Annotated in this window: 47 protein-coding genes and 1 pseudogene (1 of these 48 cut by a window edge); 23 read left to right on the top strand and 25 right to left on the bottom strand. The window is 51.8% G+C overall.

What is annotated here, in order from left to right; all coding sequences use genetic code 11:
• The 19 genes from coaD to envC form a co-directional block, all read right to left on the bottom strand.
• On the bottom strand, window positions 1-386 hold the 5' portion of the coding sequence (gene coaD / locus EH207_RS15380) for a pantetheine-phosphate adenylyltransferase (protein ID WP_137714788.1). It extends 94 nt beyond the left edge of the window; the window shows 386 of its 480 coding nt (coding positions 1-386); the start codon lies at window positions 384-386; its stop codon lies off the left edge, out of view.
• A gap of 23 nt (window positions 387-409) precedes the next feature.
• A complete protein-coding gene (gene waaA, locus EH207_RS15375; RefSeq protein ID WP_137714787.1) occupies window positions 410-1,687 on the bottom strand; it encodes a lipid IV(A) 3-deoxy-D-manno-octulosonic acid transferase in 1,278 nt (425 codons plus the stop codon).
• Between the two features lie 274 nt (window positions 1,688-1,961).
• The gene (locus EH207_RS15370) at window positions 1,962-2,846 is read right to left on the bottom strand and encodes a glycosyltransferase family 2 protein (RefSeq protein WP_137714786.1); all 885 of its coding nucleotides are present in this window, start codon (window positions 2,844-2,846) and stop codon (window positions 1,962-1,964) included.
• 86 nt (window positions 2,847-2,932) lie between these two features.
• Window positions 2,933-4,036, bottom strand: coding sequence for a DegT/DnrJ/EryC1/StrS family aminotransferase (locus EH207_RS15365; protein ID WP_137714785.1), 1,104 nt, complete (start codon window positions 4,034-4,036; stop codon window positions 2,933-2,935).
• Window positions 4,029-4,499 (bottom strand): acyltransferase, encoded by a 471-nt coding sequence (locus tag EH207_RS15360; protein WP_137714784.1) that lies wholly within the window; start codon window positions 4,497-4,499, stop codon window positions 4,029-4,031. The genes EH207_RS15365 and EH207_RS15360 overlap by 8 nt, the downstream gene beginning before the upstream one ends.
• Entirely contained in the window at window positions 4,499-4,906 is a 408-nt protein-coding gene (locus EH207_RS15355) for a sugar 3,4-ketoisomerase (protein WP_377804801.1), read from the bottom strand. Before EH207_RS15355 ends, EH207_RS15360 begins: the two co-directional genes overlap by 1 nt.
• A 117-nt stretch (window positions 4,907-5,023) precedes the next feature.
• On the bottom strand, window positions 5,024-5,932 hold the full coding sequence (locus EH207_RS15350; RefSeq protein ID WP_137714783.1) for a glycosyltransferase family A protein: 909 nt from the start codon (window positions 5,930-5,932) through the stop codon (window positions 5,024-5,026).
• Between the two features lie 38 nt (window positions 5,933-5,970).
• Window positions 5,971-6,963 (bottom strand): glycosyltransferase family 8 protein, encoded by a 993-nt coding sequence (locus EH207_RS15345; protein WP_137714782.1) that lies wholly within the window; start codon window positions 6,961-6,963, stop codon window positions 5,971-5,973.
• 23 nt (window positions 6,964-6,986) lie between these two features.
• Window positions 6,987-8,006: a lipopolysaccharide 3-alpha-galactosyltransferase gene (gene waaO / locus EH207_RS15340; protein WP_137714781.1), complete on the bottom strand. Its 1,020-nt coding sequence runs from the start codon at window positions 8,004-8,006 to the stop codon at window positions 6,987-6,989.
• Between the two features lie 18 nt (window positions 8,007-8,024).
• Window positions 8,025-9,119 carry a lipopolysaccharide 1,6-galactosyltransferase gene (gene waaB, locus EH207_RS15335; RefSeq protein WP_137714780.1) on the bottom strand — a complete coding sequence of 365 codons (1,095 nt, stop codon included), beginning with the start codon at window positions 9,117-9,119 and terminating at the stop codon, window positions 8,025-8,027.
• Window positions 9,120-9,139: 20 nt separating this feature from the next.
• Window positions 9,140-9,940 (bottom strand): lipopolysaccharide core heptose(I) kinase RfaP, encoded by an 801-nt coding sequence (gene rfaP / locus EH207_RS15330; protein ID WP_137714779.1) that lies wholly within the window; start codon window positions 9,938-9,940, stop codon window positions 9,140-9,142.
• A 9-nt stretch (window positions 9,941-9,949) separates the two neighbouring features.
• Window positions 9,950-11,071, bottom strand: coding sequence for a glycosyltransferase family 4 protein (locus tag EH207_RS15325; RefSeq protein WP_137715380.1), 1,122 nt, complete (start codon window positions 11,069-11,071; stop codon window positions 9,950-9,952).
• 10 nt (window positions 11,072-11,081) lie between these two features.
• Window positions 11,082-12,164 (bottom strand): lipopolysaccharide core heptosyltransferase RfaQ, encoded by a 1,083-nt coding sequence (gene rfaQ / locus EH207_RS15320; protein WP_137714778.1) that lies wholly within the window; start codon window positions 12,162-12,164, stop codon window positions 11,082-11,084.
• 187 nt (window positions 12,165-12,351) lie between these two features.
• Window positions 12,352-13,605 carry an O-antigen ligase family protein gene (locus EH207_RS15315; protein WP_137714777.1) on the bottom strand — a complete coding sequence of 418 codons (1,254 nt, stop codon included), beginning with the start codon at window positions 13,603-13,605 and terminating at the stop codon, window positions 12,352-12,354.
• A gap of 29 nt (window positions 13,606-13,634) precedes the next feature.
• Window positions 13,635-14,618 carry a lipopolysaccharide heptosyltransferase RfaC gene (rfaC, locus tag EH207_RS15310; RefSeq protein WP_137714776.1) on the bottom strand — a complete coding sequence of 328 codons (984 nt, stop codon included), beginning with the start codon at window positions 14,616-14,618 and terminating at the stop codon, window positions 13,635-13,637.
• The gene (gene rfaF, locus EH207_RS15305; protein WP_137715379.1) at window positions 14,615-15,667 is read right to left on the bottom strand and encodes an ADP-heptose--LPS heptosyltransferase RfaF; all 1,053 of its coding nucleotides are present in this window, start codon (window positions 15,665-15,667) and stop codon (window positions 14,615-14,617) included. The genes rfaC and rfaF overlap by 4 nt, the downstream gene beginning before the upstream one ends.
• Window positions 15,668-15,705: 38 nt before the next feature.
• Entirely contained in the window at window positions 15,706-16,638 is a 933-nt protein-coding gene (gene rfaD, locus EH207_RS15300; RefSeq protein WP_137714775.1) for an ADP-glyceromanno-heptose 6-epimerase, read from the bottom strand.
• Window positions 16,639-16,816: 178 nt separating this feature from the next.
• Window positions 16,817-17,776 carry a divergent polysaccharide deacetylase family protein gene (locus tag EH207_RS15295; protein ID WP_137714774.1) on the bottom strand — a complete coding sequence of 320 codons (960 nt, stop codon included), beginning with the start codon at window positions 17,774-17,776 and terminating at the stop codon, window positions 16,817-16,819.
• 2 nt (window positions 17,777-17,778) lie between these two features.
• Window positions 17,779-19,080, bottom strand: coding sequence for a murein hydrolase activator EnvC (gene envC, locus EH207_RS15290; RefSeq protein ID WP_137714773.1), 1,302 nt, complete (start codon window positions 19,078-19,080; stop codon window positions 17,779-17,781).
• 296 nt (window positions 19,081-19,376) lie between these two features.
• Between envC and EH207_RS15285 the strand changes: the two genes are divergently transcribed.
• From EH207_RS15285 to EH207_RS15260, 6 genes are all read left to right on the top strand, one after another.
• The gene (locus EH207_RS15285) at window positions 19,377-19,808 is read left to right on the top strand and encodes a rhodanese-like domain-containing protein (RefSeq protein ID WP_137714772.1); all 432 of its coding nucleotides are present in this window, start codon (window positions 19,377-19,379) and stop codon (window positions 19,806-19,808) included.
• Window positions 19,809-19,939: 131 nt separating this feature from the next.
• Window positions 19,940-20,410, top strand: coding sequence for a protein-export chaperone SecB (gene secB / locus EH207_RS15280; protein ID WP_137714771.1), 471 nt, complete (start codon window positions 19,940-19,942; stop codon window positions 20,408-20,410).
• The gene (gene gpsA, locus EH207_RS15275; protein WP_137714770.1) at window positions 20,410-21,429 is read left to right on the top strand and encodes an NAD(P)H-dependent glycerol-3-phosphate dehydrogenase; all 1,020 of its coding nucleotides are present in this window, start codon (window positions 20,410-20,412) and stop codon (window positions 21,427-21,429) included. Before secB ends, gpsA begins: the two co-directional genes overlap by 1 nt.
• Window positions 21,430-21,555: 126 nt before the next feature.
• On the top strand, window positions 21,556-22,377 hold the full coding sequence (gene cysE / locus EH207_RS15270; RefSeq protein ID WP_137714769.1) for a serine O-acetyltransferase: 822 nt from the start codon (window positions 21,556-21,558) through the stop codon (window positions 22,375-22,377).
• Window positions 22,378-22,631: 254 nt separating this feature from the next.
• Window positions 22,632-23,315, top strand: coding sequence for a lipid IV(A) palmitoyltransferase PagP (gene pagP, locus EH207_RS15265; RefSeq protein ID WP_137714768.1), 684 nt, complete (start codon window positions 22,632-22,634; stop codon window positions 23,313-23,315).
• Window positions 23,316-23,596: 281 nt separating this feature from the next.
• Window positions 23,597-24,496, top strand: coding sequence for a carboxylate/amino acid/amine transporter (locus tag EH207_RS15260; RefSeq protein WP_137714767.1), 900 nt, complete (start codon window positions 23,597-23,599; stop codon window positions 24,494-24,496).
• Here EH207_RS15260 and metR read toward each other — a convergent pair.
• Window positions 24,402-25,337, bottom strand: a complete 936-nt coding sequence (gene metR, locus EH207_RS15255; protein WP_137714766.1) for an HTH-type transcriptional regulator MetR — start codon at window positions 25,335-25,337, stop codon at window positions 24,402-24,404. The two genes, EH207_RS15260 and metR, sit on opposite strands and share 95 nt — an antisense overlap.
• Window positions 25,338-25,441: 104 nt before the next feature.
• Between metR and metE the strand changes: the two genes are divergently transcribed.
• Window positions 25,442-27,709, top strand: a complete 2,268-nt coding sequence (metE, locus tag EH207_RS15250) for a 5-methyltetrahydropteroyltriglutamate--homocysteine S-methyltransferase (RefSeq protein WP_137714765.1) — start codon at window positions 25,442-25,444, stop codon at window positions 27,707-27,709.
• Between the two features lie 123 nt (window positions 27,710-27,832).
• Here metE and EH207_RS15245 read toward each other — a convergent pair.
• Window positions 27,833-28,101: pseudogene (locus EH207_RS15245) on the bottom strand (transposase); the annotation flags it as partial.
• 6 nt (window positions 28,102-28,107) lie between these two features.
• Entirely contained in the window at window positions 28,108-28,935 is an 828-nt protein-coding gene (locus EH207_RS15240; RefSeq protein WP_137714764.1) for a dienelactone hydrolase family protein, read from the bottom strand.
• A gap of 253 nt (window positions 28,936-29,188) precedes the next feature.
• Here EH207_RS15240 and udp point away from each other — a divergent pair, with 253 nt between their 5' ends.
• The 3 genes from udp (at window position 29,189) to EH207_RS15225 (ending at window position 33,375) form a co-directional block, all read left to right on the top strand.
• Entirely contained in the window at window positions 29,189-29,959 is a 771-nt protein-coding gene (udp, locus tag EH207_RS15235; protein ID WP_137714763.1) for a uridine phosphorylase, read from the top strand.
• 137 nt (window positions 29,960-30,096) lie between these two features.
• Window positions 30,097-30,879: a tyrosine-protein phosphatase gene (locus EH207_RS15230; protein ID WP_137714762.1), complete on the top strand. Its 783-nt coding sequence runs from the start codon at window positions 30,097-30,099 to the stop codon at window positions 30,877-30,879.
• A gap of 510 nt (window positions 30,880-31,389) precedes the next feature.
• Entirely contained in the window at window positions 31,390-33,375 is a 1,986-nt protein-coding gene (locus EH207_RS15225) for a hypothetical protein (RefSeq protein WP_137714761.1), read from the top strand.
• 225 nt (window positions 33,376-33,600) lie between these two features.
• On the opposite strand, the gene ppc is transcribed toward EH207_RS15225, so the two are convergent.
• Window positions 33,601-36,240: a phosphoenolpyruvate carboxylase gene (gene ppc / locus EH207_RS15220; protein WP_137714760.1), complete on the bottom strand. Its 2,640-nt coding sequence runs from the start codon at window positions 36,238-36,240 to the stop codon at window positions 33,601-33,603.
• Window positions 36,241-36,624: 384 nt separating this feature from the next.
• Here ppc and xopAD point away from each other — a divergent pair, with 384 nt between their 5' ends.
• A complete protein-coding gene (gene xopAD / locus EH207_RS15215; RefSeq protein ID WP_137714759.1) occupies window positions 36,625-44,004 on the top strand; it encodes a XopAD/skwp family type III secretion system effector in 7,380 nt (2,459 codons plus the stop codon).
• Window positions 44,005-44,050: 46 nt separating this feature from the next.
• Here xopAD and argE read toward each other — a convergent pair whose 3' ends face one another.
• Complete coding sequence (gene argE / locus EH207_RS15210) at window positions 44,051-45,199, bottom strand: acetylornithine deacetylase (protein ID WP_137714758.1); 1,149 nt, start codon at window positions 45,197-45,199, stop codon at window positions 44,051-44,053.
• A gap of 201 nt (window positions 45,200-45,400) precedes the next feature.
• Between argE and argC the strand changes: the two genes are divergently transcribed.
• The 12 genes from argC to hemB all read left to right on the top strand — a co-directional run bounded on the left by argC (window position 45,401) and on the right by hemB (window position 57,028).
• A complete protein-coding gene (gene argC / locus EH207_RS15205; RefSeq protein WP_137714757.1) occupies window positions 45,401-46,405 on the top strand; it encodes an N-acetyl-gamma-glutamyl-phosphate reductase in 1,005 nt (334 codons plus the stop codon).
• A gap of 34 nt (window positions 46,406-46,439) precedes the next feature.
• Entirely contained in the window at window positions 46,440-47,213 is a 774-nt protein-coding gene (argB, locus tag EH207_RS15200) for an acetylglutamate kinase (RefSeq protein WP_137714756.1), read from the top strand.
• Window positions 47,214-47,274: 61 nt separating this feature from the next.
• On the top strand, window positions 47,275-48,651 hold the full coding sequence (gene argH, locus EH207_RS15195) for an argininosuccinate lyase (protein ID WP_137714755.1): 1,377 nt from the start codon (window positions 47,275-47,277) through the stop codon (window positions 48,649-48,651).
• 196 nt (window positions 48,652-48,847) lie between these two features.
• The gene (gene rmuC, locus EH207_RS15190; protein ID WP_137714754.1) at window positions 48,848-50,347 is read left to right on the top strand and encodes a DNA recombination protein RmuC; all 1,500 of its coding nucleotides are present in this window, start codon (window positions 48,848-48,850) and stop codon (window positions 50,345-50,347) included.
• A 110-nt stretch (window positions 50,348-50,457) separates the two neighbouring features.
• Window positions 50,458-51,213, top strand: coding sequence for a bifunctional demethylmenaquinone methyltransferase/2-methoxy-6-polyprenyl-1,4-benzoquinol methylase UbiE (gene ubiE / locus EH207_RS15185; protein WP_137714753.1), 756 nt, complete (start codon window positions 50,458-50,460; stop codon window positions 51,211-51,213).
• Window positions 51,214-51,225: 12 nt separating this feature from the next.
• A complete protein-coding gene (gene ubiJ / locus EH207_RS15180; protein WP_137714752.1) occupies window positions 51,226-51,834 on the top strand; it encodes a ubiquinone biosynthesis protein UbiJ in 609 nt (202 codons plus the stop codon).
• Window positions 51,831-53,471: a ubiquinone biosynthesis regulatory protein kinase UbiB gene (gene ubiB / locus EH207_RS15175; protein ID WP_137714751.1), complete on the top strand. Its 1,641-nt coding sequence runs from the start codon at window positions 51,831-51,833 to the stop codon at window positions 53,469-53,471. The genes ubiJ and ubiB overlap by 4 nt, the downstream gene beginning before the upstream one ends.
• 84 nt (window positions 53,472-53,555) lie before the next feature.
• Window positions 53,556-53,816, top strand: coding sequence for a Sec-independent protein translocase subunit TatA (gene tatA, locus EH207_RS15170; RefSeq protein WP_137714750.1), 261 nt, complete (start codon window positions 53,556-53,558; stop codon window positions 53,814-53,816).
• Window positions 53,817-53,819: 3 nt separating this feature from the next.
• The gene (tatB, locus tag EH207_RS15165; RefSeq protein WP_137714749.1) at window positions 53,820-54,341 is read left to right on the top strand and encodes a Sec-independent protein translocase protein TatB; all 522 of its coding nucleotides are present in this window, start codon (window positions 53,820-53,822) and stop codon (window positions 54,339-54,341) included.
• Between the two features lie 3 nt (window positions 54,342-54,344).
• Window positions 54,345-55,097, top strand: coding sequence for a Sec-independent protein translocase subunit TatC (gene tatC / locus EH207_RS15160; RefSeq protein ID WP_137714748.1), 753 nt, complete (start codon window positions 54,345-54,347; stop codon window positions 55,095-55,097).
• A gap of 108 nt (window positions 55,098-55,205) precedes the next feature.
• Window positions 55,206-55,988, top strand: a complete 783-nt coding sequence (tatD, locus tag EH207_RS15155) for a 3'-5' ssDNA/RNA exonuclease TatD (protein WP_137714747.1) — start codon at window positions 55,206-55,208, stop codon at window positions 55,986-55,988.
• Window positions 55,989-56,005: 17 nt separating this feature from the next.
• A complete protein-coding gene (gene hemB / locus EH207_RS15150) occupies window positions 56,006-57,028 on the top strand; it encodes a porphobilinogen synthase (RefSeq protein WP_137714746.1) in 1,023 nt (340 codons plus the stop codon).
• 37 nt (window positions 57,029-57,065) lie between these two features.
• On the opposite strand, the gene rfaH is transcribed toward hemB, so the two are convergent.
• Window positions 57,066-57,554, bottom strand: a complete 489-nt coding sequence (rfaH, locus tag EH207_RS15145; RefSeq protein ID WP_137714745.1) for a transcription/translation regulatory transformer protein RfaH — start codon at window positions 57,552-57,554, stop codon at window positions 57,066-57,068.
• Window positions 57,555-57,671 lie beyond the last annotated feature (117 nt).

Below are 57,671 nucleotides of genomic sequence, written 5' to 3'. Positions count from 1 at the left end.
GAGGAAATAAAAGACCACTCTTCTGCTGGCATGAGGAACACGCTCTCCAACGTTGGCATCAGGTGATGATTCATCTTGGCAAGCTGGAGTTCATACTCAAAATCTGAGACAGCGCGCAAACCACGAACCAGAATGGTGGCTTGCTGATGCCGGGCAAAATGGGCCATCAATTCGCTGAATCCGACGACTTCGACATTTTTCAGGTGCTGAGTGACGCTTCGGGCCAACGTAACCCGCTCATCCAGCGAGAACAACGTATTTTTTCCTGGACTGGCGGCAATCGCCAGCACCAGCTTGTCGAACATGTGTGAGGCGCGAGTCAGTAAATCCAGATGGCCATTGGTTAATGGGTCGAAAGTGCCGGGATAAATCGCCTTGCTTGTCATGGTATGCCTCATCACATTTTAGGTCAGTGGGTACGCGGTGGCAGATAGGGCTCCAGCAGTGTCAGCAGTTTCTGTAACGCGCCCTGATTCTGATGCAATACCTCGACCGCATGACGACCATAGTAGCGGCGATAGTCTTCGTCAGCGAGCAAGTTTCCGACTTCTTTCACTATAGAGGCGGCGTCTGTCACGGTGATCAGACCATCGGCCTGTTCCAGTTTGTTACAGATGTCTTTGAAGTTGAAAGTATATGGCCCCATTAGGACAGGAATGGCGTGCGCCGCGGCTTCGAGTGGATTATGCCCCCCTCGTTCGACCAGACTCCCTCCCACGAACGCCAAATCAGCAATGCCGTATAGCAACATTAACTCACCCATGGTATCGCCGATGACAACCTGAGTACTGGCGGAGGGTTGTTCACCACTACTGCGTAGGGTGTAAGTGAAACCTGAATTTTGTGCCAGCGCTTGCGTTGTCGCAAATCGCTCCGGGTGACGAGGCGCAAGGATGAGCAGCAAGTCCGGGTATGTTGCCAGTAGTTGCCGGTGTGCCGCTAGAATAAGGGATTCTTCGCCTTCGTGCGTGCTGGTTGCGATCCATACTGAACGATGAGCCGCCCATTGTCGACGCAATGTAACGGCCCGGGCAGCCAACTCAGGGGTGACGGAAATATCAAACTTGAGGCTGCCGGTGACCGTCAGACATGAACGTTTCAAACCGAGTTCGATAAAACGCTCCCCATCTTCCTGATTCTGTGCTGCCACCAGTGTGATACGTCGCAGAATGTGGCGCGTCAAACTGCCTATTTTTTTATAACCCGCAGCGGAACGCGCAGATAAACGGGCGTTGGCGATCACCAGAGGGATCTTACGCTTATGCAACTCCGCGATCAGATTCGGCCACAGTTCCGTTTCCATGATTATGACGACTTTTGGGCGCACCTGATTGAAGAAACGTTTTAATGCACTGGGCAAATCGTAAGGCAGATAGACATGGTAGACCGAATCGCCGAAAGCGGAACGTACACGCTCTGAACCGGTTGGCGTCATGGTGGTGACGGTGATCGGCAGATTAGGGTAACGGTGGCGTAGCGCTCTGACCAGCGGGATCGCCGCCAGCGTTTCACCCACCGAAACGGAATGTAGCATAATGCCATCGGGTTTTACTTTCTCCGCGCAGAAACCGTAGCGCTCGCTCCAGCGCCTGCGGTATGCCGGGGTTTTACGACCGCGAACCCACAGCCGAATCCATATCAGCGGCTGGATGAGGTAGAGAAGTACGGTGTAGAGAGTTTGTAGCATGCGTTTTACTGTTGTTGGTTATCGCTGGTGGCGATTTTATCGGGTTATCAGGGGTAAGGCTATTTGTAAAAGTTGACCCGTGGGTGAATCCAAGAACGAAAGTGTCGGAATCTTCGGTAAACAGGTGATTGTTTTAGGTGGAAATCATCGCTGTATGGTGGCAGACATTCTTCCTTAAACCGAATATTTTTCTATTGATCTTTATAAGCGGTAAATATGTTGCAACGAGTATATTTATTCAGGTGACTATTTTATAAAACTATATTTTAAATAATTATATTAGATGTAGAAATGATAGTAATTTTAATTTTCGTTTAAATGCTTTATATAATTTCTCTCTATGACGCCGTGCAATTCTTTCTTCTTCAGAGGTTAATTTAAAAGCATAAGTTTCTAAATAGGCTCTGGATAATCCAGAGTAAAGCTTAGCATGTTTAACATTAACGGATGCCATTTCCTGGTTTATATTGCATTTGTATCTTTCGGATGCGGAAATATTTTGATCATGTATTCGATAGCAGGCTATTTTTCTCTCTGAAAATATAACATTGCACTGAGAAAGTAATCTGAGATAAAAGTCTCTGTCTTCGGCTTTCAATCCAATTTGATAGTTACCAATTCGATCATAGACGGATCTACGTAATAGAAGCGACGGGCCAGGGACTGTCCAGTTCATTACGAGTTCATCTTTCATATATTTGGATTTTAATGCTACTTCGCTAGCATTCCTATAGTCGAAAAACGCACTTTCAAAAAGCAATTTCCCTTCCATACTGACAACACGGCAATCACTTATTATGGCATCATAATTCCCCGACTGTATGGTATCAACAGCTAGGTCGAGAGATTTTTCTATAAGGTAGTCATCGCTGGCAATTAAATAACAATATTCAGTTTTTATTAACTCTATACAACGGTTGAGACTAAAGCAAATACCTTGATTTTTTTTATTTCTAAGCAGGCTGTAATCTAATTTCTCATGATGTATATTCTTCAGCCTTTTTAATGTTTTTTCTGCTACGCTATAGGTGTTATCTGTAGAGGCATCATCACAGGCGACGATGTATATTTCGTCACTATATGAGAGGCATATACTGGTTAAACATTTCTCCACATATGACTCATGGTTATACATTGGTACAAAAATACTTATTTTCATTCAAACTGTCCAATTTACAAATATATATTCAAAATTCAAGTGTACCAGTTATTATAGACTGATATTATCAGTCTATGTTGTAAAAGTCATAAAGAAAAAGCATTGATAACGTTGATTATGTAATTAACATCAGTAATCTTCATGGTTGGGGATATGGGTAAAGAAATGACTTCGTCATGAAGCTGTTCTGTAATAGGGAGGGTGTAATGGTTAAACTTAGAATATGCTTTTTGCTTATGTGGTGGTATCGGATAATGAATAAGCGTCTGAATGCCATTTTTAAGCAAGTATTCCTGAAAATCATGGCGTTTCTTACATTTTACAACAAATAAGTGCCATACATGGCTTGTTTTGAATTCTACAACGGGAAGCGTAATGAGCGGATTGTTAATTTCTTGAAGATATATTTTCGCAATCTTTTGTCGACATAAAGTTTCTTTTTCCAGATAAGCCAGTTTTACAGAAAGCATTGCTGCTTGGATTTCATCCAGACGGCTATTTACTCCACAATAAATATTCTCATACTTTTGATGCGAACCATAGTTTCTTAAGGCTTTTATCGTTTGCATCAATTCACCATCATTGGTGGTGACAGCGCCTGCATCACCTAAAGCACCAAGATTTTTTCCTGGATAAAAACTAAAGCCTGAGGCATCTCCCCAGTTACCTGCCTTTTTTCCTGCGATATGAGCGCCATGTGCTTGAGCAGAATCTTCTAAAATCAAAAGATTATATTCTTTGGCTATATGCAATATATCTTCCATTGGCGCCAGTTGACCGTATAAATGTACAGGTAATATGACTCTTGTTCTTTCTGTTATAGCTGGACGAATGTTTTCTGGTGATAAATTATAAGTATCCTTGTTTGGCTCAACTAGAATAGGTATTAGATTATTTTCAGTAATCGCTAGTATTGAGGCGATATAAGTATTTGCTGGAACAATAACTTCATCATTATCATTGAGTTTACCCAGCAATTTCCATGCTCGAAGTGTAAGAATTAGAGCATCTAATCCATTGGCTACGCCAATTGCATATTTGGTTCCACAAAAGGTTGCAAATTTACTTTCAAAATTGCTTAATTCTTTTCCTGTAACATACCATCCAGAATCAATAACTCTTGAGCAAGCCTCCTTGAGTTCATTTTGATATTGTTTATTGATTTCCTGTAAATCGAGAAAGTTAATCATGATTATTATCTATTTTTCCTGTAATTTTAGCCGGACTCCCTAAGGCAATACTATAAGCTGGCAGGTCTTTAGTTACCACAGATCCCGCGCCAATCATACAATATTCGCCTATAGTGAGACCTGGCAATATTGTTGCGTTTGCTCCTATTGATGCCCCTTTCTTTATAATTGTTTTTAAAAATTTTTCAGGGTATTTTTTTGAACGAGGATTTTTATCATTGGTAAATGTTGCATTTGGGCCAATAAACACATTATCCTCAATTACTATCCCGTCCCATATATACACACCGCATTTTATGGTTACGTTATCACCTATAATAACATCATTTTCAATGAAGGTATGCGAGCAAATATTACAGTTTGAACCTATTTTTGCTTTCTCCAGTATCACTGAAAATTGCCAGATTTTTGTTTGTGGGCCTATGTTTTTTGAATGAACATCGCTTAATGGATGGATAAACATTATGAATTTCCTCGAATAAAACTAAGAAAATCATCATAGTTTCTTACGTAATCAGATTCATCGTATAATCTATCCGCAAGGACCATTAGTACACAGTCTTCTGAAAAATCATACATTTCTCTCCAAATGAATGATTCTATTAACAGTCCTTGTGTTGGGTCATCCAAAAGGACCTCTACCTTCTCTGTTCCGTTATTGAGTAAAAATTTACAGGATCCTCTTACAGCAATAGCAACCTGTTTTAACTCTTTATGTGCGTGAAAACCTCTCTTGACTCCTTTTTTAGTATTAAACATGTAATAAACCCTTTTTATTTCAAAAGGAATATTTTTATCTTGCTCCAGAGCGACAAGGGAACCTCGTTCATCGCCATGAGTTTGTAATTTGAGTAAGTTTATTTTTATCATGTATACATCCTATGTAGGTTCGAGGGTAAACTAATAGAGGTAGTATATTTTTTTATACAAAGTTATTCTTAATTCTTAATTCTTAATTCTTAATTCTTAATTCTTAATTCTTAATTCTTAATCCTCAATTCTATGTGTTGGTACTGTTTTTTTATTTAAATCTATTTTTGATCGAGGATGCATATTATTTATTGTGAAAACAAGTAAGTTCTTCATTCTGTAGAATTCTATTTTACCTCGTAGAAAGTCTCTTAAATATATATATATAGTGCTTATTTTTGATTTTTTTTGATATTCATTTCTTATAAAAGATTTATAGTAAAACAATTCCATAATACGGAATGAGTTTGTTCTGTTGGCTATATTAAACATTGCGAAGGAGTGATATATTCTGTTTGAGCAATAGATATTAAGCGGGGTTTTATTGTCAATCATTATGTTTATTATTCTAAAGAAATCACTATCGATGCCATAAAATGCTAATCTTTCTTCAAAAACATAGCCTCTAAATAACATAATCTTGTCAATGCCATTTTGAGATAGAGCCAAGCCTGACATAACAGAATCTATTTTTACGTCTACTTTACCTTCATCTATCATTATATTTATATCCCCATCGATATGGGGGTCTGTCTGGATATTAGCACCATTTTTTTCTGCAATAATGATAGGGGTAATAATGTCTGCATCGGGATGTAATGCTATATTTGTGTAAAAATTCGTGGGTAAATGAGAGTCCTGATCCAGAATAGTAATAAATTCGAATTTTTCATTTTTGATAAAAAAATTGTAAATTTTTGATAAGGATAAGTTTTGGGTATCCTGATAAATTCTTACGCCTATGCCTTTTCCCTGACATATTGACAGAAATTCAGATACATCAGTTTCGTTCAGCAGCAAGGGGCCGTTATTCCAAACGCATATTTCTAACGTTATATTTTCAGTTTGACATCTTAAAATGCTCTTCAGCGTATCAGAATCTTTTAGCGCTGAATTATAAATAATTACCACAGATGTTATATTCATGTCATTATTGCCGTGATGTTACAATTGAGTTATTTTTATCACCTTTCTATAATATATTTTACTCTGCTAACGATTCCGTTTATGATTCTCCCCTTTTTAAATTCATGCTTTGATTTCTTCTTCCATTGGAGTGGCGTTACAGGTTTAGTAAGGGGGACGTCACACCATGTTGACATATTATAAGCTTTACTGAAATAGGCCGTAGATGGATATTCACTCCATTCATTCCATGGCTTGGTAGTGCCGACATAGTGAATAAGAATGGATTCAGCATTAATTAGGTCTTTATATTTCTGATGCGATTTATCTTTCAATTCACTTTTTATAGTGTATATGCAGTTATATTTTCGAGGTAGAAGATATGTTCGATGAATTAATAATACATTCAAAGCATCTTGATCGGGATATTTCAGATGCGAGTTTTCTAATATAAATGAAATGGTTTTTGATGTTAGTTGCTCTTGATTCCATTTCTCAAGATTTACTAACATAACACCTGAATTGAAATATACACCTTTCAGATCAGGTAAATCTAATCTTTCTACGGCTTTAGGATGCATTTCTTTTATATCTGGAACAACGGCACACACATGGTCAACTAAGTCCAATGTTGTGAGATCGTCAAGCTTTCCTTTACAGACTATATCGGCATCGAGATAAAGTAACTTGTTGATATCTTTGCCAAGATAATCAAAAGCGATAAGCCGATAATAAGCAGAGTACGGCCATTTTTTTATTGGAAGTTTCTCTAAGGGGGTATTGTCAATATGATATATAGTGATATCAATATGGAATTTTTCTGCCATCTTTTCTAATCGAGAGACCATTTCGTCATCAATGAAATCAATAAAAAAATGCAGAGAAATAGAGAGATCGTTATTGATTATTACTGATGTGGCAGAAATAGCTGCACCAAATAAAAAATTTTTATCAATACCGTATGCAATATGTAATGATTTTTTATTTGAATTTTTTTCATGAGCCCGATATAGCTCTATTTTTTGTTTAATGATATTTTCGTTAAAATACATATGAATTGTTAGACTGTTGATAATTAGTATATTTTTCTTAAAAAGTAAGATACGTAACTTTTTAAGCCCAAAAGTAGTTTTCCATTATGTAATTGATGTTTTGCACTGTAACGCAACTGGCTTACTGAGTGTGCCTTAAGCAGTTTTGAATCACACCACGGTGAGTTTTTCTTCGCGGTGAGAAAATAATTGGAACATTTATAATAACGAGCCCATTCATGCCAGGGTTTGGTCGGCCCGATATAATGAATAAACACCGTGTTATCATTTATAGGATGAGGATAGGTTTCACCGGCTTTACATTTCAATTCATAGTTTATGCTGAACTGCGTATTATACTTTTTCTCGAGAAATAAAATATTTCCTGGGAGTAGGATATTTAAGATGTCTTGATCGGGATAGGAAACCTTGCTGGCGATGTCTTTATCTGTCAGCATCATCATCGTTTTTTGCGTGATATCATTCTTGTGCCAGTTATCGAGATTAATCAGCAAGAAGCCAGAATTGAAATAACCGTTTCGTATTGCAGGCGCTCCCAGCCGCTGGGCGCATTTTTCCCACCAGGGATGCTCTCCTTCAGTAACGGCGGCAACAATATAGTTGTCTATATCCAGTTCAATTAATTCCTGAAGAGAGCCGTTGCAGACAATATCTGAATCCAGATAGACGATTTTATCCAGTTGGTTATAAAAATAATCGGTAGCGATAAAGCGAAAATAGATGGCGTATGACCAATTCTTGGTGCTTGGAAGTCGCTTCAACCAGTCGCAGTTGACGACATATAGTGTAATTGATGTATGAAATTGTTTTGCCAGTGCGTTAAATTTTCCCCGGTTTTCTAGATCGAGCGTGTCCGTAAATACATGGAAAGCCAATGATTGATTGCTATTCTTCAAAAGAATGGACGCGATCGAAACCGCGCAGCCAAATAAGAAATTTTTATCAGTGCCGAAAGAAATATTCAGGACGTTTTTATCAGAATGTGCAGGGGAAAATAAGAAAGCAACGGTTTCTGTAATCACATCATCTTTTTTAAAATGCATAGCGAGTCCCGCTTACGATTATCTGATCATATGATGACGAATAATGGTATCGATTATCTCTTTCATCGTCTTGTAGTAATTCTTATCATAGAAATGGTGTATGGAAGACTTTATATTCTCTGCTGTCGGCATGGTCTGTTGATTGACGAGGTTTTGCAACGTATCGCGTAGTAAAGCCGACGAGCCAGGCGGATAAAGTTGCCCGTTAATTCCATCCCTTATGATATCTCCCGGCCCGGACGGGCAGTCGCTGCTGACGCAATAAATGCCGTAGGACATGGCTTCCAGTAGCGTCATGGGGAGTCCTTCAAACGCGGAACTCATGACGAAAGCGGAAACGTTTTTGATATTCTTTTGAATATATTCCCAAGGATTAGCCTGCCAGCCGTGCCAGTGGACACGATCGCTTATCCCTTGTTCTCTGGCGTAGTCTTTACAAATCGCCGCATCAGAACCATCACCAATAAAATGACATGTCCAATTGCCCGTCAGACCAGAAAGCGCATCAAGCATGTCTTTAAGGCGTTTTTGCCCTTCAAATTTCAGGCGCCCCACGTAGATAAAGACAGCGCCTTCTGTACTGGCAGGGCGAGGGATCACGGTTGGTTGCGGCGTCACCGGGTTAAAAATTACCGAGATACGTTCGTCTGCTACGCCACGGTTGATCAACTGCTGTTTGATTCCAGAGCTGATTGCCAGGTGATAGTCAGCGCAGCGCACCTGCTCCGAATGTTTTTTATGATCGAGTGAGTAGTGCAACCACGAGATAAGTGGGATCGTTTTCTGGCTACGTTGGATTGCTTGCGCGGCAACGCGGCAGGAGGGCGAGTCAAAAGCGATGACGACATCTGGCTTATTTTGTTTGAGATAGCGGGCCAGCGCGAAAGTATGACTGAGCCGTCTCAGGAAAGAAATTTTGATTCCCGAACGATGGCAGACACTATGCTTACCCTGTAACCAGGTTTTATCCATACGATCGTCGCGGCACAGGAAGTAGAGGGTGTAAGCAGGTTGTGTTTCGTTATCGCTTGCTAAAAAACCGGTCACTTTTTTAAGTACGGTTTCGATACCGCCGAATCCAGAAACGGCTTCACCAACAAAGAGTATATTCATAAAGTTAATCTGGCTGTGAATTACAATGACTTGCGTTCCGTTCTTTGACGTATTTTCTCTGCTTTAATGCGCGCTTCACGGAGTAAGGACTGTTCTTGTTGCAGAGTGGCGCGCAAGGGTTGACGATCAAAATAGATGGTGAGAAACCAAAGCAAATCGTTTTTCGTTAAACCGATGTTCAGTGATGAAAAATAGAGCCCGATAAGATCTTTATTACGCCAGCGCTGCGGAACCATGCTGCGAATTTGCGCCCGATGTAAGTCAATCACCGAGATTTTGAACTGGATATCCGCAGGCGTATAAGGCTGGTGGAGCAGGAAATGACAAATATAGCAGTCTCGATGGTTCACCCCGCCGGCGTGCATCTTTCCGACCATTTCCGCGACCCGTTGGATAAGGCGCCGTTTCTCTTTCAGCGACGGTGGCCTTTCCAGCCAGGTGGCGCAATAATCTTCCAGACTGATGGTCGGGCTTAGATCTTCGGTGATGATGAACGATTCACGCTGTAGCGGGTTTAGTCCGCGCTGCCCAAACCCCGCCCCAATCATGGTGTCTACGCCGAGCGATTGCAGGCGGTGAATGGCTGACCATTCACGATCGGCGCCCAGCACCGGCAGACGCAGCGAAAGCAAGTTTTTTAACGCCTCTTTTAATGCGGTACCACGGTGTATCTTGACGAACCAGGAACGTCCGGCCAGTGTAAAACGCAGTGTTTTACGGCTTTCCAACGCCCGGAACACGTCGCCGTCCAGTTTTTTGACTTCTTCAAATGGATCGCGATCTTTCCACAGCGACGCAAAAGGTTCTTTGAGTTTAATCATGCTGTTCATTCACTCATGACCACCTGAAATCAGCATCGCTGCTTTCTCCGGCAGGCTGTATAAATCTTCGGTATCGGCGAAATGCCGGGCATTTTCCGACCAGCGCGGCAATGTCTCCGGCTGACTCAGCGCCGCTCGCAACGGCGTGTTCAACGATGCCTGACAATACGGCGAGGGGATGACGCACCCTGCCTGCGCCTTGTCGATATAGAAGGCATAGCCACACACATCGGTGACCATCACCGGTAACCCGGCGGTAATCGCTTCAAGCAGAACGATTCCCGCGGCTTCCTGATGGGCCGGATGCATCAGCAGATCGGCGGCGGCCATGAAATCTGGAATATCATCGCGTCCAGCGAAAAAACGCACGTTTTCCTCAACCCCCGATCGGTGGGCCAATGACCGGTAACGTTCGGGATTATCCTGCCCGACAACCAGAAAAATCAGCTTCCGGCGAAGCGTCTCTGGCAGGCTGGCGATGGCCAGAATGCTGCGCTCAACGCCTTTACGTTTGAAATCGGAACCCACTTGAAGCAGAACAACGGCTTTTTCATCGATACCTTGTGCGTGACGGAATCTCTGTCGGCCATCAGGCGCCTGGCGATCGTATTTTCTGTTTAGGGCGATGCCCGGCGGCAGGATGAAGAAGCGCTCATCTTGCGTGTCGTAATGTTTTTTGAAGTCCGCAATCTGGCGCTGCGTCAGCATCAGCATTTTGGTGTGACTGCCGCGCTCGAATACCGCTTTCTCAAAGGCTGCATAATGCTTGTAGCGGGGCGTCAAACGGTAGAGGAATCCTCTCTCCCGCTCGACTTTCTCCGCATAGCAAACATCGGCGGCATAGTAGAAATCCAGCCCCGGCATTTTATTAAAGCCAACAACACGATCGACAGGATGCTGTTGAAGATGGCGTTGAACCCATGCGGCATAGCGCTGGTTACGCAGATGGTTGCTCATGCCGGATGCGGGTACGAGGATAATCTCAAGATTATCCGGTTTTTCACCCTGCCATGACAGCACATAAACGCGGACATGCTGCCCCTGATTGACGCAGGCTTGGGCAATGCTGAAAAAGTCGCGTTGTAGCCCGCCAAAGGGAAAATATTTATACAGGCAGATGGCAATGTTCATCGGCGATTCCTTATTTCCCGCCAGCGCGCGGCGGGCGGCCATCATGCTCGGCAAGCAGGGTTTCCGCAGCCCGAATCACGTCCTGGGAGGGGATACAGGCGAGATATTTCCGGTTTCGATCGAGATGCCGTCTTTCCGGCATCGCCTGATAGTCTCCTGCCCAGATGACGATGCTGTTATCCGACCAGGGCCGCCATTTCTTGTGGTCTGTGGGACCGAACAGGCACACGGCAGGCGTGTTCAACGCTGCCGCCATGTGCATCGGGGCGGAATCGACGCCAATATAAAGCGCTGCGTTGTCGATTAACGCGGCCAGCTCCAAAAAGCGGGTTTTACCGGCGAAAGTGATGTCTGGTTTATGCCCGCACCGGGCGTGAATGTCGTGGACAATGTCGAGATCGCTCTGCGAGGGGCCGCAGGTCAGTATGACGTCTAACCCATTTTCTTTAAGATGATCAATAACCTGAGCGAATTTTTCATTATCCCAGCATTTGAAAAGCTGTCTGGCCGTCGGCTGGATAACGACGTATGGCTGTTCCCGTAGATGCGGATGTAAACCGAAAATCTGTTCGGCATCTTCCTGACCGTAATAAAGCGACATACGGTCTTGTTGTTGCGTTGCGGGCAGCGCTAGTGGGGAGAGCATCGAACGGTTTTGTTCGATGATGTGCTCACCCTGCGGACGCACGCAATCACTGAAAAATGAACGCCAAAGTTTTCCTTTAAGACGATCGCCGCGGTCTACGGCAATGCTTCGGCTTCCCAACGAGCTAATTAACAGCGCCACGGGCCACTGGTCGGCCAGATTGACGATCAAATCGTAATGATTCTGCTTAAGGGATTTCCGTATCGTGACGAATTCTTTTATTTTTTCCGGCAAGGTCGCCGTTTTTCTTTTTAAGCCGTAGAGCCGGTGAATGTCAGGGTTTTTCGAGAGAATGGGGCGAGTGTCTTCGTACAGCAGAACATCGATCTTTGCATCAGGATAATGGGTTTTTAGTGTGCTGATGAGCGGTGTGGTGAGCAGCATATCGCCATGAAAGCGCAATTTCACGACCAAAATCCGATGACAGGGAAGGGCTTTTTGACTCACTCGCGTTCCTTAAATGGCTGTCGGCTATAAAAACGCTACCGCCCCTGGCTCGACAGCTACCAGTGGACTGAAATGACCTAGCAGGGCGGCACAACCGTTGGGCATGCGCCATTTTATCCCGATATGGTACTAAAACCTGATCCTCTCTCACAGAGATAAATGATACGTCATAACGTATCATGCAAAATTACTGTTTCAGCCATCTGCCGGTTAATGTTGTTCCGAGGCAGAATGCGATGAGCCAGGCCATGAGCATATCTCGTGAATACAAAATCACGTCGCTGAGTCCATACATCAGCAGGGCAAACAGGAGCGCGGCTGAGAGATGACTGCGCAGAACGAAAAACGAGAAATAGAGCAGCGCCGCATATAGCATCACCAGGATCAGTACGCCTGGTAACCCTTTGATGGAAAACGCGTCAATCAATTCGTTGTGCAGATGGTTGTTCAGGTAGGCTACCGCCCCGCTTAAAACAGGTTTTTGCTCCGCCAGCGCGGTAATATGTGCTGAACGCTGCTCGGCGGATTGCCCGAGCGGCACCTCTTTCCCCGCTTCAATCCCCGATTGATACATGGCGATGCGCGCGCCAACCGATGTTTTGCTGTTATTCATGCTGTAGTTGCGTACATCGTTCAGCAGGTCGTCGGTTCGTTTGTTTATTGTGTCGTGAAAGAGCAACGAACACAGCAGGATGGTCATGACCGAGCCCAGGAACGCTTTGATGAGCAAACGCTTATTGTGACGGACTTCCGATAACAGGATCATGGCGCCGACAATGGGATAGACAAAAATCGCCGCGCGCGTTTCTGTCAAAATGATGGCAATGGTGACCAGTAAGAAGTGAGCCAGATAGAGATGGTATTTATAACGTGAGTTGAGTCTGAGCAGCGCCTGTGCGCTCAGCGCGCCGATAAACGTGAGAAAGTAGGCGGCGCTGGTTGCCTGTCCAAATATCAGCCCTATACGGTGCATGCCGCTAAACAAGGATTGGTAAAAGGCGTAGCCCAGCGTCAGTGCGCTGATCGCTATGATGCCGGGGAGCTGAAATCCCTGTTTCTCATGGGTGATATGCAGCGTCGTCAGCAAGATGAATGCGCCCAGAATGCAGGCATGGGCGGCAGTCCGATAAGCATTGTAGACCGCGGGGAAGAGATTTTCCGGCTGATAGTATTGGTGATACCAGATAAGGTTGGTCAGTCCAAGAACCAGCAGGCACAGCGGGATCGCCAGAAGCCGTTTGGCCGCCAGGATGGTTTTTAGGTGCGTCATCACGTAAAAAACCGACAGCGATCCGGTTAAATAGAAAATCAACCCGGCAATAATGGTGCTAAACGGCATGACGCCTAACGTGAGTAAACAGCCGGGGAAGATGGCATAAGAGGCGAGCGTTGTGCTGATGCCGGAAGGATTTTCCAGATCAAATCTTAATTCATTGATCATGTATTTATTCAAATAGTGGGAGAGCGGGATTACTCGCCTGATGTTGTTAATTTTATCACCTGATCCAATTTCCGCCGGATTTCCCCCGGGGGAATCGCCATCATTTGATGATTTTCAGACAGTTCCGCCACCTGATTTAACCCGTACCCCCCGATTAATCCTGGATCGGTCGGGCCATACAAGGTGATATTGGGGCGATTCAGCGCGGCCGTTAAATGGCTCAGCCCCGTATCGACGGATACGACGGCTTTCGCGCCAGCCAGCACCTCCGCGACCTGCTGTAGCGTTAAACGCGGCAACACCTCGACGTGGGAAAAACCTTCCGCCAGACGCACCGCTCGCTGATGCTCATGCTCCGCGCCCCACGGAAGCTTGATCTGAAGGCCGCTGGTTTGCAGCAGAGAAATCAGTTCGCGCCAGTGAGGTTCCGGCCAATGTTTTTCATCCCGGGTCGTGGCGTGGAGAAAAACCAGATATTGATTAGCATCCGCGGGTAATGGGGAAAGAAAGCGGGCGGCAATTGCGTAATCGCCGCGTTCGGCCGGTTTCCTGTAGCGCAGGCTGGCCGCGAACAGTTCTCGTACGCGTTCCACCGCGTGCAACTGACGGCTGATAGCGTGCCGATAGTTATAGAACCAGCTCGCCAGCGGCTCACGGGCACTTTTGTAATCCAGCCCGTGTTTTTTTCCGCGGGCCAGACGTGTTATCAGCGCGGCGCTTTTTATCAGCCCCTGCGCGTCAATCACCGCGTCGTAACGTTTGGCAAGCAGTTGCTGCCTGAAAGCGGCCCGCTCTCGTCTGGTGGCGGCGCTGAACCAGCTTTTTCTCCAGCGCCTGATGGCCACCGGGATGACGCGTGCCACTGCCGGGTGCCAACTGGGGATTTGGGCAAATCCTTCTTCTACCGCCCAGTCGAACTGGATGCCGGGGATGATATGCATGGCATCCGTCAGGGCAGGTAGTGTGTGAAGCACATCGCCCATGGAAGATGTTTTGATGATCAACACCCTCATGCGTTTTCTCCCGGTGGGGTCAGGTATTTTTCCAGCGCGGTGAGGACGCGATCGGGCTGAATGTCGATCAAACTTTGATGGTATCCTTGCTCCGCATCCCCCTTGCGCACCCGGTGGTAACCGGTAATCAAGCGAATGACTTCCGCCTGATTCGACAAGGGCGGGGTGAAGTCCGGGCTGCTTGGCCCGTAAAGGGCAATGAGCGGGCGATTGAGCGCAGCGGCGACATGCATTAACCCGGAATCATTACTGACGACGGCGTGGCAGGCGGCGATTAACACGACCGCCTGTTCCAGCGAGGTTTGCCCGGCCAGATTAGCGCAATGGGGCCGCGCGCCTTTCGTCAGCGCCTGAATAATATCGTCGCCTGCCAGCCGATCTTTGGCTGAGCCGAACAGGGCAACCTGATAGCCTCTTTCAATCAGCGATTGCGCCAGAGCAGCATAGTGATAATGCGGCCAGCGTTTGGCCGGGCCGAATTCCGCGCCGGGGCAAAAGCCAATCATCGGGCGTAAGCTATTCAGACCAAAGCTTGTTGTTATATCGGTGATTTCAGTGTGGCTGACCTGTAGCCGCGGCCACAATAACGGCCGCGGCAGATCCTGCGCGTTACGCAGGCGGCCTCGTTCATAGGCCAGCGCCACATAGCGCTGCACCATCAACGGGAAGGCGGCTTTATCCAAAACCCGGATATCATTCAGCAGGCCGTAACGCATTTCACCACGCCACCCGGTGCGTTGTGGAATATTGGCGAAAAATGGCACCAGTGCGGATTTAAACGAATTGGGCAACACGTAAGCGCGATCGTAACGGGCTTCACGCAGTGAGAGGCCGAGCCGACGGCGTTCGCCTAACGCCAGCGCCCCATGTCCCAGCGGCATGGCCAGCGCCTGATTGACTTCCGGCATGCGGGCCAGCAGAGGGCGGCACCAGGCTGGCGCCATCACGTCGATGACCGCTTGCGGATGTTCAGCCTTCAGCGTGCGATAGAGACTATGCGACATCATCATATCGCCTACCCATGAAGGGCCGATGACCAGGATTTTCATCATGCTGTTTTCATCGCGCTTATCTATTCCTTGTCCGATTAAACAGAACGGTTTAACCAGGTCATGTATTCAGCGACGCCTTCGGCAACGGTTTTAAACGGTTTGTCGTAGCCTGCCGCACGGAGATTGGTCAGGTCTGCCTGTGTATAAGCCTGATAGCGCCCTTTGAGTTTTTCCGGGAATTCGATGTATTCCACGCGGCCTTTTTTGTGGAAGTCCAGCGTCGCATCCGCAACGGCCTGGAAAGATTCCGCCCGGCCGGTGCCGCAGTTGAATATACCGGAGACGCCGTTTTGCCAGAACCACAGATTGACCGCGGCGACATCGCCGACATAGATAAAATCACGTTTGAAGTTTTCGCTGCCGGCGAATAGTTTCGGATTTTCACCCTGATTGATCTGGTTATTCAGGTGAAACGCGACGCTCGCCATACTGCCTTTATGACCTTCACGCGGCCCGTAGACGTTGAAATAACGGAAGCCGCAGATTTGCGATTCCGCCTGCGGCAGTATTTCGCGTACGTATTGATCGAACAGGAACTTGGAGTAGCCATAGACATTCAGCGGCTGTTCGTATTGACGCGCTTCGATGAAGTTATCGTTGCGCCCGCCATAGGTGGCGGCTGAAGAGGCGTACAGGAAAGGAACGCTGCGGTCGAGGCAATAGTGCAGGATGTCTTTGGAGTATTGATAGTTGTTTTCCATCATATACTTGCCGTCCCACTCGGTGGTGGATGAGCAGGCGCCTTCATGGAACACGGCATCGATATCGCCCAGATCGTCACCGGCAACGATGCTGGCAATGAAATCTTCTTTATCCATATAATCGGTGATATCCAAATCCACCAGATTGACGAATTTCGTGCCGTTTTTCAGGTTATCGACAACCAAAATATCCCGATAGCCAGTGTCATTCAGTGCTTTTACGATATTGCTGCCGATGAAACCGGCGCCGCCAGTAACGATAATCATGGGATCTACCCTTGTTGATCTTGCTGGTGAGACACCGCGCCTCACACTCTTTATAATCGCTATAATAGCATTTCATTTTAGGGCAAGCAGCCTGGTGTTGCTTTATCCCTGGATCTGCGCCTGTGATTGGCGGCAAACACAGGCTATGAAAGAGATAGGGGCCGGGGCCCTCTGAAGATTACGGCTGTTTTTTCTCATCGGTTTCCGCTGGCGCTACCCAGGTCTGCCAACGCCGTTTGATGAACGTGGCGGCGGCGCTTTCGCGAATGCTGCTGCTGACCAGTTTGAAGATGGCATCATTCTTCACCGGTTCCGGCGGCCGTTTCGCCAGACATTGCGATACTCCCCGGAACGGTTTAGACGGTTTGACCTGCTTCGGCGCCTCCGACGGAGGCAGCGGCTCATCATGCCGGGCTGGTTCGTTCAGCAACTGACTGGGGCGCACTAAAACAATATCCGGCTCCAGCGCCGGCAGCATCTGTTGTAACACTTTGATGGTTGAAGGATGCGGATGCCCGATGGCAATCGCGGAACCGCTGCGTCTGGCTATCTGCACCGCGCGGTTAAACTGTTTACGGATATCGGCTTCGTTTTGCGTATCGTCCAGGAACACTCTGCGCTTGATGACTTTGATGCCGGTTCCGGCGGCGGCCTGACTGGTTTTGCTGCTGGCGATCGTCATACTGTCGAGAAAATAGAGCGGGTAGGCGCTCATCGCCTGCATCACTTTCCGCATGCCCGGCAGACTGGCCGTCATCGCGCTGCCCATGTGGTTGTTCAACCCTGCGGCGTAAGGCACGTTGTTGACTGACTGGCGGATAATGCGCTGGATCTCTTCGCTGCTCATTTCCGGGTGTAGCGTATCGCGTTCCAGCGGCTGCTTGCTCATCGGAGCCATAGGCAGATGAATCAGAACCTCTCGCCCCTGTTTATGGGCTTTAGCGGCCATTTCTCCAGCATAAGGCGCATTGGGCAGGACGGCGATCGAAATCGCCGTCGGCATCGCCAGAACCTGATTGTCGTTATGAGGGCGATAGCCGAAGTCATCGATGACAATGGACAGTTTCCCGGCCAGCGCAAAAGGGGAGAGTGTCAGCAGACCGAGAGCGTAGAGATATTGGGGTTTCAAATAAGACAAGACTATCTTCCCATCCAAGGTTGTGGATTGACCGCCTGACCCTGGCGGCGAATTTCAAAATAAAGCGCAGGCTGGCTTTGTCCGCCACTGGTTCCGACGAGGGCAATGGGTTGACCGGCTTTCACCTGTGCGCCGACGGAGACCAATGCGCTTTGGTTATAGCCGTACAGACTCATATCGCCTTTGCCGTGCTGAACCACCACGACCAGACCGTAGCCTTGTAGCCAGTCGGCCATCAGGACATTGCCGTCGGCAATGGCTTTGACTTCAGTGCCTTCCGGTGCGGCGATGACCAGCCCTTTCCAGCGCAGTTCGCCTTGCAGCGGTTCGCCAAAGCGATGTTCGATACGTCCGCGTACCGGCCAGACCGCCTGACCGGACGGACGCCCGAGGCCGCCGGTGCGAGCCATCAGAGAGCGTTCATTTTCTGTCGGTTTATAGCTGCCGCCGCTGCGTTTGGCCCGTTCTTCTTTTTCCCGAACCCTGGCCGCTTCGCGCGCTTCCCGCTCGGCCCTTGCCCTGGCTTCGCGTTCTGCGCGGGCGATTTGATCGCGCAGCCGGGCTTCGTTCTGGCGAAGCTCCGTGAGCTGCTGTTGATCTTTTTCCAGCGAACTCTCCAGCGTCGAAAGGGTGTTCTTTCGCTCGGATTGCGCCTGTTCCAGTTGCTGCTGTTGTTGCTGTTGATCGTTCAGCAGCGCATTTTGCTGTGCTTGTTTTTGCTCCAGCAATTTTCTCTGACTGGCCAGTTCGGTACGCGTTTGCTGTAACGCAAGGATGGATTTCTGACGCGCTTCGTTCAGATAGCCAAAATAGGCCAGAATGCGTTCGCTGCGCTGGCTCTCCTCACCGCTCAAAATAAGTTGAAGCGCACTGTGCTGCCCCTGACGGAACGCTGCATCAAGCTGGTCGGAGAGGATACGCTGCTGGGAAAGGTGCTGCGTTTGTAACCGGGAGATAGATGCGTTCAACTGGTTCAGTTCTTCGTCTAACGCGGACAGGATACGACGCGTTTCACGCAGTTGGCGGCTTGATTGCGCGATGGATTGCTCTTGTTTTTTCAACTGTTGAACCAGCGCGCCGCGCTGTTTTTGTTGCAATTGAACGCGTTTTTCTTTCTCGGCGATATCCTGCTGCAACGTTTTAAGCTGTTGCTGGTTGTCTGCGCTGTAACTCATGCCGGGCAATAGCAAAACGCCGACGCAGAGCGCGCTGGCGCATCGGGCGAACAGCTTTTGTAACGCACAAAAACGGCTACAGGCGCTACATGCCACTCTCAACTGAACGGATAACGCTTTTTTACTCATAGCAATGGATTATTCCACGATGAACAGCGGCTTACCAGTTGTCTCTTGCCGGATTTCTATTTCCAGACGTGACAAGGCGGACGCGAAATTGGCGCTACTGATGCATCAATAATAGATAAATGGGAACGTATACGCATAGAATGGTTGAGTTACATCATTTGCGCAGTGATTTTTATGCAACACGCCGCAGATTCAGCACGCTATCTTGGCTTACTGGCTGTAATTGCGGTATCGCGCAGGTATACTCAGGAACCTTATATTTTATCGCTTAACTGATTCGGGAGTCGTTACACCCCATGCAAGAGATTATGCCATTCATTAGCAAGCACCCTGTATTGAGCGTGGCCTGGGTTGCCCTGTTAGTTGCCGTCATTGTGCTTACTGTGAAGAGTAAATTGTCCAAGGTGAAGGATGTGGTTCGCAGCGAAGCGATCCAACTGATCAACAAAGAAGATGCCGTGGTTGTCGATATTCGTAATCGCGATGACTACCGCCGCGGTCATATCGCCAACGCATTCAACCTGCTCCCCAATGACATTAAAAATGGCAGCGTAGGTGAGTTGGAAAAACATAAATCTCAGCCGGTTATCGTGGTTTGCGCCAATGGTTTGTCCGCACGCGAAGCGGCGAACAATCTGCTGAAAGCCGGGTTTGAGCGTGTCGTCGTGCTGAAAGACGGTTTGGCGGGGTGGAGCGGTGAAAACCTGCCTTTGGTCCGTGGAAAATAGTGTTTCACCACCTCATCCCTGCGCGCGCAATAGCGCCGGGATAGGTGCTAAGATGACGTAATGTGCAGGCGTCCGTTCCTTCAGTGACGAGGGAAGACGTCAGGGAAATCTAACAAAAGGTATTATTTAACATGTCTGAGCAAAACAACACTGAAATGTCTTTCCAAATCCAGCGTATTTATACTAAGGATATCTCTTTTGAAGCGCCGAATGCGCCTCAGGTATTTCAGCAGGAATGGCAACCGGAAGTAAAACTGGATCTGGATACCGCGTCCAGCCAACTGGCGGAAGACATTTACGAAGTTGTACTGCGCGTGACGGTAACGGCCTCTCTGGGTGAAGAAACGGCGTTTTTGTGTGAAGTTCAGCAGGGCGGGATTTTTACCGTAGGGGGTATCGAAGGGACTCAACTGGCGCACTGCCTGGGCGCCTATTGCCCGAATATCCTGTTCCCTTATGCGCGTGAATGCATTACCAGCCAGGTATCCCGCGGTACGTTCCCGCAGTTGAATCTGGCGCCGGTAAACTTTGACGCGCTGTTCATGAACTATTTACAGCAGCAGGCCGAGGGTGAAGGCGCTGCGTCAAATCAGGATGCCTGATGAACGCGCCTGACGCTTCCATGACGGTTGTCGGCGCCGGTTCATACGGCACTGCACTTGCCATTACGCTGGCGCGCAACGGCCATCGCGTTGTGCTCTGGGGACATGAACCTAAGCACATTCAGGCGTTGCAGGCCGAGCGTTGCAATCAAGCATTTCTGCCTGATGTCCCTTTTCCCGATACGCTGGAACTGGAAACTGATTTGGCGCGGGCATTAGCCGCGAGCAGAAATGTGCTGGTGGTGGTGCCCAGCCATGTTTTCGGCGATATGTTAAGCCAGATCAAGCCTCATCTGCGTGCGGATGCGCGGATTGTATGGGCAACTAAAGGGCTGGAGGCGGAAACCGGACGGTTGTTACAGGATGTGGCGCGTGAGGCGTTAGGCGAGCAAATTCCGCTAGCGGTGGTATCCGGTCCGACTTTTGCGAAAGAGCTGGCGGCAGGTCTGCCCACGGCGATTGCCCTGGCCGCAACGGACGGCGATTTCGCCGACGACCTCCAGCACCTGTTGCACTGTGGGAAAAGCTTCCGGGTATATAGCAACCCCGATTTTATCGGTGTCCAGCTTGGCGGCGCGGTAAAAAACGTGATTGCCATCGGCGCGGGAATGTCTGACGGCATGGAGTTTGGCGCCAATGCCCGCACGGCGTTGATTACCCGCGGACTGGCGGAAATGACGCGGCTGGGTGTCGCGTTGGGCGCCGATCCCTCCACTTTCATGGGCATGGCAGGGTTGGGCGATCTGGTGCTGACCTGTACGGATAACCAATCCCGCAACCGGCGTTTCGGTATGATGCTGGGACAAGGGATGGATGTTCAACGCGCGCAGGACAAAATTGGTCAGGTGGTTGAAGGATATCGTAACACCAAAGAGGTGCTGGCGCTGGCCCAGCGCTGCGGTGTTGAAATGCCGATAACCGAACAGCTTTGGCAAGTCTTGTACTGTGGCAAAGATGCCCGTGAAGCGGCATTAAGTCTGCTGGGCCGCACGCGCAAAGACGAAAGTACTAAATTATAATCCGGCTATCGGCTGGCTTCCTCCATGCGGGGCGCCAGCCCGTAGTCATTTTGTTTTTGTATGCCAATGGCATCGTGAGAAATTGTATTTTGACGCGTGGTAAGTGGTACTGCGGGGAGTAGGGTAATGTCGACAGAAGAGTTGGAAAGAGTCTGGAAAAATATTAAGGCGGAAGCGCGCAGTCTGGCAGACTGCGAACCTATGCTCGCCAGCTTTTTTCATGCGACATTGCTGAAACATGAGAATCTGGGTAGCGCACTGAGCTATATGTTGGCCAACAAGCTGTCGAGTCCGATTATGCCCGCGATTGCGATCCGGGAAGTGGCTGAAGAAGCATATCAGGCCGATCCGCAGATGATCGTTTCCGCCGCGCGCGATATTCAGGCGGTCTGTTTACGCGATCCGGCGGTTGATCAATATTGCACCCCTTTGTTGTACCTGAAGGGGTTCCATGCGTTGCAGGCGTATCGCATCGGGCACTGGTTGTGGTCGCAGGATCGCAAAGCGCTGGCGATCTATTTTCAGAATCAGATATCAGTCTCGTTTGGTGTCGATATCCACCCGGCCGCCATGATTGGCTGTGGGATCATGCTTGATCACGCGACCGGTATTGTGATCGGCGAAACGGCGGTGGTGGAGAATGATGTCTCTATCCTGCAATCCGTCACCCTCGGCGGTACGGGCAAAACCAGCGGCGATCGGCATCCCAAGATTCGCGAAGGCGTGATGATCGGCGCTGGTGCCAAGATTTTGGGGAATATTGAAGTGGGACGCGGCGCCAAGATTGGCGCGGGTTCGGTCGTGCTTCAGCCCGTACCGGCCCATACTACGGCAGCAGGGGTGCCTGCCCGAATTGTGGGACGCCCGGAAACAGATAAGCCCGCGATGGATATGGATCAATATTTTAACGGTGTTAATCGCGGTTTTGAATACGGTGATGGTATTTAGTCTTTAGCCATTCAATATTTATCCATTCAGCCTTTTATTTATAAACCATCTGATATTTAGATGGTTTTTTTTATTTCAGGTAAGAAATTTCTGAAACACTTTATTAAAATAAAATTTATTTAGCACCTGTTGAGATTTATGCCTACATAATAACTGGCTTTTGTTGTCGTCTTGTTTTGCAGACAAAATAATTTGAGCTATACCATTCAATTGAATGCTACCAATGCCGTTGCTACGTTGCAGAGAGTCTTATAATGTATTTAAACCGTATTTTAATAACCTTAAGTTTGGTCGTGTTATCCGGTATGCCGTTCTTGGTGCATAGTGCCGGTATTGGTATGGAGAATAACCAGAATATGGATAACGATAGCAGCGTGGTGAACACCAATAACACCGCCCGCTATTCACCTAATGACGGCACAACGATGGGTACGGATGCCGCTGTGACGGAGCAGAGTGAAAGTTGGTGGCAGAGAAGCAAAAATAATCTCTCTAAAACCTGGTCGGCGTCGCCGAATCAGGATATTTATATCCCGGCGATTACCTGGCATAACCGTTGGACGTACGATAAAGAAAAAACAGATGAATATAACGAGCGTCCGTGGGGCGCTGGTTATGGTGTCTCGCGTCTGGATGAGGAGAGCGACTGGCATTCACTGTATATTATGGCTTTCAAGGACTCGCACAATAAATGGGAACCGATTGGCGGTTATGGTTTTGAGAAGCGCTGGCGGCCCACTCGCGATCAGGATTTCCAGTTAGGGTTGGGGTTTACTGCCGGTGTTACGATGCGGGATAATTGGAATTATATCCCTATTCCGGTTCTGTTGCCTTTGGCTTCAATCAGTTACAACAAGCTTTCTTTCCAGGCGACGTATATCCCTGGAACACACAATAATGGTAATGTTTTTTTTGCCTGGTTCAGATGGCAAATTTAATAAGCACATTTCTCCAGCTTATTGCTAAACGTTTTTAACGAGTTACATCCCCTTTCCGTAATCACTGAAGGGGGTTTTTATTGTTGGCGAAGGCGCCGGTATTGCCTGTATCGTGATGCGCGTTGGGATTAATATCGCGTGCCGATTATACTGAGTTTTTTTCCATCCCTTATTCGTGTTTTGCTTGCCTGTAATTTATTCAGATGCAAACCCATTTGCTTGAAACTTAAACGCCATTCTCTATTACAATACGGTCATTTCCTTATTGAGCGGATTTCATTGTGCCATTACTCGTTATCACCACCATTTTGTGGGCTTTTTCATTTAGTTTGATTGGTGAATATCTGGCCGGTCAGGTAGACAGCTGGTTTTCGGTATTGATGCGTGTCGGATTGGCAGCGTTGGTTTTCATGCCGTTCCTGCGCTGGCGCGGCTATGCGCCGCGTGTTCTTCTCCTGTATTTACTGGTGGGAGCCTGCCAGTTGGGGATTATGTATCTGTTTGTTTTCCAGGCTTATCTGTATTTGACCGTGCCGGAGTTTTTACTTTTCACCGTCATGACGCCATTGTATGTCACGTTAATTTACGATCTATTACGGCGTGAGCGGCTGCGCTGGGGATATGTCTTGAGTGCGCTATTGGCGGTCCTGGGGGCGGCGGTGATCCGCTATGACGAAATTAGTCCCCATTTCGTCTGGGGGCTGATCCTGGTGCAGGCGGCAAATATCTTTTTTGCTATCGGACAGGTTGGTTACAAGCGCCTGATGGAAGTGCATCCGATGCCGCAGCACACTGCATTTTCATGGTTTTATCTGGGCGCGCTGGCGGTTTCGGTGGTGGCCTGGATACTGTTCGGTAATGCCGGGAAACTCCCTACCACATCGTTGCAATGGGGGGTTTTGATCTGGTTGGGCGTAGCCGCCTCGGGGCTGGGGTATTTCATGTGGAACTACGGCGCGACCCAGGTTGATGCGGGTACGCTTGGGATCATGAATAATTTCCATGTTCCCGCCGCGTTGCTCGTCAACCTGGCTATCTGGCAGGAAAAACCCCATTGGCCGAGTTTTATGCTTGGCGCAATAATTATTATGTCCTCACTGTGGGTACACCGGCGTTGGGTCGTGACGCGTCCCGCACAAACGGTAAATGTTCGCAAGCGTGCTGACGCGCCGAACGAATAAATGCATCAAGTACCGGCTGGCGCTGTTCTCCGTCCCTGACGGCCGCGTACAGCCGGCTCCAGAGTCCTTCTCCCAGCGTTTTGGTGGTCACGAGGCCCTGACGCTCAAAGCTTTCCACCACCCAATGCGGCAGCGCGGCGATGCCCATCCGGGCGGCGACCATTTGAATCAACAGCAGCGTGTTGTCTACGCTTTTTAAGGCCGGACTGACCGCCGCCGGTTGTAAAAAGTTGCGCCATACGTCCAGTCGTTGGCGCTGTACCGGGTAAATCATCAGCGTTTCGGCCCCGAGATCCTCGGGTTCAATTTTTTCTTTTCCCACCAGCGGGTGATCGGGCGCCAGCACCAGTCTGACCTCAAAATCAAACAGCGGTGAATAGTGCAAGCCGCTGCGCGGCATGATGTCCGAGGTCATCACCAGATCCAGTTCGCCCTGCTGCAACGCGGGCTGGGGGTCAAACGTCACGCCGGATTTGAAATCCATGACCACCTGCGGCCAGTTTTGGTGGAACTCATCCAGTGCGGGCGTCAGCCACTGAATACAGCTATGGCACTCAATCGCCAGGCGCAGCGTGGTCTGATGCGGTTCAAGACACGCCTGCAACGCCTGTTGGATTTGCGGCAACACCTGTTCAGCCAGTTGTAACAGAATTTCTCCCTGAGGCGTAAAGCGCAGCGGCTGGCTTTTACGCACAAATAGTCTGAATCCAAGACGTTGTTCCAGATCGCTGAACTGGTGGGACAGTGCCGACTGGGTCTGGTGCAGTGCGGCGGCGGCGGCGGCTAACGATCCTGTATTGCGGAGTGCTTGCAGCGTTCGCAGGTGCTTAAATTCGATCATGAGAGTCCTTCACAGTGACAGTGAATAAATTGCGCTTGTGATTAATACACTACCTGCGGATTATGGATGTGTAAACATCTGGACGTCTAAATGAGGAATTAACGATGACGATTTTAAATCACACACTGGGTTTTCCGCGCGTTGGATTACGCCGTGAACTGAAAAAAGCCCAGGAAAGCTATTGGGCGGGCAACGCGACACAGGAACAATTGCTGACGGCGGGACGCGAACTGCGCGCGCGCCATTGGCAACAACAAAAGGATGCGGGCGTTGATTTGCTGCCGGTGGGTGATTTTGCCTGGTACGATCATGTGCTGACGACCAGCCTGTTGCTGGGTAACGTGCCGGCGCGTCATCAGAATGCTGACGGTTCCGTCGATCTGGATACGCTGTTCCGTATTGGCCGCGGGCGTGCGCCGACGGGTGAACCTGCGGCGGCAGCCGAGATGACCAAGTGGTTCAACACCAACTATCACTACATGGTGCCGGAATTTACCCATGGTCAGCAGTTTAAACTGACCTGGACTCAGTTGCTGGATGAGGTGGATGAAGCGCTGGCGCTTGGCCACAAGGTGAAGCCGGTGCTGCTGGGGCCGGTCACCTATCTGTGGCTGGGTAAGGTGAAGGGTGAGCAGTTTGATCGTTTGTCACTGTTGCAGGACATTCTGCCGGTCTATCAGCAGGTGCTGACTGAGCTGGCCGAACGCGGTATCGAGTGGGTGCAAATTGATGAGCCGGCGCTGGTATTGGAACTGCCGGAGGAGTGGCTGGCCGCTTTCAAACCGGCTTATGATGCGCTGCAAGGACAAGTGAAACTGTTGCTGACGACCTATTTCGACAGCATCGGCCAGAATCTGGAAACCATTAAAGCGTTGCCGGTTCAGGGTCTGCATGTTGACCTGATTCATGGTAAAGATGATGCGGCGGCGTTGAATGCGCAACTGCCTGCCAACTGGGTTCTGTCGCTGGGGGTGATCAACGGACGTAACGTCTGGCGCGCCGATCTGAGCAACTGGTTTGAGCGTTTGCAACCGCTGGTCGGTAAACGCGCACTGTGGCTGGGCAGTTCCTGCTCGCTGCTGCACAGCCCGATCGATTTAAGCGTCGAAACGCGTCTGGACGATGAGGTAAAAAGCTGGTTTGCGTTTGCCATCCAGAAATGTTCGGAGCTGTCCCTGCTCGCTCAGGCGCTGAATAGCGGTAACGCACAGGCTCTGGAAGAATATAGCGCGCCGATCCGCGCCCGCCGTACCTCGGCCCGCGTTAACAATGCGGCGGTCGCCCAGCGTCTGGCGGCCATTACCCCGCAGGACAGCCAGCGTCAGCAGCCTTATCCGCTACGGGCCAAAGCCCAGCGTAAGCGCTTTAATCTGCCCGCATGGCCGACCACCACCATTGGTTCTTTCCCGCAAACCACGGAAATTCGCGGTCTGCGTCTGGACTTCAAACAAGGTCGTCTGGATGGCAATCACTACCGTACCGGTATTGCCGAGCACATCAAGCAGGCGGTGGCGGAGCAGGAGCGTCTGGGGCTGGACGTCCTGGTGCACGGTGAAGCCGAGCGCAACGACATGGTAGAATACTTTGGCGAGCATCTGGATGGTTTTGTCTTTACTCAGAACGGTTGGGTGCAGAGCTATGGTTCTCGTTGTGTGAAGCCCCCGGTCATCATTGGCGATGTCAGCCGTCCTGAAGCCATTACGGTTGAATGGGCGAAATACGCCCAGTCTCTGACGGATAAGCCGATGAAAGGGATGCTGACGGGCCCGGTGACGATTCTGTGCTGGTCTTTCCCGCGCGAAGACGTGACGCGTGAAACCATTGCGAAGCAAATCGCACTGGCGCTGCGTGATGAGGTGGCCGATCTGGAAAAAGCGGGCATCGGTATTATTCAGATCGACGAACCGGCGCTGCGTGAAGGTCTGCCGCTGCATCGTTCCGACTGGGATGCATATCTGGCCTGGGCGGTGGATGCTTTCCGTCTGAATGCGGCGGTGGCGCAGAATGATACCCAGATTCATACCCACATGTGTTATTGCGAGTTCAACGACATCATGGATTCCATTGCGGCGCTGGATGCGGATGTGATTACCATCGAGACGTCACGTTCCGATATGGAATTGCTGGAATCGTTTGAAGAGTTTGAATATCCGAACGAGATCGGCCCAGGCGTGTACGACATTCACTCGCCGAACGTGCCGAGCGTTGAATGGATGGAAGCCCTGTTGTTGAAAGCGGCGCAGCGCATCCCGGCCGAACGCTTATGGGTTAACCCGGATTGTGGTCTGAAAACCCGTGGCTGGACGGAAACCCGCCAGGCGCTGGCGAACATGGTTCAGGCGGCGCAGCGTTTGCGAGAAGCTCAGGCCTGATTATTCGCGGTAATATACAGGGAGGCGCAAAGCCTCCCTTCAGATTGATGACGAACCCCATGTTTTCACGTGGGGTTCTGTTTTACGAGCGACGGTTGGTCGCGAACGCGATATTTTTTGTCTTTATCCCACTACCGCGTTCAGCGTCGCTCTTCGGCGCTCATTACGCTTTACCGCGTTGTAGTCAGCCAGTAACAGCAGATAACACAGCGCCAGCAGCGCCATCTTCTTCATATTCTGCGCTGTGGCCGCAAGCAGGCATTGCATCTGCACTTTATCAGACCACGGAACCGCGCATAACGATGACCATGATGTTGTTTCGCATCCGCGAAGCTTCTCTCCACCGTTTCCTTGCGCCGCGCGTATATCTTTTTGCCCCATTTCGTCACACGTAAACTTCAACCTACTGCGTATTTTTTAAACCACGCCAACATACGTTGCCAGCCGTCCTGTGCGGATTCGGCATGATAGTTGGGGCGGTAGTCAGCATGAAAAGCGTGCCCTGCATCCGGATAGACAATCATCTCTGCCTCCGCATTAGCGGCGCGTAGCGCCTGACGCATTCTATCCACCTGTTCCAGCGGAATTCCCTCGTCTTTGGCACCGTACAACCCCAGCACGGGTGCGCTGAGTCCCGTAGCGATATCAATAGGGTGTTTGGGACTATTCAGCGTCTTAGCGCCGCTGAGTTTGCCATACCAGGCGACCGCCGCCTTCAACTGCGGATTATGGGCGGCATAGAGCCAAGCGATACGCCCGCCCCAGCAGAAACCGGTAACGGCAAGCTTGCTGGCGTCGCCTCCCTGTTTGATGGCCCAGTTTGCAGCATGGTCGAGGTCGGACAGAACTTGCGCATCGGGCACGTTGCAAACCAGCTTGGTCAGAATCTGTTGAATTTCATCACACTGATTGGGATCGCCCTGACGGAAATAGAGTTCGGGCGCGATAGCCATATAGCCTTGTTTGGCCAGACGACGGCAAATATCCTGAATATATTGATGGACGCCGAAAATTTCCTGAACCACCAGCACGACAGGGAAAGGAGGCATTTGATTGGCGGGTTTGGCAAGGTAGGCCGGCAGCGGTTCGCCCTGAGAGGGAATGGTGGTTTCACCGGCGATGATATCTGTGGTATCCGTCATCAGGGTGGAGGCGGCCTGCGGTGCTACGGCTGGAGAGAGTCCCCGTGGCAGATGTCTGAGGGCGGTTGGCTTATCAGTCTTCATGGCGATCTCCTTATAGTGGGCCTGCTATGAAAATTCACAATTGCGACAAAGCGTACCGATGATTAAAAAATCTACAATAAAAGGGTGTATCACCGTAAGCGACTTTTTTGTGGCTGAATTTGCGATTAATGTCACATTATTTGTGTATGCTGTTTTTTTTGTTTCTTCTTGGTGAGTGATGCCTGTCACTAAAAACCATGTGGCAATACGCTAGCATTTTTCGACTACTCGACGAGCTTGTCTGGAGGCGGTTATGCCTAAATCTGATGTTTTCCATCTCGGTTTGACAAAAAGCGATTTGCAGGGGGCTACGCTGGCGATCATTCCCGGCGATCCTGAGCGTGTCGAAAAAATAGCCCGTCTGATGGATAACCCGGCGTTTCTGGCATCGCACCGTGAATTCATGTCCTGGCGGGCGGAACTGGATGGAAAGGTGGTGATTGTCTGCTCTACCGGTATTGGCGGCCCGTCAACGTCGATTGCGGTAGAAGAACTGGCTCAGCTCGGGATTAGTACTTTCCTGCGTGTCGGGACTACCGGCGCCATTCAGGAAGGGATCGAGGTGGGCGATGTGCTGGTGACCACGGCAGCGGTGCGTCTCGACGGCGCCAGCCTGCATTTCGCGCCGATGGAATTCCCGGCGGTCGCCGACTTTGACTGTACCACCGCGCTGGTCGATGCGGGCAAAGCGGCTGGCGTTGCGCTGCACATTGGCGTGACCGCATCATCCGATACGTTTTATCCCGGTCAGGAGCGATACGATACGTTTTCTGGCCGCGTCGTCCGCCGTTTCCGTGGCTCAATGGAAGAATGGCAAAGCATGGGCGTGCTGAATTATGAAATGGAGTCCGCCACGCTGCTGACCATGTGCGCCAGTCAGAGGTTGAAAGCCGGGATGATCGCCGGTGTGATAGTTAATCGTACCCAACAGGAAACCCCGGATGCGGCGGCGGTAAAACTGGCTGAAACGACCGTTATCCAGGTTTTGCTGGATGCCACCCGCCGGTTGCTGGCTGCCGGGTAATTTCAACTTCCGTACATTTCGGGCTGGCCGTTATTGATGGCGGCCCGCTTCCTGATAATCGGTTACCGATATGATGCGCTGTCTGACACCATACGGTTGCCTTGCTTGCCCTTTATGACAACACCGCAGGGAGATCTATGACCGAACCAACGTTGCTCCATCCTTCTTTACTCCCGCTTGACGGCGGGATTAACTTCCGCGATCTGGGCGGGAACCGCGCCGCAGACGGGCGGCTCATCCGTCACGGCAAACTGTTTCGCGCCGGCTCGCTGGATTTGCTGAGTCAGGCCGACTGTGAATATCTTGCCGGCGTTCCGGTTTCTCACGTCGTTGATTATCGGGATGAGGACGAGATTGCGGTTAAGCCCGATGTGCTTTGGTCTGGTGCGAACTACCATGCGTTTCCGGCCAACCCGTTGCGTCATGAAGTGACGGCGAATCTGGATTCGTTAGGATCAGATGTACTGGCGGCGTTTGATTCGCGGGCGTTTATGCTGGAGCTCTATCGCCGTTTGCCATTTGATAATTCGGCTTACCGCCAACTGGCGGCGCTGCTGTTGCAGCCGGATCAAGGCGCGCTGGTACAGCATTGCGCCGTGGGTAAAGACCGCACCGGGATGGGGGCCGCGCTGGTGATGTTCGCGCTGGGGGCGGATGAGCAAACGGTGGTGGAAGACTATCTGCTGACCGATACCACGCTGGCTCCTTTCCGTCAGCAACTGGTGACGCAACTGGCCAAAACGCTCAATGAAAAAGCATTACGGCAGTTCTCTTATGTGCTGTCGGTGCAGGAAGAATTTATCGTGACGGCGTTGCAAGCAATTGATGAACGTTATGGCTCTGTCGATAGCTGGCTTGAAGCCGAATATGGGTTGGACAAACGGGCTCGTCAGTTTTTACAGGAGAAGTATTTGGTTTGAGCGATTGAAAGGCCGGTTTATAGACGAATACCGTTCATGTAGACGCTGGCGCGTCACGGTTAACCGGATCGCGGGCCTTTGACACTTGACCGCTCCGGTTCAATGGCCGGGGCATGTTGTGATGAAGATGGCTTCCCGTTTTTTCCTCCCGGTTTTAATAATTAAGTATTCTCTATGCAACCATTTCAGTGGGAAACGCCACTCAATAAGATCGCCGTTTAAGCTTTATGCATCGGCGATATTGTAACCTAGCGTGATGCAATTACTGATAAATGTATGGAAACAAAAGCATATCAGGATATTTCCGCAGGCATTGGCGCGTTAGCTTCCAGTTATGCGGCCTAACTTTATACGATAAGGTTTGTACATAATTGGTCGCTCACAAACATCAACCATTGAATATGTGTAGACACTTAACTAATGAATCCAATATCCTCCACCACTTATACCCCTTGGATAGATCCAGAAACCTCGGACTCTGGTAAGGGCGCTTCGCAATCCGGTTCCACTTTGTCAAGCTCGGACAGCGACAACAGTTTGCAAACGCCGCTTATCCAGCAGAAAAAGTCATCCTCATCCGCCACCCAGTCGTCCCACCCGCCTCGCGATGATAAAGACAATCTTACCCAATTTGGGAAAAACATACGGTTACATACTTTGCTGCTCAGAGGACTCGGCCACACAAAAGCTCAGGCAAGTCTGATTTCTCTGGCAACGATTCTTCCGCGCATTGTTCAAGTTAAACGTGCGGAGAAAGACGCCTATATGGAAGCGATAGCGCAGAAGATATCCACCGACGAATTCAAGCATCCAGAAGCAATGACCGGCTCGGTCAGCCGTGGAAAAAACGGCGAGTTTAAAAGCAGTAACAACGCTATACAGGCGATATTGCGTTATGTACAGAATAAATATCCGCAAGAGTCCGCCGCTCTCGATCTTTCCAAACCCGCAAAACTCAGTTTGCCGCTGGAAACCAGCGTGTTGCTGAAAGCCAAAGAATTTTCCAAAGGTTGCGAGGTACGCAATATCGACCTTAAAGATGGCTCCAGCCAGGAAGCCGACATCGACCTGATGACTTACACCACGCGTCAGGCCATCAAAAAAGGGACGCTGGGTTTTGGTGAAGAGGCCAGATTACAACCGGGCCATCTTCAGTCCGAGGACGCATCGAACGACGGCGAAAATTTCCCATCGGATTTGGCCCATGTCGGTGAAATTCACCCTTTCGCATTTCTTCAGGATGTACGCTACCAGGTCGCGTCCGATCACCCGGAGATGAAAGAACTGGTGGAGAAATGCCTTAACGACCACGATCCGGTGACGCTGGATCTGCGCGGGCGCTTAGGTGCGCAAGCGCTGCAATCGGTGATCAGCGAGAAATCCTTTAGCAAAGAACTTGGTTGGGCGATGGCGGCCAGCATGGTGGGCAGCGGCGGTCTGGCCTATGCGCTGGATGTGATTGCTTGGGGCGCGGTCACCCACAGTTTATCGTCACAGTTGGGCGAAGAGCATCCGGCGACTAAATTCGCCGACGTTGTACTGGCGTCCCTGACGCCATTGTTTGCCGAAACCATGGATTCGCTGGTGATCAAGCGTCTGATGGGCGCTTTTAAGCACGAGCCTTTGCTGCCGGAATCGTTTGGTGAACTGGTTGATGACTTGAAAGATTCAGCGATATCCGGTTCTATCGCCGCCATTGGGTCCGTGCCCAACAATATTGCCGGTCTGTCGCAAAAATGGGCCACCATGCCAGTGAGTATGATGACCAATCAGATTGCCGCTTCGACTTCGGCCGCGATGGTGCCGCGCGAATTAGCCAAATCGCACGAAGAGATGAGCGCCGGCGTGATACAAAAAATGAACGAAGGCTTTTTCCCTGCGCCGGAATTGCAAGCCGAAACGCAGAACCGGAACGGAACGCACAAGGCGCTTTCACATCAGATCAAGCAAGAGACTTCCGGTGCGCTTGCTGCTGCGCCAGGTGACGGCCTTGCCATAAACTCAATGGGGATCGGTTCGGTCATCAGTCTTGGGGTAGGGTTTTTACCCTTCGATATCATGGGACGCGCGCACCTGATCCCCAGTATGGTGCAAAAAGTCACCAGCATTATGGTGAACACGCCGACGGAGGTGTTGAGCATGGGAACCGGTATTCTGACAGCCAATCATCTGGGAGGACTCAGTAAGTTGATGACAACTGACGCGCAGAAAAACCGCAATATGGTGGAACTTATCGCTAATAAAGCGGTGGAGCAACTGCACAACGGTCCCGGCACCCACGTTGAAATCACCGAGGATGAGTTACAAAAGATAGAACATCCTTCCCTGGCATTAACCTTTCCGTTAGGTAAATCCATCGTCAATACAATGAACGGCATCGCTGAGTTGTTTTCTTCCTCTTGGGCCGCGCTACGTGGCAAACACGCGGAAAGTTTAAGCGAACAGGTTGATATTGGATCGTTGACGTCAAATCGCTCTCATTCCGACAACGTCTGATACAGTATCGCGGCGCATCATCATGTTTGCCGTTTATCTGGGAGTACGCGCGTACTCCCATTCTACCTCTCAGTGCCTACACCCGCTGAACAGGCGGTATGATCGTTCGGTGCTTAATATTCCGCCTCACTCTCCGTTTCACCGGAAGTCTCGTGACGCTTAAGTGAACGGCATTTAGGTCTACAGACCGGCCTTTGTTTGTTACTGAAGCGCCCAATGCGGCGGTCAGCCGGTGTTGCGCATACCGGCGGCAATGCCCGCAATCGTGACCATCAGCGCCAATTCTACCTCCGCTTCCGGCTGTTCCTGTTGACGCGAACGATGCAGCAACTCGGCCTGAAGTACGTTCAATGGGTCGGTATAAACGTTACGCAAGGCGATAGATTCCGCTATCCACGGCAGGTCTTCCATCAGGTGATCGTCATTGGCAATCGTCAGCACCACATTGATATCGGCGGCTAACTGCTCGCGCAGTTGTTTCCCTAACGGCCAGAGTTTTTTATCTACCAGACGCTGGTCATAGTATTCCGCCAGCCACATGTCGGCTTTGGCGAACACCATCTCCAGCATTCCGATGCGGGTAGAGAAAAACGGCCAGTCACGGCACATGGTTTCCAACTGCGCCTGTTTGCCGTCATCCACGATTTTTTGCAACGCGGCGCCGGCGCCAAGCCAGGCGGGTAACATCAGGCGGTTCTGCGTCCAGGCGAAAATCCACGGGATTGCGCGCAGGCTTTCCACCCCTCCGTTGGGGCGGCGTTTTGCCGGGCGGGAACCCAACGGTAATTTGCCCAGCTCCAGTTCCGGGGTGGCGGAGCGGAAATAAGGGACAAAGTCTGGATTTTCACGCACGTACCCGCGATACATATTGCAGGAGACGCGAGACAACTCATCCATCACTTTTATCCATTCCTGCTTAGGCTCCGGCGGGGGCAGCAGGTTGGCTTCCAGAATGGCGCCGGTGTAGAGCGCCAGACTGCTGATGGTGACTTCCGGCAGGCCATATTTGAAGCGGATCATTTCACCCTGCTCGGTCACGCGCAGGCCGCCTTTGAGACTTCCCGGCGGTTGAGACAGCAACGCGGCGTGCGCTGGCGCGCCGCCACGACCGATGGAACCTCCGCGGCCGTGGAACAGCGTCAGGGCGATGCCCGCTTTTCCACAGGTTTTGATCAGAGCGTCCTGAGCACGGTATTGCGCCCACGACGCCGCCATGCCGCCCGCATCTTTCGCCGAGTCGGAGTAGCCAATCATGACCATCTGTTTGCCCTGGATGTAGCCGCGATACCAGTCGATGTTCAGCAACTGCGTCATCACTTCATCCGCGTTGTTCAGGTCTTCCAGCGTTTCAAACAGGGGCGCGACCGGTAAGGCAAACGGACAATCGGCTTCTTTAAGCAGCAGGTGAACCGCCAGCACGTCAGACGGGGTGCGTGCCATTGAAATCACATAGGCCGCGACAGAACCCAACGGCGCTTTGGCGATGACGCGGCAGGTATCAAGCACTTCTTTGGTGTCTGCGCTCGGTTCCCAGTGGCGTGGCAGTAACGGGCGCTTAGAGCTTAATTCACGGATCAGGAACGCCTGCTTATCGGATTCAGACCAGCTTTCGTAGTCGCCGAGCCCCAGATAACGGGTTATTTCAGCCAGCGCTTCCGTGTGCCGGGTACTTTCCTGACGGACATCAATGCGCACCAGCGGCACACCGAAGCAACGCACCCGGCGCAGCGTATCCAGCAGTTGGCCGTTAGCGATGATCCCCATGCCACAGGCATGAAGTGACCGATAACAGGCGAGCAGCGGTTCCCAGAGTTGTTCGTTGCTGACCAGAAGGTCTTTTGGCGGCAGCCGCTCTTCGTCTTTGAGACGGGCTTCCAGATAGCTCAGCGTGGCGTTGAGCTGGGTGCGCAATGATTTCATGATGGCGCGGTAGGGCTCCAGCACCTCGTCACCGCCGGCCAGCTTGCGAAGCGCCGGCGTACATTCGGACATCGACAGTTCCGATACCAGAAACTGAATATCTTGCAGAAACAGGTCGGCGGCTTTCCAGCGGCTGAGCAATAACACATGACGGGTGACGTCGGCGGTGACGTTCGGGTTGCCGTCGCGATCGCCCCCCATCCAGGAGGTAAAGCGCACCGGCACGGCTTCAACAGGCAGGCGGTAACCAAAAGATTGCTCCAGCAGTTCATCCAGCTCACGCAGGAAGGCGGGCACACCTTCCCACAGGCTGTTTTCAACCACGGCAAAGCCCCACTTAGCTTCTTCCACCGGGGTGGGACGAATTTTGCGAATTTCGTCGGTATGCCAGGATTGCGCAATCAGTTGGCGCAGACGGCGCATAATCTGCTTACGTTCATAATCGGCCAGATCGTCATGATCAAGCTGTTTAAGACAGGTATTCACTTCAACCAGCTTGTGGATCAGCGTCCGGCGGGTAATCTCGGTGGGGTGCGCCGTCAGCACCAGCTCAATAGAAAGCGATTCAACCGCCTCACGGATGTCTCGTTGCGTCAGGTTTTTATTTTCTTTTAGGCGGTTAAGGGCTTTGGCGAGCAATTCCGGGTTGCTGGCTGCCTCGCCGTGGGGAGAAATGGTGTGGTATTGCTCGGCGGTGTTGGTCAGGTTAAGGAACTGGCTAAATGCGCGGGCAACCGGCAATAGCTCATCGTTGGACAGATTTTGCAGCGTGTTCAACAGTTGCTGACGATGCTTCTCGCTGCCCGCCCGCGAAGATTTTGATAACTTGCGGATTGTTTCTACTTTATCAAGAATATTTTCGCCTAGTGCCTCTTTAATGGTATTGCCAAGAAGTTTTCCGAGCATACTGACGTTACTTCGCATTGCAGAATACTGTTCATTCATATTTGCTCTAATCCATTTATCTAGTTTTGTAATTTTGTTTCACTTGACAGATATAACTACGCTTCTTTCATCTAGCCATGACAGAGCTAATTCGTCAATTGACGATTCTTTGTTCCCGCAATCTTTTCCGCCTGTATTGATGTGAACAAGGCATTTTGTGAAATTTAATGACAGACGTGCCGGCATAAAGAACGCTTATTACAAGGTGAAGAGAAGCGCCTCAAATCGAATGACCCGAGTAGGTTTCGCAAGGCTTACCCGATGGGGGGAACGGTGCCTGAACGTGAGCGGGCCAAAATACGTGTCTTGTAGGAACCGCGCAAAAGCCCGCTTTACTCACTGAGACAGTATGTGTTGTGATTTGAGAACAGCAGGCGACGGATAATGAAAATTCGCGATATTAACACCGCATTCAATGCATCACCTCTCCCTGAAACTGAAACTCAACCTGACCCGGCGTCTCGTGAAGCCAAACGGATAAAACGGGATGATCGGGAAAAACCATCCGCCTCCGATGCCCATGACAAGGCTGAGGCATTTCCCCGGGCGACTCTCCGCTCGCAGCTCATTGAACAGCGCTATCATCCGGCGGATTCATCGTCGCGCGGCGCCGGACGCGCTTCCCGCAAACGCCCGGCGGAAAGTTCGTCCGGGCGTTTGGATGACGCCCACCCAAGCAAGCGACATCATTCGGAACCCCGTTCATCAAGCATGGAGGCGGATGAAAAATTACGTTTGGCGCTGCTCTACAGCGAAAACCGGCTACGGCCTGAGGAGGTGAAAACGCTTCAGGCTCAGCGCAACGCGCAATATCTCGAACTTGGACAACGCGCCGACAGTGGTTTTCCAGAGCGCTGTCTTGCGATGGCGAGGGATAACGTGCTCGCACAACGCAATGGCGTCGGCAACGCGCTGATCTTTCTGCAAGCGTCGTCCAATGCCCAGACAAATACTCATTGGCTTACGCGTTATCTGGTGAAGCTGACGCTACCGCCAGGAGACGCTCAGGATCGTGACGCCTTCACGCGCATTCAGGACTGCGCGGGATTGGCCGCGCGCTATTTTGTACAGCATCACGGCTGGTTTAAAGGGGGCCCGGTGCAACGTTATGCCTCGATAGCTAATCGGCTAAGCAAATTCCCGGGCAATGCGGCTTGTCTGGAGGCAATAGAGCGTATCGCGTTCGAGACTGCGCACGCCAGTGATCTTCTTGATGTCAATATGAAAACCGGGACGTTGCTTGCCGGCGCGTTTGCCAAGTACGAGAAAAGCGACCTCTGCCGTGAGGGGGTGTTAAGAATCGCCCAGCATTTGCTGGAGAATTTTCACTCTATACCCACGATCCAGAATGGCACCATGTTGTTGAATGCGTTAAGTAAATGGCCAAGTCACAGTCAGGTGGAAGAGGCCGCCTGTACCTTGGCTCAAAGGCTTCTGAGGGACCCGCATTTGCAGTTAAAGCAGAGAATAGACGCTTCTCAAGTGACCGGCTATTTACTGGTTTTCAGTAAATGGCCGGCGCGTGGCGAGATGAGAGAAGCGGCGACGGCGCTGAGCGAGGTGATCGCCTTTAACGCTACGCTGCGACGGAAAATGGACGCCGTTGGGGTGAGTAATGCCCTGGCAGCCCTGAGCAAGTGGGCCGAGGAGCGATGGGCAAAAGAAGCCGCTCTCGTTCTGGCGGAAGATATCGCCTCAAACCACGTATTGCAGCGGCGGATGAACGCGCAAGATATGAGTAGTTCGCTGAATGCCTTAAGCAAATGGTCAGATGAACCGCTGGCGGAGAAGGCTGTTTTCGCACTGTCGTACAGAATTATCAAGGAGCAGAAGTTACGCGGCGAAATGGGCGTTCAGGCTATCGCCAATAGCCTGAACGCCTTTAGCAAGTGGCCTGGGGACGCGTGGGCTGGCAAGGCAACCTTTGCCCTGGCGGACAGGGTCGTTTCGGATCATCTCCTGCGGCAGAAGATGGATGCCAACGAAGTGGCGATGTCTCTGAATGCCTTTAGCAAGTGGCCGGAGGAGTCATTGAGCCAGAGGGCAATGTTTGCCCTGGCGGGAAGGGTGGTCAAAGATCCCAAGATACAAATGCAAATGGATACGCTGGGGGTGGCGACATCCCTGAATGCGCTGAGCAAATGTTTTGATAGGGAACACGCCTGGGAAATGGCTTTCGTTTTTGCGGACCGAATGGTGACAGATCATCGTCTTCGGCAGCGCCTGGACAGCGGGAGTGTGAGCACGATTTTGAACGCAATGAGTAAATGGTCTGGGAAGTCGCTGGCCGGGGAGGTCGTTCTCGTTCTGGCGGACAGAATGGTTGAGGATCGCGGGCTGCTGCGAAAAATGGACGCGGTGGACGTAGCGAATGCGCTGAATAGTTTTTGCAAGTGGAGTGAGGCGCCGCAAGTACGAGATGCCGTGTGCTTACTGGCGGAGAAAGTCGCTTCTGATCATGCGTTGCGGTTAACGATGAAGTTCATTGAGGTGACCAACATCCTGAACGCGTTGAGCAAATGGCCTGAGGAACGGCAGATGCGTGAAGGGGCGGTGGCGGTGGCGGAAAGAGTCGCTGCGGATCGCGGATTACAGCAACGAATGGATGCCCGCAGCGTGGCTATTACGCTAAATGCTTTCAGTAAGTGGCCTAATGAAAAACCGGTCTGCAATGCCGCCGCTGTTTTGGCGGAGAGGGTGGCTGAAGATAACAAACTGCGGCGGCTGATGAGTCCGCAAGGGGTTTCTAATGCTCTGAACGCGTTCAGCAAATGGCCCGAAAACCGGCAGGTGCAAAAAGCGGCTTTTGTACTGGCGGAGCGCGTGATATCGGATAAGCGATTACAGCAGGACGCGGATGTTGGGCATGTGACCACTATCCTGAACGCGCTCAGCAAATGGCCCGGCAATGAGAAGATCACGGACGCCGCGCGCGCTATGGCGCAGAGGGTGGCGGAGGATGAGTCGTTGCGGCAGTCATTAAACGCCAGTGGGATGAGCATTACACTCAACGCGTTGAGCAAATGGCAGGAAGAACCGCTGGCTTGCCGCGCCAGCCTTGCCCTGATGGAAAGGCTGGTGGCGGATGAGACGTTGAGGCGCTCCCTGACGCCCGTTAGCTTTTTTACCACGCTGAACGCCATCAAAAAATGGTCGCAGCATAGTCTGAGCCGGGAAGCGGGTGGGTTGTTAACGGGACAACTGGGAACGCGGGGCTACGCCTGGCGGGATTTTGACATTAGGGGAATGTCCCAGATCGCCAACGCCCTGGTTCGTCTGTCCGGGAACGATGAGCAAGAAATCATGGAAAACAGGATGCTGCTGGAGGGGCTTTCCGCCTACCTGGAGCTGCATCCTGAACGTTTTGCCGATGCTGATCTCCCCAGCGTCGGAACCTTGTTCAAAGCCTACGGCAATATGCATATACCGCGGGCGCTTCGGCCCCTCGCCATGCCAGCGATAGAACGGGTACAGGCGCTGTTCCATCTGGATAGACTGCGCGATAACTCGCTCGAATCCGTCGCGACGCTCTGTCTGGGACTGCTGCCCGTGGCCCGAAGCCCGGAGTTGTTGCGTCATCGCAGCCTGGCGGTGAAAACGCTGGAAATGTTACAACCCGTTGTCGCGCAAAAGATTGACGGCTATCTTGGTCTGGAGAACAAGCAACCGGATTGCGGCGGTTTGTCTTTGCGGGATGACGGAGAAGCTTGCGGCACTCGCTACCCCGCGCTGAGTTTTTATCAGGTGCTGAAAACCTACAACCTGGTGGCGCGGCAGTGGAGTATGCGCAATGTCGACGGCGATCGTAACCAGATCAAGGCACGGCAGAGTGAGCTAAAAAGCTGGGTACAAGACCTGCTGGCGCGGACGCAACAAGTGATCAACGCGGATCTTCAGGAGCGTAGCTGGAACCTTATCGCCCAAATTGAGGCGAATGATGAGGTGTATGAAGCGCTGGATTTGCGTTTAATCAGGGATGCGGCAACGCTTGTGGAACGCCATCCGCCCATCACCTTCGACATGACGCAGACCCTGCGCCAGATGCGCACCTCCCCCGGTCAGCTTAAACCACCGGCGCCCGGCGCCGGTGCTACGCGCCATATTGTTGTGGACATCCGGGGAAAGGAGCTCAAAACCCCGAAACCGGATGCGCAGCGCGACTACTCTTTTTATACGCGGCTGACCGGGCAGCCTCTGGTTGAAGTCGAGCTTCCCGGCGAACTCAGTGGTTTTATGCTGGCGCGTACTTTCCAGTATCAGGGCGATCCCTGGCGTTTCGATATATTCGGCGGCAGCAGGCTGAAGAAAGGGCGATTGAACATGGTCAGGAATATCCTGGCCGGCGCCCAGCCGGGCAAATCGCTGTTGCCCGCGATCCGATACGCCGATACCGTTCCAAACAGCGATTTTATGCGTCTCATTGAAAAGATGTCGCCTCAGCGCGAGGACTGGTCGCGTATACAGCGCGCATTGCTGGAAATGGTGCCGCCGGATCATGTCGCCGAAGGCACGTTACGTCTTGGATGGTGCGCGGATGTGCCGGGGCCGCAGCATCCTTTTAAGTTGACCAGCCCTACCGGTGAGCGGCTGGCGCTGTGTCCCAATGACGGATGCGGTTTTTTGAAATGGGAGGTGGCGCGGCGGCTCCCCGTGGTCAGCGCATATGTAGACGCCTGGGAAGCCTCGCGCGCCGGTCATGCCAGCCAGACGCAGCGCCGGCTTTTAAAAGGGCAGGATGCGGGACAAAACAACATACCGCCCCAGGCGTTGATGCACTACCCGCGCAGCGAATCCGTTCAGGCAGAAGCGCATGAGGTGTTGCAGCGTCGGTTGGCTGAATTGCGGACGCAAAATGCCGTTCAGGATCCAGGCGAGACGAAATCTCAGGAGCCTCTCTCCCCGGAAACCGTGGATCGCCTCGCGCTTTATCGGATGACCGTTAGCGGCGGCTATCAGGGCAGACGGCTGCGCGCCGTGCCTTCAGCCGACGACCGGCTCTATCTGCCTACGGTTCCGTTGCCGGGGTTTCTGAGGCCGGAAGGCGACCTGTTGTTGGGTAAACCGCCCTATGACAAAGAATACCTGCTGCCGATTGCCGCCGAAAAGGTGGTTACGCCATCCGACGAGGACGCGACGGCGCGTTTCCTGGATCAGTGCTTCGCTATCCAGTACAGCTACAGCGGGGTTGACGAAGATTCCGGCGAGGATGCCGATATGCTGCACTGCAAAGGAATGCTGATTATCCCCCCGCCTGGATACTGGTCGCCGGCTCATGCCGATCAGGATATGGTCTGTTCACGGGAAGATTTGAAAATATTGTCGCGTTGGACGTTTGGACGCGATCGCGACAGCCTGCCGGAACAGATGCTCAGCACTGGCAGTCTGAGAGTCAAGGATGTTCTGGTGCCCGGCAGGTTGGCAGGCTTACCGATTCCTGAACTACGCAAGCGCAACATGGACACAGATGGCGATGATGCTTTTGTCTATGCGGGGTATCCGCAACTGAGCGCGCATATCCGGGCGGTGATGGACGAGCGTGCGCGGCGGCGCGGCGTGGAGATGTCATTCAAACCGCCCAAGACCGCGACCGCGGCGATGGATGCGCAGGGGCGCTATCATACCGGGCGGGCCCAGGAGATCCTCAACGATCAACGCGGCGGCAAATTGATTGGCGCCGCCAGCGAAGCCGCCAACCGCTTTTTGGCCCAGCCGGACGAGTTGCGCGAAAAAATGGCTCGCAGAATGATGTTCGGCATTTATGATGGCGTGGAGCGCAGCCTGCGTAACGGTTTACGCAAATTGCTGGCCGGCGACCAGGATGCGCCGCCGTTGGCGGCGCTCAGCACTCAGGCTGAAGCGGCGATTGGACAAGCTCATCAGCCGGAAGCGCGGGAGGTCGCGGTGCTGTTGCATTATCTGACCCAACAACTGGCGTCGCCAGGGGCGCAGATGCCAGCGCTGGCCATTTCCGATGCCGTAGCTCAGGTGAATCGCCGGCTGGCGGAGGCTTATGCGAAAGCGCCGGACACCGCGGCGCGTATCCACGCCGTGCTGGACTACTACCCGGTATGCCGGTTATCTCACGAACAGTATCCCAACGGCCAGCCCGGGCTGGTGCCCGGCGAACCGGAACTGACGATCCGTAACCTGTTCACCCTGGCGGTGAAGGTCGGCACCGATGCGCTGAAATCAGATACCGGCACTGTGTTATTCAGCAAAATTCTGGATAACTGCGTCCAGACTGAACGCCATTTCCCGGAGAGAATACGCAAGGTGCCCTATACCAAACAGACGGCGCGTATGATGCAGGAAGGGCGTTTTAACCCCGAAGAGGCGAAAAAGGCGCTGGCCGTGATGCCTACGCTGGCCGCGGCGGTAATGGAAGATGCCGTGGATTCATTACAAAAGATGGGGTTGCTCAGCATGCCGCCCACGTTGCAGGCGCGTACACGTTCGTTGTCGCCACAGGCGCTGAAAGGGGCGGCTCAGGCGTTGAACAGCCAGGCGCGACTGGCGCGACGCCGCATCACCGACCTGTTGCAGCGGCGGCTGCCCGATCAGGCGCGTTTGGCGGGGCTTGACCACAGCATAAAATCCGTTGGATCGATAGAGGAAAAACTCAGGTATCTGACCGGTAAAAACCAGTTGGATTTGTCGCAAGCGGTTTCCCAACTCAACGATGCCCTGCGCTATAGCGTGGTGATGCCCTGTGAATCTTTTACCGAGTCATATCGCAAGTTGCTTGCGGCATTGGACGACGAAGGGCATACGCTGATCCAGCGAACTAACTATTTTACCCAGCCCCATGTTCCGTTCCGCGCGATTAACGTGACTCTCCGGGAATCATCTGGCGGACAGCATTGGGAGATTCAGTTTCATACTGAAGAAACCTTCATGCTCAAGGAGCGCTATCACGACAGCTATAAGGATGAACAGCGGCTGAGGAGACAAGGCATGTTATCTGGCGGGTTAAGTGAGGCCCGGCAAGCGTTCCGCAAGGTGCAGATCCCGCCGGGCTGTCTGGATATTGACGACATGCGGGCCAGCGGCGGCGCCAACGTCAGAACTTCCGCGCCGCGGCAATCGCCTCGTTCGCGTTCCGGCCTGTCGACGCCCTTGCAGCGTCAGGCTGAGGTTATTCTGGAACAGGCCCGCTCTCTCGAACGTCGCATCTCACCCAGACTACGGCAGCTATTACAGGCGTATGACGGGCAGTTACGTCAGGATAAACAGGGCAACTGGCGCCAGTTTATCTTCAAGAAGCCTGATTCTATCGTACGCAAATTGGCCGAACGCCAGCAGAATGAATCTGCGCGTTCGGACCGGGTGCGCGATGCGCTGAGATATGAGGTGATTCTGGCGCCGGAAGGATTTGGAGGCAAAGCGCAAGCCATTCTGAATGGGCTCAGATGCGATGGCCTCGAAATGGTGGCGGTGCGCAACGGCTTTCTGGAGCATGAAACCACCTACGCCGGGGTTAACGTCAAACTGCGCGATACTGAAGCGCCGCAAGGCGAAGGCCATTTTGAGGTGCAGTTTCATACCCGCGACAGTTTGAGAGCCAAACTTGATGCGCACAGAGATTATGAAGCGCTGCGGAAACTGCCGGCAAATCGGTCTGCTGCCGATACAGACGAAATGTGGTCCGGCATACAGAATAAACGCGAAGATCGGCTTGACAGAATTCGCCATATCGCGGCGCGCGTCCCTTTGCCGGACGATATTGCAAGCCTGGCGGCGTTTGAACGATATACCGGTATGTGATCTGAAACCGAAAGATAGCGGTATCCTGCGGCAGTTTCCGCGATGATTAATGGCAGAACTGGCGCATGAGTTGCGCGAGCAACTCGCGGGTCGGCGTAATAAAGGCGGTATCGATATATTCGTCCGGCTGATGGGCCTGCTCTATCGATCCGGGGCCGAGCACCAGCGTCGGGCACCGCGTCTGGATAAACGGCGCTTCGGTGCAGTAATTGACGACTTCGGTCTGCGTGCCGAGTAATTCTTCCACTACCGATACCAAATGATGGTCAGCCGGACATTCATAGCCGGGAATGGGGGGATGTAATTCACTGATGGTCAACCGGCCCGGCCAGCGCTGGCATACCGGCGCCAGCGTTTCGGAAAGCAACCCGTTCAGGTCGCTGAGCGTCAGCCCCGGCAGCGGACGGATGTCCATATGCAGCTCACAGCAGGCACAGATGCGGTTCGACGCATCCCCGCCGTGAATATGCCCCAGGTTCATGGTGGGATAAGGAATATTGAATGCGGCGTTGTGATAGCGTGTCTGTAACATGTTACGCAACACCAGCAGATGCGAAATCGCTTCGTGCATAAGTTCAATGGCGTTAACGCCGCGGGACGGATCGCTAGAGTGGCCGGATTGCCCCTGAATGCGGATGGCGCTGGACATATGGCCTTTGTGGGCGCGGACGGGTTGTAGTGAGGTTGGCTCGCCGATAATGGCGAGGTCCGGGCGAATCTGCGTGGACTCAGAGAAGTATTTGGCGCCCGCCATGGTGGTTTCTTCATCGGCGGTGGCAAGCACATAAAGCGGTTTGGTCAGTTTCGCCGGATCGATATCGCGCAGGGTATCAAGAATGAACGCGAAAAACCCTTTCATATCGGCAGTGCCCAAACCGTACAGCTTATTGTCATGTTCGGTCAGCGTGAAGGGATCGCGCGTCCAGCGTCCGTCGTCGAAAGGCACCGTATCCGTATGCCCGGCCAGCAGTAAACCGCCTTTGCCTTCACCAATACGCGCCAGCATATTAAATTTATGCCGTGTGCCGGGCACGGGTTGAATTTCAACGTGAAAGCCTAAATCACTAAACCAGCCCGCCATCAGGTTGATTAATGCCTGATTACTTTGATCGAGAGCGCTATCGGTCGCACTGATGGACGGTGTCACGATTAATGCCCGATATAGCTCAATAAAGGGGGGTAAACTCATCTTCACTGTTGACAGCCTCTGGTTTGGATAGTATCAATATTCATGCATTTTTTTTGAATAAAAATACAATAATGCTGAGTAAAAGGAAACCATAAGATACCGGTGGCGGGGAATGCGCCACGTTGCTTAGCTTCTCGGGTGAACAGCGTGTTTACGCTCGTGAACCCTGTGCCTGTTTCATAGATAAAAAGAAGGTATACGGACCCTATGCTGAATACGTTGATTGTTGGTGCAAGCGGTTACACCGGTGCTGAACTTGCGCTTTACCTGAACCGTCACCCACAGATGAACATAACCGCTTTAGCGGTTTCAGCGCAAAGTGTTGATGCCGGAAAATTGATTTCCGATCTGCATCCACAGTTGAAAGGCATTGTCGATTTACCGGTACAGCCGTTGACCCATGTTGCTGAAGCCGCCAAAGGTGTCGACGTGGTGTTTCTGGCGACGGATCACAAGGTTAGCCACGATTTAGCGCCTCAGTTCCTGGCGGCAGGCTGCACCGTTTTTGATTTGTCTGGCGCCTACCGCGTTCAGGACGCCGATTTTTATACCCGCTACTACGGATTCGAACATCAACATACCGACTGGCTGGCTCAAGCCGTATACGGTCTGGCCGAATGGAAAGCCGAAAGCATCAAACACGCACAGCTGATTGCGGTGCCGGGATGCTATCCCACCGCTGCGCAACTGGCGTTGAAGCCGTTGCTGGACGGTCAGTTGTTGAATCCGGCGCAATGGCCGGTGATCAACGCCGTGAGCGGCGTGAGCGGCGCCGGGCGTAAGGCTTCCATGACCAGCAGTTTCTGTGAAGTCAGCCTGCAACCTTATGGTCTTTTCAATCATCGCCACGCCCCTGAGATTTCAACCCACCTTGGAACGCCAATCATTTTTACGCCGCATCTCGGTAATTTCGCCCGCGGTATACTCGAAACCATCACCTGCCGCCTGCAACCGGGCGTAACGCATCAGGATATCGCAGAGGCTTACCATAACGCCTATCATGATAAACCGCTGGTGCGTCTGTACGAAAAGGGGGTGCCGGCCTTGAAATCTGTCGTCGGTCTGCCATTCTGTGACATTGGTTTTTCCGTTGAAGGCGAACATCTGATCGTCGTCGCCACGGAGGATAACCTGCTGAAAGGCGCCTCGGCGCAGGCGGTGCAATGCCTGAATATTCGTTTTGGTTTCCCGGAAAGCCAGTCTTTACTCTGATTAAAAATTCATCACTCTGAGGCGCGAAAGCATCATGAACCCGTTAATTATCAAACTCGGTGGCGTTTTACTGGATAGCGAAGAGGCGCTGGAGCGCCTGTTTGCCGCATTGGTTACCTACCGTCATGAACACCAGCGCCCGCTATTGATTGTGCATGGCGGCGGATGCCTGGTTGACGATTTGATGAAAAAGCTGTCGTTGCCGGTGGTGAAGAAAAATGGCCTGCGCGTCACCCCCGCCGATCAGATTGACGTCATTACGGGCGCGCTGGCCGGCTCCGCCAATAAAACGCTCTTGTCCTGGGCGAAGAAACACGCTATTAACGCTGTCGGTTTATGTCTGGCGGACGGCGGCAGCACCAGCGTCACCCAGTTGGATGAGGCGTTGGGCTTCGTGGGTAAAGCGGAGGCGGGTTCTCCGGTGTTGTTGAATATGCTGCTGTCAGCGGGTTATTTGCCGGTAGTCAGCTCCATCGGGATTACCGAACAGGGCGATCTGATGAATGTGAACGCGGATCAGGCCGCCACCGCGCTGGCCGCAACGCTGGGCGCGGATTTAATCCTGTTGTCGGATGTCAGCGGTATTCTGGACGGCAAAGGCCAGCGTATCGCCGAGATGACGGCGCAAAAAGCCGAGCAGTTGATCGCTCAGGGCATCATCACCGATGGTATGATCGTGAAGGTCAACGCTGCGCTGGATGCCGCGCGGGCGCTGGGGCGTCCGGTGGACATCGCCAGTTGGCGTCATGCCGAGCAATTGCCCGCGCTGTTCAACGGCGTGGCGATCGGCACGCGTATATCGGCGTAAGCCACTTCTGGGTATGGCATGATGCGATACCGTATTTATTTGAATGCTTGGAGTAAGGGTTATGGCTTTGTGGGGCGGTCGGTTCAGTCAGGCAGCAGATCAACGGTTTAAACAGTTCAATGACTCACTGCGGTTTGATTACCGCCTGGCGGAGCAGGACATTATCGGCTCCGTTGGCTGGTCGAAAGCATTGGTGACGGTCAATGTGCTCAGCGAACAGGAACAGCAGCAACTGGAACAGGCATTGAATGCGCTGTTGGTTGAAGTCCGGGCCGACCCGGAGATCATCCTGCAAAGTGATGCGGAAGACATCCACAGTTGGGTCGAGCAGCGTCTGATTGAAAAAGTCGGCGATCTGGGCAAGAAGCTGCACACCGGGCGCAGCCGCAACGATCAGGTCGCAACGGATCTGAAATTATGGTGTAAAGCGCAGATTGCCGAACTGCTGCTGGCGGTGCGTCAGTTGCGTCAGGCGCTGGTCACTACCGCTGGGGAAAATCAGGACGCGGTTATGCCGGGTTACACCCACCTGCAACGTGCGCAGCCGGTCACGTTCGCCCACTGGTGCCTGGCCTACCATGAAATGCTGGCCCGTGATGAAAGCCGTCTGGAAGATACGCTGAAGCGTCTGGACGTCAGCCCGTTGGGCTGCGGCGCGCTGGCCGGCACCGCCTACCCGATCGACCGTGAACAACTGGCCGGTTGGCTGGGGTTCGCTTCCGCGACCCGAAACAGCCTTGATTCGGTATCCGATCGCGACCATGTGCTGGAACTGCTGTCTGATGCGTCGATCGGCATGATCCACCTGTCGCGCTTTGCCGAAGATCTGATTTTCTTCAACAGCGGCGAAGCGGCGTTCGTCGAGCTTTCCGACCGTGTGACGTCCGGCTCATCGTTGATGCCGCAGAAGAAAAACCCGGATGCGCTGGAACTGATTCGCGGCAAATGCGGCCGGGTTCAGGGTGCGCTGACCGGGATGATGATGACGCTGAAAGGTCTGCCGCTGGCATACAACAAGGACATGCAGGAAGACAAGGAGGGCCTGTTTGATGCGCTCGATACCTGGCATGACTGTCTGATGATGGCGGGTCTGGTGCTGGAAGGCATTCAGGTAAAACGTCCGCGTTGTCAGGAGGCGGCGGAACAAGGATATGCGAATGCCACTGAGCTGGCGGACTATCTGGTCGCGAAAGGCGTGCCGTTCCGTGAGGCTCACCATATCGTCGGCGAAGCGGTGGTGGAAGCCATCCGGCAGGGCAAAGCGCTGGAAGCGTTGGCGCTGGCTGATTTGCAGAAGTTCAGTTCGGTTATCGCGGACGATGTCTATCCGATCCTGTCTTTGCAGTCCTGTCTGGACAAACGCGCCGCGCAGGGCGGCGTGTCACCGCAGCAGGTGGCGAAAGCCATTAGTGAGGCGAAACAACGTCTGGCTGAATAAACCTGCCGTCCATGTTCTCAGGCCGGTGAATGTACCGGCCTGCATTGTTGCAGCGGTTACCTTGAATGCTGCTCGCATTTTTCCCTTTTTTTCACCGAATGTATCGCCAAACGTTGCCGTAGGCCGAATTGTCTCTGGACATCCATACAGTATCATTTTACCTTGACGCACAGTGACGGACGCCTGCGGAGGTATTGTGGATATCAGTATATTTTATGGACTGGGTGGCGGTGCTGTCGGCTTGTTGGCGGGGTGGCTGATTGCCAGCCTGATGCGACAGCAGCGATGGTCCCGATATGACACCGAACAGCGTCTGCTGGAACAGACGCTAAGGCAAACGCAGACGTTGCTGGACGAGAGTCAGCAGGCTCGGCAACACGACGAACAACGGCTGCGACAAAACGAGCTGGAACTGCGCGACGTACATGCCCGGTTATCGGCCAGTCATGAAAAGCTGCAACAGTTGGGGCAACTGCGTGACGAGTGCGGTCAGTTAAATCAGGAACTCCGCACGCTGCGGGAGATTAACCGCGCGCAGGAAGCCGAACTGCGGGAAGTCACCATCCGTCTGGAAGAAACCCGTATAGCCGCGGAGGAAAAACAACGGTTGCTGATAAACAGCGAACAGCGCCTGACCACGCAGTTCGAGAATCTGGCCAACCGAATTTTTGAACACAGCGGCCGCAAAGTGGATGAGCAAAACAAACAGAGTCTGGATCGCCTGCTCATGCCGCTGCGTGAACAGCTTGATGGGTTTCGCCGTCAGGTTCAGGAGAGTTTGGGCGCCGAAGCGCGTGAGCGGCATACGCTGGCGCATGAAATCCGCAACCTGCAACAGTTGAACGCGCAGATGGCCCGTGAAGCCATCAACCTGACCAAAGCCCTGAAAGGGGACAATAAAACGCAGGGTAACTGGGGCGAAGTGGTGCTAAGCCGCGTGTTGGAAGCCTCCGGCTTGCGCGAAGGGCATGAGTACCAGACCCAGGTTAGTGTCAAAACCGGTGCTAACGGCCGCATGCAACCGGATGTGATCGTACGTCTGCCCCAGGGCAAAGATGTGGTCATTGATGCCAAAATGTCGCTGGTGGCCTACGAGCGCTATTTTAACAGTGAAGATGACGCCGATCGTCTGGCGGCGCTCAATGAACATTTGCTTTCCGTTCGCAGCCATATCCGCATGTTGGGCGGTAAAGATTATCAGCAACTGCCGGGCCTGCGTTCTCTGGATTATGTCCTCATGTTTATTCCCGTCGAACCGGCCTTTTTGGTGGCGATTGACAGGCAGCCTGAGTTGATCAGCGAAGCGCTCAAGCACAATATTATGCTGGTTAGCCCGACGACATTACTGGTCGCTTTGCGTACCATCAATAACTTGTGGCGCTATGAGCAGCAGAGTCGTAATGCGCAGCAGATCGCTGAACGGGCGTCGCGGCTGTACGATAAACTGCGTTTATTTGTGGACGACATGGAAACATTGGGCCAAAGCCTTGATAAAGCGCAGGGCAGTTATCGCCAGGCAATGAATAAACTTTCGTCCGGGCGTGGTAATCTCATCGGTCAGGCGGAAGGGTTTCGTCATCTGGGCGTGGAAATCAAACGTTCGATCGCGCCTTCTCTGGCGGAACAGGCTACGGCGCATGAAAGCGCGGTCCGGGATGCGGCGCCTGACGGTATGGATACGGGGCATCTGCCTTGATCGCCCTTAAACCGATAGGCATCAGGCGGTGGGCTTTTTAGATGGGTCTGTTACACTCTTTTTACTGAATAAGCAGATCCGAAATTTGACTAAAATTGCAGGCGGATAAAATGGCTAATGAGCAGGAGAAAACGACCGACTTTGGTTTTCGTACTGTCGCCAAAGATGAAAAAGAAGTCATGGTGGCTGACGTCTTTCATTCTGTAGCAGCAAAATACGATTTAATGAATGACCTGATGTCTTTCGGCATTCATCGCATCTGGAAACGTTTTACAGTCGAGTGCAGCGGCGTGCGGCGCGGGCAGCGTGTCCTGGATGTTGCGGGCGGTACGGGCGATTTGACGGCAAAATTCTCCCGTATTGTAGGCGATGAAGGTGAAGTGGTGCTGGCCGATATTAATGCCTCAATGCTGAAAGTGGGGCGGGAGAAGCTACGCAACAAAGGCATTATTAATAATATCAGTTATGTGCAGGCGAATGCGGAAGAGCTGCCGTTCCCTGACGATTTCTTTGACTGTATCACCATCTCTTTCGGCTTACGTAACGTAACAGACAAAAACAAAGCGCTGCGCTCCATGTACCGCGTGCTGAAGCCAGGGGGCCGTCTGCTGGTGCTGGAATTCTCCAGTCCGACGCTGAAGCCGTTAAGCAAGGTCTACGATATCTACTCGTTCCATATTCTGCCCAGAATTGGTGAACTGGTGGTCAGCGATGCCGGTAGCTATCGTTATTTGGCGGAGTCCATTCGTATGCATCCCGATCAGGAGACGTTGAAAGGAATGATGAGCGACGCCGGTTTCGACAGCGTAAATTACTTCAATCTCACCGGCGGGATTGTCGCGTTGCACCGTGGTTTTAAATTCTGATTGGACATGCCAATGCTGATAACGTCTGTTCTGACCGCCTCGCTGGAAACGGTGCTGAATCAGCTTTTGTTTCGCGACCGCAGTATGAAAGCGGCGCGTCAGCGGCTGCATGGAAAAACTCTGCAAATCGAGTTGTCTGAACTGGATGCGCCTTTGGTTCTGATCTTCAACGAGCAGCGTCTTGATGTGGTCAGCCGGTGGGGAGAACAGGCCGATTGCCTGCTTAAAATGCGTTTATCCGTGCTGATGAAGCTGCGCGATCGCCAGAATCTGTCTGTCCTGATGCGCAATGGTGAGCTGGTGATTGAAGGTGATATTCAGGTGGCTCAGCAATTTATTGCGCTGCTTGATTTAGCCGAGTTTGATCCTGCGGAATGGCTCGCTCCCTATCTTGGCGACATAGTTGCGCAGGGGCTGAGTCAGGCGGCGCAAAAAACACTGCGTTTATTCGGCCGTACCTTGTGCAGACAGCAACAGGCGTTGTCAGAGACGCTTACGGAAGAGTGGCGTTTAGCGCCCGGTAAACTTGAAAATACCTGGCTTCATGATGAAATTGCCGCTCTGGAGAAATCAGCCGAACGGTTGTCCGAACGGCTGACGAAGTTGGAGACACCACGATGATGCCCGGAGAGCTGATTCGCCTTTACAGCATCATTCGCGTTTTGCTGAGCTACGGTCTGGATGAGCTGATTCCTAAAATGCGGTTGACGATCCCGCTGCGTTTGGGCCGCCGTTTGCTATTCTGGTTGCCAAACCGCCACCACAATATGCCATTGGGAGAGCGTCTGCGGCTGGCTTTGCAGGCGCTTGGCCCAGTCTGGATCAAATTTGGTCAGATGATGTCAACGCGACGCGATCTGTTTCCACCGGCAATTGCCGATCAACTGGCTATGCTTCAAGACAGGGTTGCCCCCTTTGATGGCGGGCTGGCGCGTAAACAAATCGAGCTTTCGATGGGGGGGGCGCCGCTGGAAAGCTGGTTTGATGATTTTGATATCAAACCGCTGGCGTCCGCGTCTATTGCACAGGTGCATACCGCGCGTCTGAAAAGCACGGGAAAAGAAATTGTTATTAAGGTTATCCGGCCTGATATTTTACCGGTGATCAAAGCTGATATGCGCTTGATGAAGCGGCTGGCGGGCTGGTTACCGAGGCTTATGCCCGACGGACGACGTCTTCGCCCGCGGGAAGTCGTGCAGGAATATGAAAAATCCCTGCTCGATGAACTGAACCTGCTGCGAGAGGCGGCGAATGCGATTCAACTGAGACGCAATTTTGAAGACAGCCCGATGCTGTATATTCCAGAAGTTTACTCGGATTATTGCAGCGAAAACATGTTGGTCATGGAGCGTATTTACGGTATTCCGGTTTCTGATATCAACGCCCTGAAAGCCAACGGCACCAATTTGCAGCTTCTGGCGGAGCGCGGCGTACAGGTCTTCTTCACTCAGGTATTCCGTGACAGTTTCTTTCATGCGGACATGCACCCTGGCAATATCTTCATCAATCACGAACACCCTGAAGATCCGCAGTATATTGGGATCGATTGCGGTATTGTCGGCTCCCTGAACAAAGAAGACAAACGCTATCTGGCGGAGAATTTTATTGCCTTCTTCAACCGTGATTATCGCAAAGTCGCCGAGTTGCATGTGGATTCCGGCTGGGTGCCTGCGGATACCAACGTTGAAGATTTTGAGTTTGCTATCCGCACCGTTTGTGAGCCCATTTTTGAAAAGCCGTTAGCGGAAATTTCATTTGGTCATGTATTATTGAACCTCTTTAATACGGCCCGCCGCTTTAACATGGAAGTACAACCCCAGTTAGTGCTGTTGCAAAAAACCTTGTTATATATCGAAGGGATTGGACGGCAGCTCTATCCCCAACTTGATCTCTGGAAGACGGCAAAACCGTTTTTGGAAAGCTGGCTGAAAGAACAGGTTGGCATACCGGCGGTGATGCGAGCCTTAAAAGAAAAAGCCCCGTTCTGGGCAGAGAAACTGCCAGAGATCCCGGAATTATTTTATGACGGCTTACGCCAGCATAAGATGTTGAAACAGAGTGTGGACAAGCTTGCGGGCGAGTTGCGGACTCAACATGTTCGCCAGGGACAGTCCCGTTACCTACTCGGCATTGGCGCAACGTTGTTAATCAGTGGTACGGTGTTACTGGTGAGCCATGTTGAAGCCGATATCGTTCCTTCGGGATTGATGGCTGCGGGAATTGTCGCCTGGATTATTGGCTGGCGTCGAACTCAGTGAAGCATATCATGACGCATAGCGGGATTACCCATTATAGAATGACGGTAATTTTTATGACCCCTTTTTTGGCACGAGGTAAACGGTATGGGTGGCATTAGTATTTGGAACTTACTGATTATCGCGGTAATCGTCGTATTACTGTTTGGCACCAACAAGCTGAGAACGCTGGGCTCGGATCTGGGCGCATCAATCAAAGGCTTTAAAAAAGCCATGAGTGATGAGCAGCCGTCCGACAATACGGACAAGGCGCAACAGGATGCGGATTTTGCCACCAAGACAATCGCAGAACAGCAGCCGGAAGCGAAAAAAGACGACGCAAAGAGCCAGCATAAAGAGCAGGTATAATCTGTGTTTGATATCGGGTTTAGCGAGCTGTTGCTGGTTATGGTGATAGGTCTGGTCGTTCTTGGGCCTGAACGTCTACCCGTTGCAGTAAGAACCGTCGCCAACTGGATTAAGACACTGCGTTCGCTGGCGTCTACGGTTCAAAGTGAGCTGTCGCAGGAATTGAAATTGCAGGAGTTGCAGGCAAGTCTGAAGAAGGTGGAAAAAGCCAGTCTGCAAAATCTGTCGCCGGAATTGAAAGCGTCTATGGATGAACTTAAAGAGGCGGCTGAAGCAATGAAGCGCGGCTATCCGCCATCAGCGACTGATGAAGGGCAGGCGTCTCAGACCCCGGCTAATCAGCCGTTGGACGACCCGGAAGCGGTTTATGACGGTGTGATTGATACTGAAAGGGCTCCCTCATTAATCCCGTCGGCGCATACTCAGGAAAGCCGTCCGATTGCGCCAGCGCAGGTAGCGGAGAACAAACCCAAATCTGAACAGCCTCCCGCTGTTTCTCCCCATCAAATAAGTGATGATCGTTAGTTTATGGCTGCTGAAGATACTCAACCGCTAATTAGCCACCTGATCGAACTGCGTAAACGGTTATTGAACAGTATTATTTGCGTACTGGCGGTGTTCTGTTGTCTGGTGTATTTCGCCAACGACATTTATCAGATGGTATCCGCTCCGCTGATTGAGCAACTCCCCGCGGGCGCGAGCATGATCGCCACCGATGTCGCCTCGCCGTTTTTCACGCCCATAAAGCTGACGATGATCGTATCGGTGTTTGTCTCCGCGCCATTGGTGTTGTATCAGGTCTGGGCGTTTGTTGCCCCGGCGTTGTACAAACATGAACGCCGTTTGATGATGCCATTACTGGTTTCCAGCAGTTTGCTTTTCTACGCTGGTATGGCGTTTGCCTACTTTGTGGTTTTTCCGCTGGCGTTTGGCTTTTTTGCTAAAACTGCACCCCAAGGGGTTCTGATTGCGACGGATATCAACAACTATCTCGATTTTGTCATGGCGCTCTTTATGGCCTTTGGCGTGTCGTTTGAAGTGCCGATCGCTATCGTGTTGTTATGCTGGAGCGGCGTAGTTACCCCGGAAGATTTGAAGAAGAAACGGCCTTATATGTTGGTCGGCGCCTTTGTCGTTGGTATGTTGTTGACGCCCCCGGACGTGTTTTCTCAGACGCTGTTGGCGATCCCCATGTACCTGCTGTTTGAAATCGGCGTATTCTTCTCCCGGTTCTATGTGGGGAAAGGGCGTCGTGCTGAAACCGAAGAACCTGCGCCGTGACGTGATTCTGCCGGTCTGTGGGAAAGGAAATGACCTCTCTTTGAGAGGTTTTGTTTTTTGTTCGCTAGGGTGGCCGCGCTACCGCGGCGATAGACGGGTAAGTAGCCAATGTTTGATATTGGAGTCAATTTAACCAGCTCTCAGTTTGCGAAAGACCGTGAGCAGGTTGTCGCTCGCGCACAACAGGCTGGCGTCAGCGGTATGCTGATAACCGGGACCAATATTGAGGAAAGCCGTCAGGCACTGGCGCTGACAGCGCAGTACCCGGCTTACTGCTGGTCGACGGCGGGTGTCCATCCCCATGATGCCAGCCACTGGGATGCGTCCGCTGCCGAGCAGGTTTATCGCATGGCGCAATCAGATTCCGTGGTCGCAATTGGTGAATGCGGACTCGATTTCAATCGAAATTTTTCGACGCCTGCTCAGCAGGAGCAGGCATTTCGCGCCCAGTTAGCTTTAGCCGCCGAACTCTCTTTACCCGTTTTCCTCCATTGCCGTGACGCGCATATCCGTTTTCTTGCCTTGCTGAAACCCTGGCTCAACAGACTCCCGTCTGCTGTGGTTCACTGTTTCACCGGCAACAGGGGGGAGCTTGATGAATGCCTGGCCGCCGGTCTTATGGTCGGCATTACCGGTTGGGTCTGCGATGAACGGCGTGGCCTTGAGCTACGTACGCTGCTAAAGCATATTCCAGAAGATCGGTTGTTACTGGAAACCGATGCGCCTTATTTGTTGCCCCGGGATTTAAGACCTAAACCCGTATCCCGCCGTAACGAACCCCGTTTTTTGCCGCATATTGTCCATCAGGTCGCAGGTTGGCGCGAAGAAGACGCCATAAGGCTTGGGCAGAAAACGGATGAAAATGCCCGCCGGGTTTTCCGGCTGGCTTGATTCAGGAGAATAATGATATGAGCAATGTTTTTCCCGGTACTTTCCCAGGACGGCGGATGCGTCGTATTCGACGTTATGATTTCAGCCGCCGCCTCGTCGCTGAACATCAACTGACAGTCAATGACTTGATCTTTCCAGTCTTTGTCATGGAGGGGAAAAATCAGCGACAGGAAATTTCCTCAATGCCGGGCGCATACCGGATGACCATTGATGTGTTGCTAAAGGAGGCAGAGGAAATCGCGAAGCTTGGTATCCCGGTACTATCGCTGTTTCCGGTCATTGAGGCGGATAAAAAGTCATTATTGGCCGAAGAAGCCTGTAACCCGGATGGTCTGGTACCCCGTGCGGTTCGTGCGCTCAAGGATGCGGTTCCCGATTTGGGATTGCTGACGGACGTCGCGCTCGATCCTTACACCACGCACGGTCAAGACGGCGTGATTGATGAGGAAGGTTATGTTGTCAACGATGCCACCAAAGCGATTCTCGTCCGTCAGGCATTGACGCATGCGGAGGCCGGGGCGGAAATTGTTGCGCCCAGCGACATGATGGATGGGCGTATTGGCGCGATCCGTACGGGGCTGGAGGCGCAGAACCTGCTTAATACGCAGATTATGGCTTATTCGGCAAAATATGCTTCGGCCTACTACGGTCCCTTTCGCGACGCGATCGAAACAACCAGCAATCTGAAAGGCGGGAATAAAAAAACTTATCAGATGGACCCCGCTAACAGTGATGAGGCTTTGCAGGAGATTGCACAGGATCTTCAGGAAGGCGCGGATATGGTAATGGTCAAACCCGGTATGCCGTATCTGGATGTGGTAAGGCGCGTGAAGGATACGTTCGGGGTGCCGACGTTTGCCTATCAGGTTTCCGGTGAGTATGCGATGCATATGGCCGCGATTCAAAACGGCTGGCTTCAGGAACAGCCTGCGGTCATGGAATCGTTGCTATGTTTTAAACGCGCGGGTGCGGATGGGGTACTGACTTACTTCGCCAAGCGTGTCGCCCAGTGGCTGCACGCACAGCATTCGCAGCGCTGACGGGGCGAGAGCAGAGCGGTTCTCTGCCGCTCTGCTCTCACATTTTCTGAAACTGACGGTTATCAATACTTTGTCGCACCTGTTTGTTCAGCAAGTTCAGCAGTAGCATAGACCGGGCTTCGCCATCCGGCTCGGTATAGATCGCTTGCAGACCGCTAAAAATCCCCTCGGTAATCAACACCTCATCACCCGGCTGCGGGGTCTGCGGATCGGTGATTCCTTGCATCGGATTTGATGACAGGTCGTCTATCACTTGCTGCGGGATGATGGCCGGCACATTACCGAATCGTATGAAATGACTGACGCCACGCGTGGCGCTGATCGTCGTGGTATGGATACACTCGGGATCGAATGCGACAAACAGGTAGTTTGGAAAAAGCGGTTCGCAAACCTCGGTACGTTTACCTCGGACGATTTTATCCAGTGTGATCATAGGGCTCATGCAGGTAACATCCTGACGCTCAAGATGTTCTTTCGCCCGTAGCAGTTGACCACGTTTACAATACAGTAAGTACCAGGCTTCCATATATTTCGCAAGCTTATGATGATGACGTGCAAGCATAACAAAAGCAGGCGCGGATAAAAAATTTTCGGAAGAAATTTTTAATGTTACATAGCGACGAGGTGACGGGCGTTGGGGACT

The organism is Brenneria rubrifaciens, from assembly GCF_005484945.1.
Taxonomy (GTDB): Bacteria; Pseudomonadota; Gammaproteobacteria; order Enterobacterales; family Enterobacteriaceae; genus Brenneria; species Brenneria rubrifaciens.
The sequence above is the reverse complement of the archived record's forward strand: the minus strand, read 5'-3'. Positions and strand labels throughout refer to the sequence as shown.

Excerpts from the sequence above, each read along its gene's own strand:
- waaA (WP_137714787.1), bottom strand. The coding sequence starts at position 1,687 with ATGCTACAAACTCTCTACACCGTACTTCTCTACCTCATCCAGCCGCTG.
- EH207_RS15370 (WP_137714786.1), bottom strand. The coding sequence starts at position 2,846 with ATGAAAATAAGTATTTTTGTACCAATGTATAACCATGAGTCATATGTG.
- EH207_RS15365 (WP_137714785.1), bottom strand. The coding sequence starts at position 4,036 with ATGATTAACTTTCTCGATTTACAGGAAATCAATAAACAATATCAAAAT.
- EH207_RS15360 (WP_137714784.1), bottom strand. The coding sequence starts at position 4,499 with ATGTTTATCCATCCATTAAGCGATGTTCATTCAAAAAACATAGGCCCA.
- EH207_RS15355 (WP_377804801.1), bottom strand. The coding sequence starts at position 4,906 with ATGATAAAAATAAACTTACTCAAATTACAAACTCATGGCGATGAACGA.
- EH207_RS15350 (WP_137714783.1), bottom strand. The coding sequence starts at position 5,932 with ATGAATATAACATCTGTGGTAATTATTTATAATTCAGCGCTAAAAGAT.
- EH207_RS15345 (WP_137714782.1), bottom strand. The coding sequence starts at position 6,963 with ATGTATTTTAACGAAAATATCATTAAACAAAAAATAGAGCTATATCGG.
- waaO (WP_137714781.1), bottom strand. The coding sequence starts at position 8,006 with ATGCATTTTAAAAAAGATGATGTGATTACAGAAACCGTTGCTTTCTTA.
- waaB (WP_137714780.1), bottom strand. The coding sequence starts at position 9,119 with ATGAATATACTCTTTGTTGGTGAAGCCGTTTCTGGATTCGGCGGTATC.
- rfaP (WP_137714779.1), bottom strand. The coding sequence starts at position 9,940 with ATGATTAAACTCAAAGAACCTTTTGCGTCGCTGTGGAAAGATCGCGAT.
- EH207_RS15325 (WP_137715380.1), bottom strand. The coding sequence starts at position 11,071 with ATGAACATTGCCATCTGCCTGTATAAATATTTTCCCTTTGGCGGGCTA.
- EH207_RS15315 (WP_137714777.1), bottom strand. The coding sequence starts at position 13,605 with ATGATCAATGAATTAAGATTTGATCTGGAAAATCCTTCCGGCATCAGC.
- rfaC (WP_137714776.1), bottom strand. The coding sequence starts at position 14,618 with ATGAGGGTGTTGATCATCAAAACATCTTCCATGGGCGATGTGCTTCAC.
- rfaF (WP_137715379.1), bottom strand. The coding sequence starts at position 15,667 with ATGAAAATCCTGGTCATCGGCCCTTCATGGGTAGGCGATATGATGATG.
- rfaD (WP_137714775.1), bottom strand. The coding sequence starts at position 16,638 with ATGATTATCGTTACTGGCGGCGCCGGTTTCATCGGCAGCAATATCGTA.
- envC (WP_137714773.1), bottom strand. The coding sequence starts at position 19,080 with ATGAGTAAAAAAGCGTTATCCGTTCAGTTGAGAGTGGCATGTAGCGCC.
- EH207_RS15285 (WP_137714772.1), top strand. The coding sequence starts at position 19,377 with ATGCAAGAGATTATGCCATTCATTAGCAAGCACCCTGTATTGAGCGTG.
- secB (WP_137714771.1), top strand. The coding sequence starts at position 19,940 with ATGTCTGAGCAAAACAACACTGAAATGTCTTTCCAAATCCAGCGTATT.
- gpsA (WP_137714770.1), top strand. The coding sequence starts at position 20,410 with ATGAACGCGCCTGACGCTTCCATGACGGTTGTCGGCGCCGGTTCATAC.
- cysE (WP_137714769.1), top strand. The coding sequence starts at position 21,556 with ATGTCGACAGAAGAGTTGGAAAGAGTCTGGAAAAATATTAAGGCGGAA.
- pagP (WP_137714768.1), top strand. The coding sequence starts at position 22,632 with ATGTATTTAAACCGTATTTTAATAACCTTAAGTTTGGTCGTGTTATCC.
- metR (WP_137714766.1), bottom strand. The coding sequence starts at position 25,337 with ATGATCGAATTTAAGCACCTGCGAACGCTGCAAGCACTCCGCAATACA.
- metE (WP_137714765.1), top strand. The coding sequence starts at position 25,442 with ATGACGATTTTAAATCACACACTGGGTTTTCCGCGCGTTGGATTACGC.
- EH207_RS15240 (WP_137714764.1), bottom strand. The coding sequence starts at position 28,935 with ATGAAGACTGATAAGCCAACCGCCCTCAGACATCTGCCACGGGGACTC.
- udp (WP_137714763.1), top strand. The coding sequence starts at position 29,189 with ATGCCTAAATCTGATGTTTTCCATCTCGGTTTGACAAAAAGCGATTTG.
- EH207_RS15230 (WP_137714762.1), top strand. The coding sequence starts at position 30,097 with ATGACCGAACCAACGTTGCTCCATCCTTCTTTACTCCCGCTTGACGGC.
- ppc (WP_137714760.1), bottom strand. The coding sequence starts at position 36,240 with ATGAATGAACAGTATTCTGCAATGCGAAGTAACGTCAGTATGCTCGGA.
- xopAD (WP_137714759.1), top strand. The coding sequence starts at position 36,625 with ATGAAAATTCGCGATATTAACACCGCATTCAATGCATCACCTCTCCCT.
- argC (WP_137714757.1), top strand. The coding sequence starts at position 45,401 with ATGCTGAATACGTTGATTGTTGGTGCAAGCGGTTACACCGGTGCTGAA.
- argB (WP_137714756.1), top strand. The coding sequence starts at position 46,440 with ATGAACCCGTTAATTATCAAACTCGGTGGCGTTTTACTGGATAGCGAA.
- argH (WP_137714755.1), top strand. The coding sequence starts at position 47,275 with ATGGCTTTGTGGGGCGGTCGGTTCAGTCAGGCAGCAGATCAACGGTTT.
- ubiE (WP_137714753.1), top strand. The coding sequence starts at position 50,458 with ATGGCTAATGAGCAGGAGAAAACGACCGACTTTGGTTTTCGTACTGTC.
- ubiJ (WP_137714752.1), top strand. The coding sequence starts at position 51,226 with ATGCTGATAACGTCTGTTCTGACCGCCTCGCTGGAAACGGTGCTGAAT.
- ubiB (WP_137714751.1), top strand. The coding sequence starts at position 51,831 with ATGATGCCCGGAGAGCTGATTCGCCTTTACAGCATCATTCGCGTTTTG.
- tatA (WP_137714750.1), top strand. The coding sequence starts at position 53,556 with ATGGGTGGCATTAGTATTTGGAACTTACTGATTATCGCGGTAATCGTC.
- tatC (WP_137714748.1), top strand. The coding sequence starts at position 54,345 with ATGGCTGCTGAAGATACTCAACCGCTAATTAGCCACCTGATCGAACTG.
- tatD (WP_137714747.1), top strand. The coding sequence starts at position 55,206 with ATGTTTGATATTGGAGTCAATTTAACCAGCTCTCAGTTTGCGAAAGAC.
- hemB (WP_137714746.1), top strand. The coding sequence starts at position 56,006 with ATGAGCAATGTTTTTCCCGGTACTTTCCCAGGACGGCGGATGCGTCGT.
- rfaH (WP_137714745.1), bottom strand. The coding sequence starts at position 57,554 with ATGGAAGCCTGGTACTTACTGTATTGTAAACGTGGTCAACTGCTACGG.